At 66.3% G+C, this 56,709-nt stretch carries 50 protein-coding genes, 1 pseudogene and 1 riboswitch (2 of these 52 only partly in view); of the genes and pseudogenes, 15 read left to right on the top strand and 36 right to left on the bottom strand.

Going from position 1 to position 56,709, the window contains the following annotated elements; genetic code table 11:
• The 7 genes from ACW17V_RS09770 to ACW17V_RS09740 form a co-directional block, all read right to left on the bottom strand.
• Positions 1-838: the beginning of a carboxylesterase/lipase family protein gene (locus ACW17V_RS09770; protein WP_492108619.1), read on the bottom strand. It extends 860 nt beyond the left edge of the window; 838 of the gene's 1,698 nt are visible here — the first part of the coding sequence; its start codon is at positions 836-838; its stop codon lies beyond the left edge, outside the window.
• Between the two features lie 210 nt (positions 839-1,048).
• Entirely contained in the window at positions 1,049-3,643 is a 2,595-nt protein-coding gene (locus ACW17V_RS09765; protein ID WP_492108618.1) for a TonB-dependent receptor, read from the bottom strand.
• A 206-nt stretch (positions 3,644-3,849) separates the two neighbouring features.
• Complete coding sequence (locus ACW17V_RS09760) at positions 3,850-4,686, bottom strand: helix-turn-helix transcriptional regulator (RefSeq protein ID WP_492108617.1); 837 nt, start codon at positions 4,684-4,686, stop codon at positions 3,850-3,852.
• The gene (locus ACW17V_RS09755) at positions 4,683-5,684 is read right to left on the bottom strand and encodes an alpha/beta fold hydrolase (protein WP_492108616.1); all 1,002 of its coding nucleotides are present in this window, start codon (positions 5,682-5,684) and stop codon (positions 4,683-4,685) included. Before ACW17V_RS09755 ends, ACW17V_RS09760 begins: the two co-directional genes overlap by 4 nt.
• Before the next feature lie 3 nt (positions 5,685-5,687).
• Positions 5,688-5,840, bottom strand: a complete 153-nt coding sequence (locus ACW17V_RS09750) for a hypothetical protein (protein ID WP_492108615.1) — start codon at positions 5,838-5,840, stop codon at positions 5,688-5,690.
• 68 nt (positions 5,841-5,908) lie between these two features.
• On the bottom strand, positions 5,909-6,715 hold the full coding sequence (locus ACW17V_RS09745) for a DUF4198 domain-containing protein (RefSeq protein ID WP_492108614.1): 807 nt from the start codon (positions 6,713-6,715) through the stop codon (positions 5,909-5,911).
• On the bottom strand, positions 6,715-7,932 hold the full coding sequence (locus ACW17V_RS09740; RefSeq protein WP_492108613.1) for a hypothetical protein: 1,218 nt from the start codon (positions 7,930-7,932) through the stop codon (positions 6,715-6,717). The genes ACW17V_RS09745 and ACW17V_RS09740 overlap by 1 nt, the downstream gene beginning before the upstream one ends.
• Positions 7,933-8,010: 78 nt before the next feature.
• Here ACW17V_RS09740 and ACW17V_RS09735 point away from each other — a divergent pair, with 78 nt between their 5' ends.
• A complete protein-coding gene (locus ACW17V_RS09735; protein WP_492108612.1) occupies positions 8,011-8,484 on the top strand; it encodes a recombinase family protein in 474 nt (157 codons plus the stop codon).
• Positions 8,485-8,629: 145 nt separating this feature from the next.
• Here the strand turns inward: ACW17V_RS09735 and ACW17V_RS09730 are convergent, their stop codons facing one another.
• The 4 genes from ACW17V_RS09730 to ACW17V_RS09715 form a co-directional block, all read right to left on the bottom strand.
• Positions 8,630-10,135: a CehA/McbA family metallohydrolase domain-containing protein gene (locus ACW17V_RS09730; protein ID WP_492108611.1), complete on the bottom strand. Its 1,506-nt coding sequence runs from the start codon at positions 10,133-10,135 to the stop codon at positions 8,630-8,632.
• Positions 10,136-10,273: 138 nt separating this feature from the next.
• Complete coding sequence (locus ACW17V_RS09725; RefSeq protein WP_492108610.1) at positions 10,274-13,165, bottom strand: TonB-dependent receptor; 2,892 nt, start codon at positions 13,163-13,165, stop codon at positions 10,274-10,276.
• A 111-nt stretch (positions 13,166-13,276) separates the two neighbouring features.
• Positions 13,277-14,203, bottom strand: a complete 927-nt coding sequence (locus ACW17V_RS09720; RefSeq protein ID WP_492108609.1) for a FecR family protein — start codon at positions 14,201-14,203, stop codon at positions 13,277-13,279.
• Positions 14,200-14,703 (bottom strand): RNA polymerase sigma factor, encoded by a 504-nt coding sequence (locus ACW17V_RS09715; protein WP_492108608.1) that lies wholly within the window; start codon positions 14,701-14,703, stop codon positions 14,200-14,202. Before ACW17V_RS09715 ends, ACW17V_RS09720 begins: the two co-directional genes overlap by 4 nt.
• Positions 14,704-14,942: 239 nt before the next feature.
• Here ACW17V_RS09715 and ACW17V_RS09710 point away from each other — a divergent pair, with 239 nt between their 5' ends.
• Positions 14,943-15,740, top strand: coding sequence for a transglutaminase-like domain-containing protein (locus ACW17V_RS09710; protein WP_492108607.1), 798 nt, complete (start codon positions 14,943-14,945; stop codon positions 15,738-15,740).
• A 36-nt stretch (positions 15,741-15,776) separates the two neighbouring features.
• On the opposite strand, the gene ACW17V_RS09705 is transcribed toward ACW17V_RS09710, so the two are convergent.
• Positions 15,777-17,243 carry a cobyric acid synthase gene (locus tag ACW17V_RS09705; RefSeq protein ID WP_492108776.1) on the bottom strand — a complete coding sequence of 489 codons (1,467 nt, stop codon included), beginning with the start codon at positions 17,241-17,243 and terminating at the stop codon, positions 15,777-15,779.
• A 77-nt stretch (positions 17,244-17,320) separates the two neighbouring features.
• Positions 17,321-19,273, bottom strand: coding sequence for a TonB-dependent receptor plug domain-containing protein (locus ACW17V_RS09700; protein ID WP_492108606.1), 1,953 nt, complete (start codon positions 19,271-19,273; stop codon positions 17,321-17,323).
• Positions 19,274-19,412: 139 nt separating this feature from the next.
• Positions 19,413-19,600: riboswitch (cobalamin riboswitch) on the bottom strand.
• 159 nt (positions 19,601-19,759) lie between these two features.
• Here ACW17V_RS09700 and ACW17V_RS09695 point away from each other — a divergent pair.
• The 4 genes from ACW17V_RS09695 to mazG all read left to right on the top strand — a co-directional run bounded on the left by ACW17V_RS09695 (position 19,760) and on the right by mazG (position 23,565).
• On the top strand, positions 19,760-20,686 hold the full coding sequence (locus ACW17V_RS09695) for a glycerophosphodiester phosphodiesterase family protein (protein ID WP_492108605.1): 927 nt from the start codon (positions 19,760-19,762) through the stop codon (positions 20,684-20,686).
• Between the two features lie 130 nt (positions 20,687-20,816).
• Positions 20,817-21,311, top strand: a complete 495-nt coding sequence (locus ACW17V_RS09690) for a hypothetical protein (protein WP_492108604.1) — start codon at positions 20,817-20,819, stop codon at positions 21,309-21,311.
• An 81-nt stretch (positions 21,312-21,392) separates the two neighbouring features.
• Positions 21,393-22,775, top strand: a complete 1,383-nt coding sequence (locus ACW17V_RS09685) for an MFS transporter (RefSeq protein WP_492108603.1) — start codon at positions 21,393-21,395, stop codon at positions 22,773-22,775.
• Positions 22,747-23,565: a nucleoside triphosphate pyrophosphohydrolase gene (mazG, locus tag ACW17V_RS09680; RefSeq protein ID WP_492108602.1), complete on the top strand. Its 819-nt coding sequence runs from the start codon at positions 22,747-22,749 to the stop codon at positions 23,563-23,565. Before ACW17V_RS09685 ends, mazG begins: the two co-directional genes overlap by 29 nt.
• On the opposite strand, the gene hflX is transcribed toward mazG, so the two are convergent.
• From hflX to dusB, 8 genes are all read right to left on the bottom strand, one after another.
• The gene (hflX, locus tag ACW17V_RS09675) at positions 23,562-24,896 is read right to left on the bottom strand and encodes a GTPase HflX (RefSeq protein WP_492108601.1); all 1,335 of its coding nucleotides are present in this window, start codon (positions 24,894-24,896) and stop codon (positions 23,562-23,564) included. The two genes, mazG and hflX, sit on opposite strands and share 4 nt — an antisense overlap.
• 11 nt (positions 24,897-24,907) lie before the next feature.
• Positions 24,908-25,156: an RNA chaperone Hfq gene (hfq, locus tag ACW17V_RS09670; protein WP_013079113.1), complete on the bottom strand. Its 249-nt coding sequence runs from the start codon at positions 25,154-25,156 to the stop codon at positions 24,908-24,910.
• Positions 25,157-25,313: 157 nt separating this feature from the next.
• Positions 25,314-26,177, bottom strand: a complete 864-nt coding sequence (locus tag ACW17V_RS09665) for a D-amino-acid transaminase (protein ID WP_492108600.1) — start codon at positions 26,175-26,177, stop codon at positions 25,314-25,316.
• A complete protein-coding gene (ntrX, locus tag ACW17V_RS09660; RefSeq protein ID WP_492108599.1) occupies positions 26,178-27,566 on the bottom strand; it encodes a nitrogen assimilation response regulator NtrX in 1,389 nt (462 codons plus the stop codon).
• Positions 27,563-29,803: a sensor histidine kinase NtrY-like gene (locus ACW17V_RS09655; protein WP_492108598.1), complete on the bottom strand. Its 2,241-nt coding sequence runs from the start codon at positions 29,801-29,803 to the stop codon at positions 27,563-27,565. The genes ntrX and ACW17V_RS09655 overlap by 4 nt, the downstream gene beginning before the upstream one ends.
• Before the next feature lie 57 nt (positions 29,804-29,860).
• Positions 29,861-31,282 carry a sigma 54-interacting transcriptional regulator gene (locus tag ACW17V_RS09650; RefSeq protein WP_492108597.1) on the bottom strand — a complete coding sequence of 474 codons (1,422 nt, stop codon included), beginning with the start codon at positions 31,280-31,282 and terminating at the stop codon, positions 29,861-29,863.
• 2 nt (positions 31,283-31,284) lie between these two features.
• Positions 31,285-32,400: a two-component system sensor histidine kinase NtrB gene (locus ACW17V_RS09645; RefSeq protein ID WP_492108596.1), complete on the bottom strand. Its 1,116-nt coding sequence runs from the start codon at positions 32,398-32,400 to the stop codon at positions 31,285-31,287.
• Positions 32,397-33,404, bottom strand: coding sequence for a tRNA dihydrouridine synthase DusB (gene dusB, locus ACW17V_RS09640; protein ID WP_492108595.1), 1,008 nt, complete (start codon positions 33,402-33,404; stop codon positions 32,397-32,399). Before dusB ends, ACW17V_RS09645 begins: the two co-directional genes overlap by 4 nt.
• Positions 33,405-33,503: 99 nt before the next feature.
• Between dusB and ACW17V_RS09635 the strand changes: the two genes are divergently transcribed.
• From ACW17V_RS09635 to ACW17V_RS09625, 3 genes are read left to right on the top strand one after another with little or no spacing between them, the layout of a single operon-like run.
• Positions 33,504-34,655, top strand: coding sequence for a bifunctional 2-C-methyl-D-erythritol 4-phosphate cytidylyltransferase/2-C-methyl-D-erythritol 2,4-cyclodiphosphate synthase (locus tag ACW17V_RS09635; protein ID WP_492108594.1), 1,152 nt, complete (start codon positions 33,504-33,506; stop codon positions 34,653-34,655).
• 40 nt (positions 34,656-34,695) lie between these two features.
• Positions 34,696-35,187, top strand: coding sequence for a CinA family protein (locus tag ACW17V_RS09630; RefSeq protein ID WP_492108593.1), 492 nt, complete (start codon positions 34,696-34,698; stop codon positions 35,185-35,187).
• Between the two features lie 2 nt (positions 35,188-35,189).
• Complete coding sequence (locus tag ACW17V_RS09625; RefSeq protein WP_492108592.1) at positions 35,190-36,305, top strand: FUSC family protein; 1,116 nt, start codon at positions 35,190-35,192, stop codon at positions 36,303-36,305.
• On the opposite strand, the gene ACW17V_RS09620 is transcribed toward ACW17V_RS09625, so the two are convergent.
• Both ACW17V_RS09620 and lipA read right to left on the bottom strand, forming a co-directional pair.
• Entirely contained in the window at positions 36,302-36,757 is a 456-nt protein-coding gene (locus ACW17V_RS09620) for a type II toxin-antitoxin system RatA family toxin (protein WP_492108591.1), read from the bottom strand. The two genes, ACW17V_RS09625 and ACW17V_RS09620, sit on opposite strands and share 4 nt — an antisense overlap.
• A 2-nt stretch (positions 36,758-36,759) precedes the next feature.
• Positions 36,760-37,737, bottom strand: coding sequence for a lipoyl synthase (gene lipA / locus ACW17V_RS09615; RefSeq protein ID WP_492108590.1), 978 nt, complete (start codon positions 37,735-37,737; stop codon positions 36,760-36,762).
• An 82-nt stretch (positions 37,738-37,819) separates the two neighbouring features.
• Between lipA and ACW17V_RS09610 the strand changes: the two genes are divergently transcribed.
• The 3 genes from ACW17V_RS09610 to ACW17V_RS09600 all read left to right on the top strand — a co-directional run bounded on the left by ACW17V_RS09610 (position 37,820) and on the right by ACW17V_RS09600 (position 40,931).
• Entirely contained in the window at positions 37,820-38,860 is a 1,041-nt protein-coding gene (locus ACW17V_RS09610; RefSeq protein WP_492108589.1) for an alpha/beta fold hydrolase, read from the top strand.
• A 102-nt stretch (positions 38,861-38,962) separates the two neighbouring features.
• Positions 38,963-40,516, top strand: coding sequence for an AMP-binding protein (locus tag ACW17V_RS09605; RefSeq protein WP_492108588.1), 1,554 nt, complete (start codon positions 38,963-38,965; stop codon positions 40,514-40,516).
• 19 nt (positions 40,517-40,535) lie between these two features.
• Entirely contained in the window at positions 40,536-40,931 is a 396-nt protein-coding gene (locus ACW17V_RS09600; protein WP_492108587.1) for a DoxX family protein, read from the top strand.
• Here ACW17V_RS09600 and ACW17V_RS09595 read toward each other — a convergent pair.
• The 7 genes from ACW17V_RS09595 to ACW17V_RS09565 form a co-directional block, all read right to left on the bottom strand.
• Positions 40,928-42,430, bottom strand: coding sequence for a DUF6880 family protein (locus ACW17V_RS09595; protein ID WP_492108586.1), 1,503 nt, complete (start codon positions 42,428-42,430; stop codon positions 40,928-40,930). The genes ACW17V_RS09600 and ACW17V_RS09595 overlap by 4 nt on opposite strands.
• Positions 42,431-42,438: 8 nt before the next feature.
• Positions 42,439-43,839, bottom strand: a complete 1,401-nt coding sequence (lpdA, locus tag ACW17V_RS09590) for a dihydrolipoyl dehydrogenase (protein WP_492108585.1) — start codon at positions 43,837-43,839, stop codon at positions 42,439-42,441.
• Positions 43,840-43,921: 82 nt separating this feature from the next.
• Positions 43,922-44,398, bottom strand: coding sequence for a glutathione peroxidase (locus ACW17V_RS09585; RefSeq protein WP_419317139.1), 477 nt, complete (start codon positions 44,396-44,398; stop codon positions 43,922-43,924).
• Between the two features lie 26 nt (positions 44,399-44,424).
• Complete coding sequence (locus tag ACW17V_RS09580) at positions 44,425-45,717, bottom strand: pyruvate dehydrogenase complex dihydrolipoamide acetyltransferase (protein WP_492108584.1); 1,293 nt, start codon at positions 45,715-45,717, stop codon at positions 44,425-44,427.
• A gap of 161 nt (positions 45,718-45,878) precedes the next feature.
• Entirely contained in the window at positions 45,879-47,216 is a 1,338-nt protein-coding gene (locus tag ACW17V_RS09575; protein WP_492108583.1) for a pyruvate dehydrogenase complex E1 component subunit beta, read from the bottom strand.
• 14 nt (positions 47,217-47,230) lie between these two features.
• On the bottom strand, positions 47,231-48,262 hold the full coding sequence (gene pdhA / locus ACW17V_RS09570) for a pyruvate dehydrogenase (acetyl-transferring) E1 component subunit alpha (RefSeq protein ID WP_492108582.1): 1,032 nt from the start codon (positions 48,260-48,262) through the stop codon (positions 47,231-47,233).
• Between the two features lie 171 nt (positions 48,263-48,433).
• Positions 48,434-48,730, bottom strand: coding sequence for an FtsB family cell division protein (locus ACW17V_RS09565; RefSeq protein ID WP_492108581.1), 297 nt, complete (start codon positions 48,728-48,730; stop codon positions 48,434-48,436).
• A gap of 338 nt (positions 48,731-49,068) precedes the next feature.
• Between ACW17V_RS09565 and ACW17V_RS09560 the strand changes: the two genes are divergently transcribed.
• Positions 49,069-49,659, top strand: coding sequence for a hypothetical protein (locus ACW17V_RS09560; protein ID WP_492108580.1), 591 nt, complete (start codon positions 49,069-49,071; stop codon positions 49,657-49,659).
• Positions 49,660-49,679: 20 nt separating this feature from the next.
• On the opposite strand, the gene eno is transcribed toward ACW17V_RS09560, so the two are convergent.
• On the bottom strand, positions 49,680-50,960 hold the full coding sequence (gene eno / locus ACW17V_RS09555; RefSeq protein ID WP_492108579.1) for a phosphopyruvate hydratase: 1,281 nt from the start codon (positions 50,958-50,960) through the stop codon (positions 49,680-49,682).
• A 112-nt stretch (positions 50,961-51,072) separates the two neighbouring features.
• Here eno and ACW17V_RS09550 point away from each other — a divergent pair, with 112 nt between their 5' ends.
• Positions 51,073-51,843, top strand: a complete 771-nt coding sequence (locus ACW17V_RS09550) for an enoyl-CoA hydratase (protein ID WP_492108578.1) — start codon at positions 51,073-51,075, stop codon at positions 51,841-51,843.
• A 1-nt stretch (position 51,844) separates the two neighbouring features.
• Here the strand turns inward: ACW17V_RS09550 and ACW17V_RS09545 are convergent, their stop codons facing one another.
• From ACW17V_RS09545 to secG, 4 genes are all read right to left on the bottom strand, one after another.
• Positions 51,845-52,804 carry an aspartyl protease family protein gene (locus ACW17V_RS09545; RefSeq protein ID WP_492108577.1) on the bottom strand — a complete coding sequence of 320 codons (960 nt, stop codon included), beginning with the start codon at positions 52,802-52,804 and terminating at the stop codon, positions 51,845-51,847.
• Between the two features lie 115 nt (positions 52,805-52,919).
• Entirely contained in the window at positions 52,920-53,102 is a 183-nt protein-coding gene (gene rpmF, locus ACW17V_RS09540) for a 50S ribosomal protein L32 (RefSeq protein ID WP_007671126.1), read from the bottom strand.
• A 115-nt stretch (positions 53,103-53,217) separates the two neighbouring features.
• Positions 53,218-54,870 carry a CTP synthase gene (gene pyrG, locus ACW17V_RS09535; RefSeq protein ID WP_492108576.1) on the bottom strand — a complete coding sequence of 551 codons (1,653 nt, stop codon included), beginning with the start codon at positions 54,868-54,870 and terminating at the stop codon, positions 53,218-53,220.
• A gap of 76 nt (positions 54,871-54,946) precedes the next feature.
• Entirely contained in the window at positions 54,947-55,396 is a 450-nt protein-coding gene (gene secG, locus ACW17V_RS09530; RefSeq protein ID WP_492108575.1) for a preprotein translocase subunit SecG, read from the bottom strand.
• A gap of 142 nt (positions 55,397-55,538) precedes the next feature.
• Between secG and ACW17V_RS09525 the strand changes: the two genes are divergently transcribed.
• The gene (locus tag ACW17V_RS09525) at positions 55,539-56,054 is read left to right on the top strand and encodes a GNAT family N-acetyltransferase (RefSeq protein ID WP_492108574.1); all 516 of its coding nucleotides are present in this window, start codon (positions 55,539-55,541) and stop codon (positions 56,052-56,054) included.
• Between the two features lie 520 nt (positions 56,055-56,574).
• Here ACW17V_RS09525 and ACW17V_RS09520 read toward each other — a convergent pair.
• Positions 56,575-56,709, bottom strand: a pseudogene (locus ACW17V_RS09520) (hypothetical protein); its annotated part runs 5 nt beyond the window's last position; the annotation flags it as partial.

Here is a 56,709-nt window from a genome sequence, read left to right as displayed (position 1 = left end):
AGCCACTCATGACGATGGCGCGGTGGAAAAGTCCCTGAGCGGCGGGCATTCCCATCAGGGTTGAGACCTTGGCTCCCCCGCCTGACTGGCCAAAGATCAGCACGCGATCCGGGTCACCGCCGAACTGGCTGATGTTGTCGCGAACCCACTCCAGGGCCGCCACAATGTCGAGCATGCCGACATTACCCGACTGCGCGAATTGCGGATCGCAGTGAGACAGGTCCAGAAACCCCAGCAGATTGAGGCGATGGTTGAGGGTTATGACGACCACATCCCCGCGACGGGCCAGGTTTTCACCATCAAAGGCCGGGAGGTCATGACCGGATCCGGCCGCGAAACCGCCGCCATGCAGCCAGACCATCACCGGCCGCTTTCCCTGGCTGTCGAGCCCGGGGGTCCAGATATTCAGCCGCAGACAATCTTCGCTCTGGACCGCGTCGTTCCACTGAAAGACGAAAGCCTCCTCGTCATTGAAGCGGCCGGTTCCCTGGTCCTGCGGGCAGATGGGGCCGTAGTGACGCGAGCTGCGAACGCCCGACCACGGCTTGGGCGGGCGCGGCGGCAGGAAGCGACTGGCTGCTCCGGTCGTGTCGCCATAAGGCACGCCCTTGAAGACATAGAGGCCGTCGTGAACATAGCCCGCTATGCGCCCGGCCGTCGTTGGCGCTTCGGCTGTGCCAACACCCGCCCTGACGCCGCTCGGACCACGGCTCGCTGCGGCGCCCGAAGCGCTCGTGGTGTTTGCCAGGGTGATCGTGCCTGCGGCTCCCGCCGCGACCGCCGCGCCCTTCAGGAAGGATCGACGCGGTACTTTTGATAGCGGCCTGTGATCGCTCATGGTCAAGGCTTCCCGTTGGCGGGCGGCGCCCCAAGGCGGCGCAATATGGCGTGAAAAAAAGGGGCGCAGAGCGAGATCAGCAGGAATGACTCGCCCTGCGCGGGGTCAGGCGCCGTGCCGGTGATCGCCGCCGATCACGCTAAAAACGGTGGCGAAGCCCCTCAGTTGGGAGGAAGAGGCGACGGGACAGGGTCCCGTCGCCTTTCGGACTCAGTTCAGGTCGATGCTGACGCTCACACCGAAGGTGCGCGGACGCGGCCCCGCCAGCAGGGTCGGCCCATTGGCGGCCGTTGGACCGCGTTCGTCGGAGAGGTTTTCGCCAAACAGCTTGACCTCGTAAGCATCCTTACGGACGCCGACGCTCGCGCGGTAAAGTTGGTAGGGATCGAGCGTGTCGACCACCGCGTCACTGTTGCGCGCACGCCCAACGGCAGTCCCTGAGGCGTTGGCGAAGACATCATAGACGCCCACGCTCTTCTGATAGTTCACGTCCAGGCGCCAGTTGTACGGCGGCGTGTTGAACAGCTCCTGGCCATTGGCGTTACGAGGATTGGCTGCAGCGAAAGCGGCCACCACGTTGGTGAACTCGGACGTGTTCACATTGCCAACGACCGTCAGATTCAACCCCTCCAGCGGCGTATCCCATGACGCCTCGACGTCGATGCCCTGGGTCTTGGCGTCGCCGAGATTGGCGAAGGCCGAAAGCCCGATCGAGGTGTTAAAGGCGCTCTGCAAGTTGGTGTACTTGATGTCATAGGCGCTGACCGACAGCTGAAGCTTGTTGTCGAACAGCTTGCCCTTGGCGCCGATCTCGATATTGCGCAGCTTGTCAGGCGTGAGCGAAAGGCTGCTGGGCACGCCGTCGGATGTCACCGCGTCGGCCTGAGCCTGCGACTGCAGAATGCCGCTTCTGAAGCCCGTGCCGGCGTTGAAGAACAGCATCCAGGTTTCTGACGGGTAATAGGCCAGGTTGGCGCGCCAGGTCAGGGCGTCCGGCTTGGCCTGGCTGTTGACCAGGGCCCCGTTGGTCACCGATTCCGATGACCGGTCGTCCTTGAAATAGCGAAGGCCAACCAGGGGCACCAGCTTGCCGTCCAGCAGATCATAGCTGACTTCCGAGAAGATCGACGCGTTCTCGGTGCGGGTGATGGTGCTGCCGCCCAGTTTCAGGCTCGGGAAATCGAGACTGAATTCGTAGAGGCCCCTGGCCTTCTGGTAGAAGGCGCCGCCGACCCAATGCAGCGGGCCGTCGCCCGATGTGGCCAGCCGGAACTCGTTGACGAAGCTGTTAGCGTCGCCGCCGTTGATCAGGGTGCCGATGCCCAGCGGCGCGCCCAGGTTCAGGGCCACACCAAAGCCGCCTGGCAGCGACTTCTGATACGACGTTGCGTTGGTCAGAGTCAGGCCATCGAACTCGTAAGTGAACGTGCTCGAATAGTAGTTGGCGCGGCGGCGGTCATAGCCCTCCACCGTGCCCTGATAGGCCGCATAGGGGGGATCAACCGAGTTCATCACGTTCAGATAGTCCTGATCCGTGCTGAACCGCCAGGCCCGCAGGCGCACCGTCGCCCGGTCGGTCGGCTTCCACAGAAGCACGGCCTGAAGGTTCTTGGAGACCACGCCGTTGGCGTCGGTCTTGTAGGGCGTGCCCACCGGAGCACCCTGATAGACGTCGGCATAGCCGGCGCGCTTGTCGTATTCGCCGCTGATGCGCAGACCCAGCTTGTCGTCAATGAGCGGAATGGAGAATGCCCCGGCGACCCGGTAGTTTGGATCTCCGGCGTCATTGGTGCCTGAAAGCTCGCTCTCGGCAGTGTAGCCCATCCGGGTCAGGCTGGGGTTCTTCGTGCGATAGATGATCGCGCCGCCCATCGAGCCTGAACCGTAGAGCGTGCCCTGCGGGCCGCGCAGGACCTCGACGCGCTCGATATCGAAATACTGCAGAGGGGGCGCGGCCTGATTGTTGGGCACGCCGAACGGGGTGTCATCCAGATAGTAGCCGATCATGCCGTCGCCCACCGGACCACCGGCGCCCGACCCGCGGAACGAGAAAATGCGATAACCGGCCCCAATCTCCTGGGCCTGAGACGCGCCGGGGATCAGCTGGATCAGATCTGCGCCGTCGCGAACGCCGCGCTCGGCGAGCACCTTCTCCGAAAAGGCCTGAATGGCGACAGGCGCGCGCGCGACCACCTGGGAGCCGCCCTTCAACGCCGTGACGACGACTTCGTCCAGTCGCTCCGGGTCGGCCGAAGCGGCCTGCGACTGTGCAAAAGCCGGGGCGCAGGTCGCGAAGGATGCGCCCGCCATTGCGGCCAGGCTGACGCCGCGCCAGAGATTCGCGCGTTGGCGCGAGCGGGATGACGACTTTCTCATTGGTGGAACCTCCCCTTGCACGTTGCAATTATGCAATCGATTGCCTTGCAAGATACACGTTGCGATATCGATTACAAGAAGCACACTCCCTTGATCCTCCCTCGTTTGAGTGGACACCAATGCTAGCTTTTCGGAGCTGGAGAGGAGTGCCTGATGAGCGTGAAGCGTCGGATCAAGCCGTCGACTGAAGTAGATCGACATCATGTCCAAGACTTCCTCGATCTTGGCGCCGGCGCCGTACGGAAGCAGTCCGTGGAAATTCATTGCGAGGTTCTGCGCCGGCTCCTGCCCGAAGACGACCCGATAGATTGAGACCTCGGCGACCGGCTGGTCTTCGCCATCAAGCTCAGCTTTTAGTAACGGCCCGCGATGGACGCTCAACCAAAACTCTTCGACGATCAGCGAGCGCGACTCCGAGGCGTACCGCAAGGTCGCCTCGAATTCGTAGCTCGCGCCATCGCTCCCAAGGTCGGAGAAGAGTCCGTTGAGGCCGTTGACCTGCCCGCGACCACCGGACCTTTTCCACCCCGTGCCCCATGACGCACTCGTTCGCACCGCGCCGTGAAGCGGGCGTCAAATGAGCCTATAGCCTGGAACGGCTAGGACTTGGCGCTCGGGTCGCCATTGCAGCGCGCCTACGCTGGCGGGTTCGTGAGCCGCTGCATCTCTGTGGGAGAGCGGCCGTAGGCTTGCTTGAAGGCGGCGCTGAAGTGGCTGTGGCTGGAAAAGCCGAGATCCAAAGCCAGGGGCGTGAGGTGTTCGTACCGGTCCAGGAGATCCAGCGCTCGAGTCAGCCGCAGGCGCAGCTGGTACCGGTAGAGCGGCAGGCCTTCCACCTGCTGAAAGACCTGGGTCAGATAGACGGGAGAGACCCCCGTTTCAGCCGCGATCTCGCCCAGGGTCCACCGACGGGAGAGATCGGAGGCGATGATCATCTTGGCTCGGTCGGCCAGCTTGCGGCGGCCCCAGCTGGCCGCGGCGGCGTGCGAGGTGCGCTCGCCCAAGACGCGCCTGACCAGGGTGAGGCCAAGGGTTTCGGCTTCGAGCGTTTCGATCGCGCCGCGCCTCAGGCCATGCCGAAGCAGGGCGACAAGCGCCTGGGCGCGCGGATCGATCCGGCGCTGCTGACGCTCGAAGCGAAGGCCGGCGCCGGCGCGAAGCTGATCCTTGGGCGTCAACTCGGCCAGCATCTCCTGGCTCAATGACAGCGAAAGGCAGGCGTCGCCGCCGGCGACAGGGTGGCTGACCTTGAAGCCCTCCCCATCATTGAGGAACACCACCTGGTTCGGCTCCGCCATCGCGTCGCGGTCCTGGCCCAGGTGGTGCATGAAGAGCCCGCGATACGGAAAGACGAGGTGCGTGCGCGTCACGCATTCCTCCGGGCTCTTGTGTCGACAAGCGCCGTCGCAGACCACGTCGTGCAGCGAGAGGGTCGGCGTATCCAGAAGCTGATCGACGATGTATCCGCTCATCGCGGTGAACCGTTCTCCCCGGCGACACGCCACAAAGCCCACGCCTCCTGAGCGATGATATCCGGATACTCCTCGGGAAAGAACAACTTCGCCTCGGCGATACGGCGCACCCCTTCGACGCGAGGCAGGACGCGCGCCAGATAGTCCGGACTTTCCTTGGCGAAGATATCGTCGCTCATCCCCCAGACGATCCGGGTTGGAACCTGAAGCTGGCGCAGGGCCGGTTCGACCCCCGCCAAGGGGTTGGGACGAAGGCCGAGGGCGTAGCGGTTAGCCAGGTCCTTGCGCTCAAGCGAAGACAGGATCGGGCTCAGATACTGTTGGAGCGCGGCGTCCGTGGGATGCGCCGGGTTGGCGTAGCACATGCCGCCCAGCCCATCAGCCGCGCGGGCCCTGGCTCCGTCCTTCAGCCATGGCTCGAGCCAGGCGTCGGGCCAGATTCCCATTTCGGCCAGCTCGAAGACGGGCTTCAGAGCCGCGGGCGGACTGTCGGGCTCGACATCGCAGTTGGTCAGCAGCAGCGAGCGAACACGCGCAGGATGCTGCACGGCCAGCAACTGGGCGATGGCGCCGCCGCTGTCGTTGGCGACCACGTCGACCGCCTCAATCGACAATGCGTCGAGGAACGCGACCAGCATCGCCAGTTGATCGTTCGGCGTCACCGCTTGGCCGGGCGCGACCTCGGTGGCGCCCAAGCCCATCCAATCAGGGGCGATGCATCGACGAACGCTGGAAAGGCGATCCATCGCGCCGCGCCATTGGAAGCCGCTGAGGGGAAAACCATGCAGAAACAGAGCCACTGGCCCGACCCCACGGTCGACATAGGCGGTTCGGCCAAAACGGGTGGCCTGGAAGCGACGCTCCCGATCCCAACGGCGAGAGGCTTCGGCGTCGAGCTCGGCGTCCGTCACCGCGTGAGCGGGCGTGCCCAGCAGAGCCGCGCTCGCGAGGCACGATGCAGCCATCAGCCATGCGCGACGGGAGAAATGAACGGCCATGGCTCAGGCCTCCGGACCGGCGATGGCGGCCTGCGCCTCGCCGAGCAGGTTGGCGCATTCGGCGCAGCAGACTTCGACGGTGCGTCCGCCGAGCGTGACGATGATGGGATCATCCTCCAGCTCACAGTCGCAGGCGGCGCAGGTTCTCGGGTCCATGGTTCTTCTCCAAGTCGATGTGGACCCACGGAGAAGCACGCCGGGTCGGTCGGTCGCTGTCATGATCTTTAGCGATCCGACTCGTTGCTGAAGCTCAGGCTCGAGAACGTGGTCTCGAAATCGACCTCGGCGGTCGGCGGAAGCGGCCGAGTCCACACCACGTTGAGCCTCCAGCGGGTCTGACGGGGCAGGACGAACAGCGCACGACCGGCGGCGTTGGTGCGGATCGCCGCGATCGGATGGCCGTCTTGCGCGAGGTCGGTGAGCTTGACCAAGGCGCCCGCGAGCGGGCGACCTTGCCAGTAAACCCGCACCGGAAGGCGCGTCGGATCTGACCAGGGATCGGCTTCCGGTACGATCTCCAGCGGCGCTCCCAATGGCGTAAGCGGCGGACGCCCGCCGCCCTCGCCGACGCGCACGAGGGTCTTGGCCACCCGGCCATAGCGTTCCGAGCTGTCGCGGTTGCTCACCCCTTCACGGCGGCGCGCTTCCAACGCGGGCGTCACCCCTTCGGCCTCGAGATAGTCATTGAAGCGAGCGGCGGGCAGCCGGCTTTCCGCTCGACTGTCCGTCCACAGCATAAGGACATAGAGACCCGCCGTTTGCAGGCGCAGCTGGCCATCATCGCCCCGGTCTCCCGGATGAAGGCTTTCCATGAGATCCAGCCGGCCATTCTGGCTGGCTGCGATGAAGCCGAGAATCCTGTCCTTCCGGATCGGAGAGCGGCGCTGATCAGGGCCATGACCGACCTGCAAGGTCAGCGGCGTCGCGACGCCTGCCCTCAAGAGGTGGTTTTGCGGCTGCAGCCAGAAGTCGTGCGCCTGCGCGAGGCTCGGCAGCAGGCACAGGGTGATAGCCAGATGACGAAGGCGCATCAGGGTTGGCCATGCGGCGAAGGCGGCGAAAGGAACGGAAAATCCGCATCCGACGAGGCTTTCTCATCCCGGCTCAAGCCGTCACTGATCGCCGTATAGTCTCCCGCGACAAGGAGCGAGCGGTACAGGTTCACCGCATTGTGGCTGGGCGCGCGGCCGCCACAGTCGCTGGCCGTGGACCATCCGGCGAGCGCCGCCGTCTCGACCGACATCAGGGTCGTGCAAATGTGGGCGGCGCTGTTCAGCCAGAGGCGATCGTCGGCCAGCATCCGCGCCAGGGCGCGATAGCGGTGCGGCTCGGTGCGCGGGCCGGCCAGAAGCTGGTTGCCACAGAGGCCGTCAAAGCCGTCATAGAGGGCTAGGCCCTTCTCGATCTCGGCGACGAAGCGCTCGCCGTCGGCGGGCGTTGCGGCGTTGTAGGCCTCTTTCAGCTGGCTGCTCTCGTCGCCGCCGGCGATCGTGCCTAGCAATGCGTTGCCCGTCAGCACCCTGCCCGCCCGATCGATCTGGCGTTCGCTGGAGGCTGTCGTGGCCCAAAGCGCTAGGATCGGTCCTCCGCGCGTGACAGCGCGCAGGTCGATTTCCGCGACGATGCTGGCCGGCGTCCATCCGGCGAGCAGGTTCTGCGGAGCCCCCCCGGCGGTGTGGGACCACTGATCGCGTATGGCCTCCACGGTCGCTGGGGCAAAGGCGGGACACCCCGCCGCGTCGGTGGCTGCGCCGGCCTGCAGCGCCTTGGCCGCGATATCGTAAGCCGCGCGCGTGCCGCGGACATTGTTGAAGAACGGATCATCGCGCAGGCCCGCGAAGACGCGGAAACGTCCGGATCGACTGACGAGGCCATGAGGGGTGTCGCCATGACCGCGCGCCAGATCGCGTCCGAGGCGGCATTCCGTCTCGCCCTTCTTAAAACGGCAGGATAGCGCCACGGCGGCGGTCGTCGCGCCGTAGCGCGGCCCACTTTCGATGTGGACGGCATAGGTCAGCCGATCGGAGAAATCGTGACCCACGATCGGCAGCGCCACGTTCAGTCTTCGCCCATCTGGCGAGATCCAGGCGTAGAGATCGCCGATATCGGCGCGCGGATCCGCGATGACGCGAGGCGTATCGAGATGATCCGAGGCCAAGGCGCCTTGCGCCGCGCCAACGAGAGCCAGGACGAAGGCGAGCGAGAGAACCGAGCGCATGGACTTCCAGAGGATGTTGGGACCCTCCATAGAAGTCTCCATCCCTGCGGCCGCCGCTGTCGAAATCTTTAGTCATCCACCGGCGGGTGGACTGCTGGCCACTTCGCCTTGGCCTTCACTAAACGGCCCAAGGGAAGCGAAGAGTCAGACCCAGGCCTGGGCAGCAAGCGCTACGAGCGCCCTCCGAAAGCGGACCCACCCAAGGCAGACCAGCGCCTCGATCTCCAGATCGACGCGTTGACTAAGGCTGGCTGCGAGAGGATTTTTACGGACCACGCCAGCGGCGGTCGTGGTGATCGCGTGGGCTTGGCCGACGCTCTTTCACATCTGCGCGCTGGCGACACCCTGGTGGTTTGGAAGCTTGATCGTCTCGGGCGCTCGGTGAGGCAGCTCGTCGACTTCACCTCTCAGCTTGAGGCTAGACGGACCCACTTCGCCAGCCTGACGGATGGCATTGACACGGGGTGCGAAACGCCTGGTCGCGGATCCAGAGATCAGCGGCGCGGAAGTCGCCCGTACGCTCGGCGTCGCTCGGTCCACGCTCTATCGATCCGTCGAGCGGCCCGCCGGCGTGGCCCGTAAACGCTACCGTCGTCCGTCGTCGAGTTTGGAGTCAGGAACCGCGCGATAGGAGCCAGTCGCGCGGCTTGGAGTCAGGATTTCGAGCCTAAGCGGTGATGTTGAGTTTCAGGGATAGGAGTCAGCGACACCGAGCGACCGGCTGGCCTCACTTCACCGAGATGAAGATCGGGTTGGCGTAGAACCATAGGTCCGACCAGGGATCTTCGCCCAGAGGATCGGGCTGCGGTTCGACCTCCGAACCATTCGTGCCACGAACCCGGACATAGTTTGAGCGGCGTACGTCCTTGAGCAGATAGACCATCGACAACACCTCGCCCTCGCGCGCCCAGGATGTAGGGGTAAAGCTGCGGACAACGTGGGTGGTGGGGTTGGCGTCAAGGGTGGGGTCGGCCGCCCGCCCCAAGATGTCGCCCTGGATCAGGTCAATACGCGCCACCTCTGGCGAGAACCCGCCAAAGTTCTTTCCCGACGGATCGCGCACGCGGATGACGACAACGACGTCGCTGCCCGACGGCACCTGCAGCTCTCCACCGATCTCGGCCTTGCGCGCGCCATCGGCGGTCATGGCGGTGACGTCGACCTCGGAGACCAGATCGCCCAGGGTCACGAACACCCGGCCGTTGCGCAGCCCGTCCAGCACATCATCATAGGTGCGGGCGGCCTTCACATAGGTCTTCGAGTATTCGCCGGGCCAGAAGTCGCTGCCGCCGTCGGTGTAGTGCCGGTGCGAGTCCGAGGTTGAGGTGATCCACCAGCGACGCCCCTCCCCCAGCATGGAATCCCAGAACCCACCCAGCCGCGCGGTCATCTGGTCGAAGCCGCCCATCGTCGGGGATCGCGAATAGCCGCCCCGGTCGCCCTTGGGATCCAGGGTCCCGTCACGCTTCAAGGTTGAAGCTTGATGCCCCGGCGCGCCTTCCATGCCCACGGCGACATCGGGCGCGGTGTCGTTCCAGTTGCGCAGCTCCCCCGGCGAGACCAGCCCATAGCGCCCTACCTCGGTGGCGCTGCGCGAGGGATGGTTGGCGATGACCACCGGCGGCTGCGGCAGCGCCTTCATGTGACGCAGCGCCTCCAGCATGAAGGCCTCCTCGTCGCGAGCGGGATCGGCTGGCCACGGCTCGCGGCGATTATATTGGCGCTCGATCCCGAAGAGCGCGTCCCGCTCGGCGGCGGAGCGCGGCAGGATCACGCTAGAGTGCTCAGCCGCGGGGGTGTCCAGTTCCATGCCCCAGAACTGCAGCACGCCGGGTGTCTCGCGCCGTGAGCGCACGAGTTCGGGATAGGCCTCGTCGCGGTTCAGCTTGGAGTGGTTGGGACCGCCGTGGTCCGTGGCGACCATCCAGGACAGCCCGTGCCTGACCGCCTCACGGGCATTGATGGTGATCGGATTGCTGGCGTCGCCGGCCTTGACCAGCACCGGCGGCTGACCCGGCTCGGCCGAGGGCCTCACCGATACGCTGAACCAGCTGTGCACGTGGTGGTCACCCGCCAGCCATGCCCTTTCCGACGGCCTGGCCGAACGGGCCGATCCTTGCTTGGGCGCGATCGGCTGGACGGCATGGCCGGGGTGGGCTGACACCTGAGCAGGCGCGGCCAAAAGCAGGCCAAGAGCAATGACGGCGGCGGCGTTCGGAGAGGTCTTGCGCATAGTCAAAGGCCTTAAAGGCAAAGTGCGACACTTCCGTCTCCAGTCCCCATCTGGCGGCGATCGGACGTATCGGCGACTGGAAGAAAAGCGACCCGCGCGACGGCGCGCGCGGGTCAGTCTAGGGGATCCTGAAAGGACTCAGAACTTGGCGCGCAGGCCCAGGCTCACGGTGCGGCCGTACTTGGTGTAGCCGCCGAACCAGCCGCCCTTGACGAACTGCCACTGGGCCGCGTCAGTCAGGTTCTGGGCCTCGACCGCCGCTGTGATCTGCGGCGTGATCTTGTAGCTGGCGCTGGCGTCGAGCGAGCCAAAGGCGCTGTCATTCAGCGCCGACAGCCCTGCCCCGCCGACGTCCTGAAGGACGTCGTCGACCCAGCTATAGCTGGCGCGGGCCGCGAAGCGGTCCTTTTCGTAGAAGCCCGTGAGGTTGAAGCTGTTCTTGGCGACGTTGACCATCTCGTCCTCAAGGGTCGGCGAATAGGTCGCTTCGGTATCGGTATAGGTATAGTTGGCCAGGAAACCCAGTCCGTCGAACGGCGCCGGCAAGCCCTTGAACAGGTGCTGATAGGCCAACTCCACACCCTTGATCGTCGCCTTGCCGCCATTGGTGGGAGAGGTCAGCTGATAGGTCTGGTTGTCGACGACGATGTTGGTCTTCTGGTTGTAAACGAAGGTGGTGATGTCCTTGTAGAAGGCGCCGGCGATCAGGGCGCTGCCGGGGGCAAAGTACCATTCCAGCGTGGCGTCGTACTGCCAGGCCTCGAACGGGCGAAGCTCGGGATTGCCGCCGACGGCGGTCAGCACGGTGCCCGACGAGTTCAGGGTAAGGCGCGGCGCCAGATCGGCCAGTGAAGGCCGGGTGATCACCTTGGCCGCCGCGACGTGGGCCTGCAGGGTCTCAGACAGCTCCAGTACGAAATTGGCCGAGGGCAGAACGTCGCTATAGGTCTTCTCATAGCGCACAGGGATGGCCGCCTTGCCGTTGTCGGCATGACCCGCCGAGACCTGCTTGGTCTGGGCCAGACGAACGCCGACCTGCCCCCGCAGCCCAGCGCCGAACAGCCTGGAGTCAATGTCGGTCAGCGCGTAGGCGGCGCCGATGTCTTCCGACACCTGGTAGGAATTGCGCTGGTCGGCGCGCGCCGTACCCTTCTGGGTTTTGTCGGCCAGGGTCCAGAATGCCGCCGGATCAGGCATGGCCCAGGTGGTGGGCAAGGTCCCGTCGACATCGCCCAGGAAGTCGCTGACCGGAAACGCCTCGAAATAGTCGGCGCCGAAGAACTTGCCGGCCAGGTTGGTGGTGTAGTTGATGTCGGCCCGATTGTAGTCGCGCGAGCGCTCGCGGTATTTCACGCCGAACTGGACGCGGGTCAGGGCCCCCCAAGAAACCGGCCGCTCGGCGTCGAACTGGATGGCGGTCTCATCGTCGGTGGAGTCGTTGACGCGCCATTCGATGCGACGGAACGGCAGCAGCGACGGATTGCTCAGATTGGCCGTCTCCAGCCCCACGCTGGGCACGGCGTCGTCGTCGGCCCTGGTCATGGCGAAGGACGTCCGGCCGATCGCGCCCAGCAGGCGTGTGCGGGTGATCGGGTTGGACGTTTCCGAATAGGCCCGCGCGTAGGCGACATCGGCGGTCAGGGTCCAATCTTCCAGCTTCTGACGGATCTTGCCGGCGACCATCAGGTTGTCATGGGCCAGGTCGCTGACCTCGCGACCGATCTGGGTGGTCGAGGTCACCGTGCCGCCGACCAGGACGTTGTCCTTGATCACCGCCGAGCCCGGGACCAGCGTCGCGACGCCCTGATCGACCGAATAGGTCAGCTCGTCATAGTGATCGTCCAGCTTGGTGTAGCTGGCGTCGAAGGTGACCTCCGTCTCCTCGCTCGGCCGATACTGGGCCGACAGCACCACGCCCTTGCGCTCGCGATCCTCCCGCTCGAGGGTCGGACGGATGGCGGTGGGATAGAGATTGATCCCCTGGGCGATCAGGCTCTTGCCCAGGGTCGTGGCCGGATCCGAATAGCTCCAGCCCACGCCGGTGATGCGATCCTGGCGCAGGGTGCGCTGGTCGAAGACCGCTGCGGCGAGCACGCCGAAGGTCTGGGCCTCATTCGTCCAGCTGACCAGGCCCGAGACGCGCGGATCTGTTTCGCCAGCCAGTTCAGGCCGGCTGGCCGTCGCGGACAGGGCCACGGTGCTGCGACCCAAGTCCAGCGGGCGGAAGGTCTTGATGTCGACCACCCCGCCGATCGCGCCTTCATCCAGCGAGGCCAGCGGCGTCTTGCCCACCTCGACGCCCGCGACCAGCTCGGACGGCAGGGTGTCGAAGCGGAATTGACGACCGCTCTGGCCGCTATCGCGCATGTTCTCGTTCACGGCGGCGCTGCGGCCGTTCAGGGTGACGATCTGGAAGTTGGGGCCCAGGCCCCGGACGCGCACAAACAGCCCCTCCCCCCGGTCTCGGGTGATGGCCACGCCCGGCACCCGCTGCAGGGCCTCGGCGATGTTGTTGGACGGGAACTTGCCGATATCCTCGGCCGATATGCCGTCTACCACGTTGATCGCCTTGCGCTTTTCCGAAAGCGCCCGGGCCAGCGAATTGGCGAACCCGCCCGTGACGACGATCTCCTCGACGGTGCTGGCCGCTTCCTGCGGCGCCTCGGCGTCGGACGCGTTGGCCTCGGCGCGGTTTGCCGAAGCGGTCGAGATTTTCTGGACGCCAGGTCGGAGAATGGCCGCGCCGCCATTGCGCACAAAGGTCAATCCAGTACCCCGCAGCAGCTGGGTAAGGCCGCTGTCGACGTTCAGTTCGCCGCTGACGCCGCCGGTGCGCTTGCCTGCCAGCAGAGCCGGATCGGCCAGCACCTGTAGTCCGGTGGCGCGCGAGAAGGCTGGGAGGGCGGAGGCCAGATCGCCGGCCGGAATGGCCAGGACGGGCTTGGACGCCGGGGCCGCCAAGGCTGGAACAGAGGTCAGCAGGGCGACGGCGGACGCCGCGCCAAGCCAGGCAAAGGTTTTGGAAGTCATCGCGTCATCCCCGAATTAGCGCGGCGCATTCGCCGGCTTCGGCGTTGAAGACGTCGGCCGTCCCCGATCCCGGACAGGGAATTTTGTGAAGTTTGCGCGACGCCCGGATTGTCAGCGGGACAACGCCAGGCTTCCGGCCTCTTCGCGCACCTGGAAACCATGCATCAGGGCGAGATTTCTGACCAAGGCCTCAGGCTGATCAAGGCGGAACCGACCCGCCACGCGGCGACGGCCAAGAACGGGATCGTCGATGACGATCGGCGTCGTCGAGGCGCGGTTGAGGCGTTCGACCAGTCGCGCCAGCGTCACGCCGTCGGTTTCCAGCCAGCCCGACCGCCAGTCTTCGGCCGATGGGTCGAAGGCCCGCGGACGGGAAAGGCGGCCTTCCTTGGCGAAGGCCTGTTGGCCGGGCGTGAGGTCGGTAGTGCGGCGGATCAGGCCCGCCGGCGCCAGGCGCACCTTGCCGCGATGCACCGACAGCTCCAGCTTGCCGTCGCCGCGCTCCAGGTCAAACGCCGTACCCAGCACCCGCGCCGAGCCCTCCGGAGCCCTGACCGTAAAGGGCCGTGCGGCGTCATGGACGACGTCGAAATAAGCCTCTCCCGTCACTAGGCGGACCTCGCGACGATGCTCGCCGATCCGCGCTTCCAGGGTGGTGGCGCCGTCGAGGGTCACTCTAGAGCCGTCGGCCAGGGCCACGGTGCGTATCCGGCCCGGCGCCGAATGAAAGGTCACTGGCTCGACGGACATAAGCTGCAGCTGGGGCCAGGCCAGAATCAGAGCGAAGGCGGAGGCCGCCAAGCCACCCGCCAGCGCCGCGATCGGCGCCCAGACCGGTCGCCGGATCGAACGGCGCTGGACATTGAGGGCCATGGCCTCGATCAGCGCCGCGTCGTGCGCCGTGGTCCAAAGCTGGTTGAAGGCGGTGCTATTGGCTGAGCCGGCGGCGCGCCAGGCGTCGAAATCCTGGTCGTCCTGCGCCTGGCGATCCAGGCGCCGCGCCACCCAGAGCGCCGCCTGTTGTCGAGACCGGCTCATGGGCGGCCTCCCGCGCGGCGCTCGGCCTTGGCCATTTCGCGATGAATCTGCTCCAGCGCCCGCACGACATGCTTCTCGACCGCCGCCTCGTTCATGTTCAGCTCGGCGGCGATCTGGCGGGTGGAGTGGCCATGCAGCCGCCGCCGGATGAAGACATCGCGCCGCAGGGGCGGCATGGCGTCCAACACCTTTCCGAACACCTCGACCTTCTGACGATGCATCAGGATCTGCTCCGCAGCGGGGGCCTCGCAGGGAATGTCGTCGTCCAGCGCCTCGACCGCCCGGCGGCTGCGATGGCGGAAGTGATCTCGGACGAGGTTGAGGGCAATCCGGTAGCCGAGCGCTGCTCGGTCCACGACGTCTCGCGCCCGCTCGTAGGTCATCAGGCGCAGAAGGGTTTCCTGCACCAGATCGTCGGCCGCGGCAGGGTCGCGCGTGCGGCGTACGATGAAGTGATAGAGGTCGTGACGCTGAGCGCGCAGGCTGGCGAGATCGGTCATCCGCGCCCACCATCGACGCGGGCGATCCCAAGAGAGACGGGCGCGCTTCTAGCCATCATCAGGCGGCGCTATCACGCGTTGATGACAGTTTTCACGATGCGCCGCCGGCTGAACAAGCTCCTCAGCCCAAGGCGCGGACCAGCGCCCACGACGGGACAAACATCGCCCGATCGAACGTGCTAGTCACGCGCCCGGCAACCCCCTCGCTGATGGCGCGTTGCTCGGCCCGGGAGATGCCTATGCGGTTCGAGATACAAGCGGCGCTGACCTATGATTTCGCGACGCCCTGCGAAGTTCTGCTGTTGGTCGAGGCGGCCCGGGGTTCTGACCAGACGATCCTGCTGGAGACCCTTCGTTTTTCACCCGAAGCTCACGTCGCCAGGCTCGACGATGCGGTGTCGGGCGAACGGCAGGTCGTGTTCGCGGCCAGCGGGCGGGTCCAGATCGACTATATGGCCCAGGTCGAGGTGGAGCCCCGGATCTCGCATCTGAACGGCGTGGCCGCCATGGCTATCCGCGATCTGCCGGGCGAGGCCCTGCCCTATCTTCGCGCCAGTCGCTATTGTCCCTCGGACCGGTTCGAGAGCTTTGTTGATCGGGAGTTCTCCGCCCTGACGGGCGGGGCCAAGGTCGAGGCGATCCTGGCCTGGATCGCCGATCACGTCGACTACAGGTCCGGCGTCAGCGACTCGGCCACGACGGCGCGCGACACGTTCGTCGATCGCGCCGGGGTTTGTCGGGACTTCGCGCACCTGGCCATCACCCTGTGCCGGGCGGCCGACATCCCCGCACGCGCCGTCAGCGCCTATGCCTGGAAACTGGAGCCCGCCGACCTGCATGCAGTGGCGGAGGTTTATCTGGGCGGCCGATGGCGTCTGATCGATCCCACGGGTAAAGCGCCAATCGACGGTCTGGTGCGCGTGGCGACCGGGCGCGACGCCGCCGACATCGCGTTCATGACCATTTTCGGCAGGGCCAATATGGTCGAGCAGAGCTTCGCGATTACCGAGCTTGGCCTTCAACGTCCGGCGGCGTGAGTTTCCGCGAACCTTGCCCAAGCGCTTCAGGCTGAGTCAGTCAGAACGCGGCGTTAGGCCGGCGATGGCCGACAGGGCTTCGATGTCGAAGGCGTCTTCCAGGGCGGCGGCGATCTCGTCCAGGGCGGCGTGGACACGGAGACTTTGGTCCAGACCATCCGAGGCGACGCCCAGCGTTTCCAGAAAGGCCCTGCGCGCCGCGCCCTGATTGAAAAGGCCATGGACATAGCAGCCCATGATCCGTCCGTCGGCCGACACCGCGCCATCCGTCGCGCCGCCATTCATCAGCAGCATCGGGCGCTCGACGCCCGTCGTCCGCCCGACGTGCATCTCGTAGCCTTCGAACCGCCCTTCCGCCCCCACCAGTCGGCCCGAGACCGGCGCCAGAACCTTGTCGCCGGTCAGGATGGTGTCGACCTCGAGCAGGCCCAGACCCTCGACACGCTCCGGCGGCCCCTCGACGCCGTCGGGATCGCTCAGGGTCTGGCCCAGCATCTGGTAGCCGCCACAGACACCCAGCACCCTCCCCCCGCGCCGGACATGGGCGGCAAGATCGATGTCCCAGCCTTGCGCGCGCAGGAAGGCCAGGTCCGCGAGCGTCGCCTTGGTGCCGGGTAGGATCACCAGATCCGCGTCGCCCGGCAGGGCCTGGCCAGGCGGTGCAAAGGCAAAATCAACGTCCGGTTCGACGCGCAAGGCGTCGAAATCGTCGAAATTGGCGATCCGCGACAGCAGGGGCGCGACGATCTTCAAACGCCGCCGCTCACCCGGCGTTGACCGGTCAAGGATCACGGCGTCTTCGGCGGGCAGCGACCGCGCGGAGGACAGCCAGGGCGCCATGCCCAGATCGGCCCAGCCCGTGCGCTTGACGATTTCTGCCCGCCCATCATCGAACAGGGAGGGATCACCTCTGAACTTGTTGATCAGGAAGCCCTTGATCATGGCGCGGTCCGACGCGTCGAGAACTGCGTGCGCGCCGACCAGAGCAGCGATGACATGGCCTCGATCGATGTCACCGACCAGAACCACCGGCACGTCGGCGGCGCGTGCAAAGCCCATATTGGCGATGTCGCCGGCGCGGAGATTGGTCTCGGCCGGGCTGCCAGCCCCCTCGACGATGACCAGGTCGCATTGCGCCTCGAGGCGACGGAAGCTCTCCAGCACGGTGTCGAGAAGCGCGCCCTTTTGCGCCTGATAGCCCCGCGCCTGCCAGGTTCCCGCCATCTTGCCCAGCACCACCAGCTGGGCGCCGACATCGCTCTGGGGCTTGAGCAGGACCGGATTCATGTCGACCGTCGGCGGCGTGCGACAGGCCATGGCCTGCAGCGCCTGGGCGCGGCCGATCTCCCCGCCGTCCGCCGTGACGGCCGCGTTGTTGGACATGTTCTGCGGCTTGAACGGCCGAACGCTCATACCACGGTTGGTGAACAGTCGGCAAAGACCCGCGACAAGCACGGACTTGCCGACATCGGATCCACACCCCTGAATCATCAAAGCGGCCAGGTCAGTCCTCCCACGAAGCGCCCGACGCGGAACACGGCGACCGTCCCCTTGAGACAGTCGCCGCGCAACGGTTGGCTCTAGAACCTGGCGCGAACGCCGATGAAGGCCCCGCGTCCAGGCGTCCCATAGGTCAGGATGGTCTGATAATCCTTGTCGAACGCGTTTTCGACCCGGCCATACACTTCAAGCCTGTCGTTGATCGGATAGGACGCTCGCAGATCAACCAGCGTGTAGCGGGCGACCGCGACGGTGTTGGCTTCGTTGTTGAACGTCTTGCCGACATGGCGCGCGGCGATCGTAGTGTTCAGGCCGACCGGCCAGCGATAGCTTGCCGACAGGTTGGCCAGGTTCTTCGGCCGGCGGGTCAACTGCCGGCCCGCATTGGCGCCCGAGGCGTTCTCGGACTCGGTATAGGTGTAGTTGCCGGCCAGGGTCAGACGGTCGGTCGCGTCGAACTGACCGATCAGCTCCAGCCCCTTGGCCTGCGTCTTCTGGATGTTCTTGTAGTAGCCCCACCGGAAGGCGCCGCCCGGGTTGCAGGGGGCGTCAGTCGCGCCGAACGAGCACGAGAAGAAGCGAATCTCGTTGCCAGCCTCGCGAGCGAACACCGTGGCCGACACCTTGGCCTTGCCGCCCAGAAGGCGTTGCTCGACCCCGGCGTCCCAGCTGTCGAACTCTTCGGGGCTCAGGTCCAGATTGCCGTATTCGCTATAGAGCTCGTAGAGGCCCGGGGCCCGGAAGCCTTGGCCAAAGCTGGCCCGCAGTACGGTATTGCCCTCGTTCAGCGCCCAGGCGGCCGAGACCTGGCCCAGGGTGTGGCGGCCATAGGTGTCGTGGTCTTCGTAACGCAGTCCGCCCGTCAGGGTCAGACCCGGAACGACCTCGGCCTGAAGCTGGCCATAGATGCTGTCGACGCCGACGCGGCCGGTGCGGAAGGCTGGATTGGGCGTTGTCAGGTTCGGCGAACGGGTTTCCATCCGCGACCGCTCGCTTTCCGCGCCGAACGAGGCCGTGAGCGTCTCGGTGACCGCGAAGGCTCCCTGATACTCCCAGCGCTTGTTCCTGCCGGTGGAATCGAACGTCAGCGGAACGGCGGGACGGGCCGGATTGAGGTTCTCGCGGGCGGTGTCGGTGTAGCCGTAGGCAATACGATTGGTCCAACGCCCGTCCAGCAGGGCGAAGTTCAGGCCGGTATAGATGACCAGTTCCTCGGTCCGGCCAAACTCGGCGGAGTCGGTGTTGAAGCCGTCGAAGTCGTTCTTGCCGCGCGAATAGACCGAGCGAACCTCGGCCGAGACGGCGTCGCTGAAGGCGAAGCGCACGCGCCCCGAAAGGCCGGTGTTCTGGTAACCGTCCTTCTCCTTGCCCGGCGCATAGGCGGAGAAACCGTCGGTGGTGTAGTAGCTGCCCGCCAGACGCCAGGTCAGGCGTTCGGCGACCCCGCTGGCGCCGGCGCGGATATAGGCGGTGTCGCGCGCGCCGCCCTCGACGCTGGCATTGCTTTCGAACGCTTTGGTCGGTTCGGCGGTGACCATGTTGACCACGCCGCCGATGGCCTGGCTGCCCCACAAGGTCGACTGGGCGCCGCGCAGCACCTCGATCCGCGAGACATCGCCGACCAGCAGGTTGCCGGAATTGTAGCCGCCCTGGGTCGAGGACGGATCGTTCAGCTTGACGCCGTCGATCAGCACGACGGTGTGCTGGGTCTCCGCGCCCCGGATATAGAGGCTGGTCGCCGATCCCGGCCCGCCATTACGGGCGAAGGTGACGCTGGGCGTCTGGGCCAGAAGCTCGACAGCCGTCGTGGCCTGGCTGACCTTGATGGCCTCCGGCGTCAGAACGGTGATGGAAGCGCCGACCTTCTCGATCGGTTGCACAGAGCGGGTGGCGGTGACCACCAGCTCGGCCAGGGCCGTGGCCCCGATCGTGCCGGCGACGTCGGTTTCAGGAGCCTTCTGCTCTTCGGCCATGGCGGCCCCGGAGATCAGGATGGTGGAGATTGCGCTGGAGCACAGAAGCGCTCGGATCATGGTCTTTCCCTTTGAATGACCCGCGCACGTCCTCAAGCCCCAAACGCAAGGAAGCGCCCACGGCGAGAGGCCGCGACGCGGCCTGACTGACATGTCGTTTCGCGGGAAATCCCGTTCGTTCGGCGCACCCCGGCCGGACGATGAACGACTGCGTCGGGCAGGTCTCCTGGCTCACGGGTCTAGGCTTGGCGCGTCGCCTTCCCAGGACCGAGGTCCCAGTGGCATGTGACGCGTAAGCTCGCCGCTTACAGTTGCGGGGGCAGCCGGGGTTTTGAACCCCGTTCCCTATTCATCCTCTTGCGAGGAACCTGACGCAAAATCAGCCCTATATGCTGCGCCGCACACCGTCAATGCAGAGGTTCCCCTCCGTCAGAAGCGGCGAGAGACGCGTCCATAGTCTTCAGATCAAGCGTTCATTGCCCACGGCGGCGGGCAGTCTGCTAGAGAGATCTTGTCTGACCGACTCTCGATTCCGGAGTGAATTGCATGCGTTTCCTCGCTCTTGGACTGACGGTTTCGATGTCGATCCTGGCCGGCTGCGCGACGCCGCCCGGCGCGCCTGATGCGGTTCCGCTGGCGGCCTTTTTCGACTGCGCCCGGGACCGGGGCGTCCTGGTTTCGGCTCACCGGGCGGTTCTGGACGAAACCACGCCGGAAAATTCCCTGGCCGGGATTCGCGCCACCGGAACGGCCATCCGCCCTGCCCTCCTCGAGATCGACGTGACAAGGACCAGGGACGGCGCTCTGGTGCTGATGCACGACGACACTCTGGATCGCACCACCACAGGCCGCGGCCGCGTCGCTGACAACACCCTGGCGCAGGTGCGCGCGGCGCGCCTCATCGACGGGGCCGGCAAGGTTACCGATGCGCCGCCTCCCACCTTGCGTGAGGCGCTGGATGCAGCGGGCGCGGTCGGCGCGATCGTGACGCTGGACTTCAAAAGCTCGGGCGCGGACGGCGATGTGCTCACCCGGCAGGTGATCGCCGAGACCCGCGCCGCGCACGCCCAAGGACGGGCGGTGCTGATCGTCTACAATGACGCCGACGCCTTGCGCCTGGCGACCCTGGCCCCCGAGATGATGATCTCCGTGCCCGTGTCCGGTCTGGATCATCTGGCCAGCTTGACCCGCGGGGGGCTGCAGGCCCATCGCATCCTGGCCTGGACGGGAACCCGCGCCGAAAACCCGACGCTGTGGGCCGATCTTCGGAAGGCTGGCGTGGAGCCGATGTTTGGCACCCTGGGCGCGCCCGGCCGGCGCGCGGACGACCGCTACGCGGCCGACGGCGATCCCAGCGAGTATGGCGATCTGGCCAGGGCCGGCGTCGCTGTGATCGGCACCGATACTCCCAGGGTCGTCAGGTCGGTGCTGGCGAAGGCCGTCACCGCGCCCGCGGCCTGCAAGGTTCACTGATCCTCGCCCGCAACGTCATCCCTGCTTGGAGACCCGAACAAACGTTTAGGACGGGCTCGACGGGCTCTGGCGTTTTAGTTCGGTTGGCCGCACAGTTTGGGACTGGGGGATCAGATCCGGAGTTCCGACGATGAAAATCTCACTTGTGATCCTGGCCTTGGGCGCGACGATCGCTGGCCCGGCCCTCGCCGCGCCCCAGGTCGCGACGGTTCGCGTCTCGATCGGCGCCGACCTGGCCAAGAAGACCCAGACCCTGGATGCGCGCGAATTCGACTACCTGACCCGCGAGCTCAAGCGCTCGGTCGAAAAGAGACTTGAGAGTTCAGGCGCCCTGGATCCGCAGGGCGGCGAGCTGGATCTCGTTATCGAGGACGCCAGACCCAATCGCCCCACGATGCGGGAAATGAGCGCCAAGCCTGGGCTCTCCTATCAAAGCTTCGGGGTCGGCGGGGCCCGGGTCAGCGGCGAATACCGGGCCGCCTCGGGCGCTCGCACGCCGGTGGCCTATAGCTGGTACGAAACCGATATTCGCTGGGCTCAGTACAATGGCACCTGGAGCGACGCCGACGAGGCGTTCGACAGACTGGCTGTCCGACTGGCCAAGGACGAGTTCGGCGCCCGCTAGCGCAGAATTAAAGGGCGGCCACGCCCAGTGAGTTCAAGAGGCGGGATACAACCCGCCGTGTACGGGAGAGGATTACGCGGAATGGCCGATCGACGATCGTCTTGGTCTCTGGCGGCGTTCGCCGCGCCCTGCCTGCCCCTCGCGGCGCTAGGCCTGCCTCTGGTGGTCTATCTGCCGGAGTTCTATGTCAGCGAACTGGGCCTGTCGCTCGGCGCCGTCGGCGCCGCCTTCCTGATTGTCCGACTGATCGACATCATCTTCGACCCGATCATCGGCGGCGTCATGGATCGCACGCGAAGCAAGTGGGGGCGATTTAGACCCTGGCTGGTGGCGGGTTCTCCCCTGGTGATGCTGGGCGCGTTTGGCCTGTTCATGGCCCAGCCCGGCGTCGGGCCCATCTATCTCTGGCTGTGCCTCATCGTCGTCTATGCCGGCTATTCGATGATGGTGCTGTCGCATACCGCCTGGGCCGCCGTGCTTTCGACCGACTATCAGCAGCGTTCGCGCGTCTATGGCTGGTGGCAGGCTGGCAATGTCGTGGGCATGATCCTCGTGCTCACCCTGCCGCCGATCATCACCCTGGCGTTCAAGGGCGACCATGCCGCGGGCATTCGCTCGATGGGCTGGTTCGTGGTTCTGTTGATTCCCCTGACCGTCCTGCTGGCGACCCGCGCGGTCGGCGAGCGTCAGGCGCCCGTTGCGCGGCATCGCTCCGGGCTGACCCAGTATTTCGCGCTTCTGAAGCGCAGCTCGACCCGCAAGCTCCTGGTCGCCGACCTGCTGATGGGCCTGGCGCCGGGCATCGCCGGCGCCCTGTTCTTCTTCTTCTTCGAGCGCATCAAGGGCTTCGACAAGACCGAGGCCGGCATCCTGCTGCTGGTCTATTTCGTGGCCGCCCTGGCCGGCGCGCCGCTCTGGCCGATGCTGGCCCGGCGGATCGGAAAACATCACGCCCTGGCCGTGGCGTCGGTTGTCTATGCCGCAGTTCAGGTCTGCGCGGTGCTGACGCCCGCCGGCAATACGTGGGCGGGCATGCTGGTCCTGATCCTCGCCGGCCTGCCCTATTCGGCCGCCCCCCTGCTCGTCAGGGCGATGATGGCCGATATCGGCGACGAGGAACGCCTGGCCAGCGGCGCCGACCGGACCGGTCTGCTCTATGCTCTGGTCAACGGCACGGTGAAGCTTGGCCACGCCCTGGCCATCGGCGCCTTCCCCTTGCTGGCCCTGTTCGGCTTCGACCCGAAACTGCCGACAGCGGTGGGCGAAACGGCCTTGATCGCGCTCTACTCCGTGGTTCCAGCCGCGATGGGCCTTGTGGTCGCCGCCGTCATGCTGCGCTATCCGCTCGACGCGACTCGCGTCGCCGAGATCCAGCGCCAGCTCGCGGCGATGGACGCAGCGGCTCCATCGCACCACGAGCCTGAACCGGATACGCATGCCGCCCTCGCCACCCCCGCCGAGTGACGCCGAACACCCGCTGTTCGCCCTGATCGAGATCATGGCCCGCCTGCGTGATCCCGAGGGCGGCTGCCCGTGGGACCAGCAGCAAACCTTTGCCAGCATCGCGCCCTATACGGTGGAGGAGGCCTATGAGGTCGCCGACGCCATCGAGCGCAACGATCTGGGAGATCTGAAGGAAGAGTTGGGAGACCTGCTTCTGCAGGTGGTCTTCCATGCCCGCATGGCCCAGGAGCAGGGAGCGTTCGACTTCGCCGGCGTAGCTGCGGCCATCTCCGACAAGATGATCCGCCGCCACCCGCATGTGTTCGGCGATCATGCCTATGATGACCAGGCCGCCCAGACGGCTGGCTGGGAAACCCTGAAAGCCCAGGAGCGCAAAGCCAAGGCCAAGACGGGCGTTCTGGACGACGTGCCGGCGGGTCTTCCCGCCCTGACCCGCGCGGTGAAGCTGACCAAGCGCGCCGCGCGCGTCGGCTTCGACTGGCCATCGACCAGTGAGGTTCTGGACAAGCTGCGCGAGGAGATCGCCGAACTGGAGGTCGAGATCGAGGCCGGCGACCGGGCCAAGGCCCGCGAGGAACTGGGCGATCTGCTGTTCGTCTGCGCCAACCTGGCCCGCAAGCTGGACGTCGAGCCCGAAGACGCCCTGCGCGCCACCAACGCCAAGTTCAGCCGACGCTTCGCGTATATAGAAGCGGCCTTGGCCAGGGACGGGCGAACACCCGACCAGTCGGATCTGGCGGAGATGGACGCGCTGTGGGACGCCGCCAAGGCGGACGAAAAGAAAAGCTAGGCGGCGACCATCACGAAGGCGTCGGGAAACTGGCGCTCGAACCGGCCCAGCGCCTGGGTATCCAGGCGCGCGACGATCGTCACGCCGCCCTCTGCTTCATCCTCGCGGCTGAGCACGCGGCCGTTGCGATAGATCCAGGCCAGGGCTTCGCCCTCCCCCGCCGCGATCCGGATGGCGATGGGCGGGGAATCGTCGATCAGGCCGCTGATGCGCTTGAGTAGCGCCTCGCAGCCTTCGCCGGTGACAGCCGAGACGGCCGAGGCTTCGGTGCGTCTGGCGCTGCCTTCGACCTCCTCGCGGTCTTCCTCGGGGACGAGGTCGATCTTGTTCCAGACCTCGACCACGGTCTTGCCTTCGTCGAAGGTGACGCCCAGCTCGGCCAGCACCGTCTCGACGTCGCGGGCCTGGGCCACGCTGTCGGGATTGGCGATGTCGCGGACGTGGAGCACGACGTCGGCCTCCTGCACCTCTTCCAGCGTGGCGCGGAACGCCTCGACCAGTTCGTGGGGCAGGTCGGAGATGAAGCCCACGGTGTCGGACAGGATCGCGGGGCGACCGTCCGGCAGCTTCACCGTTCGAAGGGTCGGATCCAGGGTGGCGAACAGCATGTCCTTGGCCAGGACCTCGGCCTGGGTCAGCCGGTTAAACAGCGTCGACTTGCCGGCGTTGGTGTAGCCCACCAGGGCCACGGTCGGGTACGGGACCTTCTTTCGGGCCTTGCGATGCAGGGTGCGCGTGCGACGCACCTCTTCCAGTTCGCGCTTCAGCTTCAGAATGTTGTCGGCGATCAGGCGTCGGTCGAGCTCGATCTGGGTTTCGCCCGGACCGCCGGTGTTGCCGGTGCCGCCGCGCTGGCGCTCAAGGTGGGTCCAGGTGCGGACCAGGCGCGAGCGTTCATAGTCCAGACGCGCCAGTTCCACCTGCAGCTTGCCTTCGCGCGTGCGGGCGCGACGGGCGAAGATCTCGAGGATCAGCCCGGTCCGGTCCACGACCTTGACGTTGAGCCCGCGCTCCAGATTGCGCTGCTGCACGGGCGTAAGCTGGTCGTCGAATACCGCGACGTCGATCTTCTCGACTTCGCAGATGGCCGCGAACTCCTCGATCTTGCCCTTGCCGAACAGCGTCGCGGGCGTGACCACGCGCAGGGGCGCGATCACCGTCTCGACGACGTTCAGGTCGAGGGCCATCGCAAGGCCGACCGCCTCCTCCAGGCGTGACTGAGGGTCACGCGCCAAAGCAGCGGCCGGGCCTCGCAGAGGCCGCACCGGGTGGATGACGAACGCCTTAAGAACCGGCGCGGCGTGGTCTACGGATTTTGAAGATTTGGACAAGCGTCTCTAATTCAATCGTCGGAGTCGGCGCTCGGCTCGTACAGCTGGACGGGCTGGGCCGGCATGATGGTCGAGATGGCGTGCTTATAGACCAGTTGCGACTGGCCGTCGCGACGCAGCAGGACGCAGAAGTTGTCGAACCAGCTGACAACGCCCTGAAGCTTGACGCCATTGACGAGGAAGATAGTGAGCGGCGTCTTGGACTTGCGCACGCTGTTCAGGAACGTGTCCTGCAGATTTTGTTTCTTTTCGGCAGACATGGGGATTCCCCTCTTATTGTTTCGGAGGGCAAAGCACCCTCCACACAAACAAGTTCATGCTAGATCATTTTCCGCTGAACGCGATCACCATTCGGTGGAAAAATGCGCCCTGCGTCGAATTCGCGCTGTTTCAGACCAGTCCTTTTCGACAGATCCGTCAGACCGCTTTTTCACGAGCGCGCTGGATATAGAGACTCCGAAGCCGCGTCGCCACCGGACCGGGTGTCCCATCGCCAACCTTTGCGCCGTCGACGCTGATGATCGGCATCACGAGGGTTCCGGCCCCGGTGATGAAGGCCTCCCGCGCAGCTTGCGCCTCGGCGAGGGTGAACGGCTTTTCGTTGATCGGCAGGCCCGCTTCGCGGATCACCTCGAACAGGGTGGAGCGGGTGACGCCGTGCAGGATGTTGGCCTGGGTGTCGCGGGTGCGCAGATGACCTTCGGCGTCGACGATCCAGGCGTTGGATGACGCCCCCTCGGTCACCAGCCCCAGGTCATCGACAAACCAGGCCTCGATCGCGCCACGTTCCCGCGCCGCCTGCTTGGCCAGGGCGTTGGGCAGGAGGCCGACCGACTTGATGTCGCAGCGGCCCCAGCGGTTCTCGGGCACGCTGATCACGGCCGCGCCCTGCGCCGCCTTGCGCTCGGCCAGCAGAGGGTCGGTCGACTTGGCCGTGACCACCATGGAGGGCGGCACAGCCGGGTTGGGAAAGGCGTGGTCCCGACGGGCGACGCCGCGCGTCACCTGCAGATAGACCAGACCGTTGCGCACCATGTTGCGGCGCACCGCTTCGCGAAGCACGAAGGTCAGGGCGGCCTGCCCCATGGGATGGGCGATCCGCAGGGCGTCCAGGCTGCGCCACAGCCGGGCGAAATGGCCCTGGGCGTCGGCGAGCTTGCCGTCGAACACGGCCCAGACTTCGTAGACGCCGTCGGCCAACTGATAGCCGCGATCCTCGATATGGACGGCAGCCTCGCCGTGCCGGACGAAGCGGCCGTTCACATAGGCAAAACGCGACATCTATTCTTCCTCGTCCGCCCGCGCGCCCGCGACGCCCAGGGACTTGAGCTTGCGGTGCAGCGCCGAGCGCTCCATGCCGATGAAATTGGCCGTGCGCGAGATGTTTCCGCCAAAGCGCAGGATCTGGGCGTTCAGATATTCGCGCTCGAACAGCTCCCGCGCCTCGCGCAGCGGCAAGGCGATGATCCGCTCGGCCCCGATCGCGCCGGCATGGCCGGCCGAAGGTTGCTCGGCCCCGGCCAGCATTTCGGCGGTGATCAGCTCGCCCGGCTCGCCGGCTGCCAGGATCAGCATGCGTTCGACGTTGTTGCGGAGCTGGCGAACATTGCCCGGCCAGGTCTGCACCTGCAGCGTCGCCAGCGCGTCGTCGCCCAGCCGGCGACGCGGCAGGCCGGTGGCCTCGACGATGCGGTCGATGAAGAAGCTGATCAGTTCAGGAATGTCTTCGCGGCGCTCAGACAGGCCCGGCACCCGCACGGGCACCACGTTCAGGCGGTGAAACAGGTCCTCGCGGAACCGTCCCGCGGCGATCTCGTCGCGCAGTTCGCGAGAGGTCGAGGAAATGACCCGGACATCGACCTGCACATCGCTGTCGCCGCCCACGCGCCGGAAGCGCTGCTCGACCAGGACCCGCAGGATGCGGCTCTGGGTCTCGCGCGGCATGTCGGCCACTTCGTCGAGATAAAGGGTGCCGCCATGGGCGCGCTCGAACACGCCGATCTTGCGCGGACGACCGCCCTCCCCTTCCTCGCCGAACAGCTCGACATCGAGGCGTTCGGGGGCCATGCCGGCCGCGCTGACCGCCACGAATTCCTGCCGGGTCCGGGCGCTGGCACCGTGGATCAGCCGAGCCACGAGCTCCTTGCCCGCGCCGGGCGGCCCGGACACCAGCACCCGGCTGTTGGCCGGAGCGACCTTGGCGATCATCTGGCGCAGGGCCTGGGCGGCGGCCGATTTTCCCATCAGGCCGTCGGAGGTGAAGCTCTGGGCGCGCAGTCTGCGGTTCTCGCGCTTGAGGCCTGCCGCCTCCAGCGCCCGCTCGACCACCAGCAGCAGCCGGTCGGACTTGAACGGCTTTTCCAGGAACTCGTAGGCGCCGCGCTTGATCGCGCTGACGGCGGTTTCGATATTGCCGTGACCCGAGATCATGATCACCGGCAGGTCAGGGTCGAGGCCCTTGACCATGTCGAGCAGTTCTAGCCCGTCCATGCCCCCGCCCTGCATCCAGATATCCAGCACCAGCAGGGCCGGCTTGCGCGCGCGCAGGGCCGCCAGCGCCTGATTGGAATCGGCGGCCGTTCGCACGGCATAGCCCTCGTCCTCAAGAATGCCGGCCACGAGGTCGCGGATGTCGGCCTCGTCGTCCACGACAAGCACGTCAGCGCTCATATCATTTCCTCTACGCCACCGAGGGCCGCGGCGGGCAGGCGCGCGGTCGTCGGAAATTTCAGGATTACCCGGGCTCCGGGCGCTTGGTGGGCATCGGTCAGGACCAGGGTTCCCTCATGGTCCTCCATGATCCGCTTGACGATCGCCAGGCCAAGGCCGGTGCCCTTCTCGCGGGTCGTTACATAGGGCTCGGTCAGGCGATCGCGATCGCGAGCCGGAAGGCCGACACCATTGTCCTCGATGATCACGCAGAGATCGTGGTCATCAGCCACCAGGGTCGCGGTGATCCTGCCGGGCGGTTCGGGCGTGACGTGCCGGCGGGCGCCGACCGCTTCGCCGGCGTTCTTGAGGATGTTGGTCAGGGCCTGACCCACCATCCGCGCGTCGCACGTGATCAGCACGTCCTCGCCCGGCTCGTGCAGCGCCACCTCGATCTGTGGGTCGACGAACCGCTGGGCGAAGACGCCCTGGCGCAGCATCTCGGTCAGGTTGGCCGGCTCGAAGCGCGGCGCGGGCATCCGCGCGAACGCCGAGAACTCGTCGACCATCCGCCCGATGTCGCCCACCTGGCGGATGATGGTCTCGGTGCAGCGGTCGAAGGTCTCCAGATCGCTGGTGATCTCCTTGCGATACTTGCGCTTGATGCGCTCGGCCGAAAGCTGGATCGGGGTCAGCGGGTTCTTGATCTCATGGGCGATCCGGCGGGCGACGTCTTTCCAGGCGGCGTTGCGCTGGGCGGCGACCAGACGGGTGATGTCGTCGAAGGTCAGCACCAGCCCTTCGGCAACCTGGCCAGCGCCGCGCACGCGCAGCCGACGGGTCTCGCCGTCACGCACCAGATCGATCTCGACCTCGGCGTCGGACCGTCCTTCGAGGATGGTCTCCACGACGATATCAAACTCCGGCGCCGCCTCAATGAGGTCCACGCCGACAGCGTCTTCCCGCAGGCTCAGCAGCGTCACCGCGCGGCGGTTCAGGGCCGAGATCCGTCCCTGGGCGTCCAGGCTGACCACCCCGGCGCTGACGCCCGACAGCACGGTCTCGATGAACTGCCGCCGGGTCTCGGCGTCCAGGCTGGCCGTTCGCAGCGCCGCCTGCTGAACCTGAAGATCTGTCGTCATCATGTTGAACGCGTTGGACAATGCCCTGATCTCATCAGGTCCAACTTCAGCATCGACACGCGCATCCAGATCCCCCGCTGACACCCGCCCGGCGGCCTCCACCAGTCCAGCGACGGGCCCGGCGATCGAGTTGGCGGCGGCTATGCCGACCCAGACCGCGGCGACCAGCACCAGCAGCGCGGTTTCCGCATAGCTGAGGCCGAAGATCGCCTGGATCCGCACCCGGCTCCGCTCGGCGTCGCGATAGGAAATCAGCGAGTCCTCGGCCTCGATCAGGTGACTCAGGATCCCCGTATCGATCGGGCGAACCACATAGAGATAGGCGTCGGGAAACGCCTTCAGCCGATAGAGGGCGCGAAACAGATCTGACGACACGAAGCGCTGCGCCATGGCCTCACCGGTGTCGGTGCCCTGGAAGGTCGAGGGCGGGGGCGCCAGGAACGCGGGGGCGCCTGGCATCTCCGCCCGCGCCAGGATGCGCCCGTCGCGGTCGAGCACATAGGCGGCGGAAAAGCCGCTGCTGGCGGTCTCGCCGGCCAGGAAGTGGCTGAACACGACCGGCGACTGCGAGATGGCCGGCGCGGCGTCGTTCAGGTTGGCGGCCATCGGCCGAATATGTTCGCTGATGTAGTTCGTCTGTTCAGCGACATAGGACCGCGCCACCTTGGCCGAGTTCTCGACCACGGTCCTGACCCTCTGGCTGAACCAACCCTCGACCCCGCGGTTGACCAGGACGCCGAAGAACAGCGCCACGATGACGGCGGGGGCCACGGCGGCTAACGAGAACAGACCCACGAAGCGAAGATGCAGCCGCGCGCCGGCGTCATTGGCGCGTGCGTCGATCATCTCGAACAGACGCAGGCCGACCACGGTGGCGATCGCCAGGATCAGCACCAGGTTGAAGCCCAGAACGATGAGGATCGCGGTGCTGGCGGGACTGATCGGCCCGCTCTTGGGCGGCGACGAGGCCAGCGCCACGCCCGTGACGGTCAAAATCACCGCCAGGGCATAGGCGCCGCCAATCACATAGCGCGACCGCAGCATCTCCCGCCACCAAACCCGGCTGAACCGGGGCGGCGGGCTTTCGGACCCGAATGCGGACATGACTGACGCCATTGCATCAGTCTAGAAGTGGGTGTGCCCCAAAATCAACAGCTATGTGCCAAATAAGCTTCAGCGTCGTCCGCGGGTCATCTCCACGCCCAGATCCTGGATCTTCTTGCGCAAGGTATTGCGGTTGAGGCCAAGAATCTCGGCGGCCCTCACCTGGTTACCGCGGGTGGCTGACAGGGTCAGCTGGATCAGCGGGCGCTCGACCTCCTGCAGGACCCGATCGTACAGGCCCGCCGCCGGCACACCGTCAGGCTGATCGGCGAAATGACCGGCCAGGTGGCGCTCCACCAGCATCGACAGGGTGACGGGCCCCTCTTCCGAGCGAACGGCCGGAGTGTGGTCCTGAAGCTCGCGATCGACGATCCGCGCGGTGATCAGTTCCTCGGCATAGAGGGCGCACATCCGCCGGATCAGGTTTTCCAGCTCGCGCACATTGCCGGGCCAGGAGTGAGCCTTCAGGCGGTCCAGAGCGCTGGAATCGATGGTCTTGGACGGCAGGCCCTCCCGCGCCGCGCGCAGCAGGAAGGTGCGGGCCAAGTCCGGAATGTCCTCGGTGCGATCCCGCAGCGGCGGCAGGCGCACGGGCGCCACGTTGAGGCGGAAGAACAGGTCCTCGCGGAACAGGCCCTGCTGGATCAGCCCCCGCAGGTCGCGGTTGGTGGCGGCGATGATCCGCACGTTCGGGCGCCGCCCGGTCTTGGGATTCAGTACGGGCTCGGTGCCGTCGATCACGCGCAGCAGGCGCGTCTGGGCGTCCAGCGGCATGTCGCCGATTTCGTCCAGGAACAGGGTGCCGCCATCGGCCTCGATCAGACGGCCCAGATCGCCCTCGCCCCGGCCGAACAGTTCGGTCTCGACCCGCTCGCGCGGCACGGCGGCCAGGTTGATGACCACGAACTTGCCGTCGCGACGACGCCCCAGCTCGTGCAGGGCGCGAGCGACCAGCTCCTTGCCGGTGCCGCTTTCGCCCAGGATCAGGACGGTCAGGTCGGCGCCGACGAGACGGGCGATGGTGCGATAGACCTCCTGCATCGGCGCCGAGCGGCCGATCAGCGGCAGGCGTTCGTCGCGCATGGCGCGCGCCTGGGCCTTGGACGCCTCGGCGTCGGCCGGACGCGACAGGGCGCGGCGGGCGGCGGCGGTGACATCGTCGAGGTCGAAGGGCTTGGAGACATATTCGAACGCCCCGGCGTCGGCGGCGTTGACCGCGGTCAGCAGGGTGTTCTGGGCGCTCATCACGATGATGGGCAGCTTGGGCCGCTCCTTGCGAATGCGCGGCAGCACGTCGAAGACGTTTTCGTCGGGCATCATCACGTCGGTGACCACCAGGTCGCCCTCGCCGTCCATGACCCACTTCAGCAGGGTGGTCGCATTGCCGGTGGCGCGCACCTGATAGCCCAGCCGGGTGAAGGCCTGGCTGAGAACGAGCCTCACAGACGAGTCGTCGTCGGCGATCAGGATCTTCTTGCTGGCGGCATTCATACTTACGCGTCTCCGACGGAAGGTGCAGGCGCCACGGGCAGCAGCACGCGGAACACGGTGCGGCCGGGCTCGGACTCGAAATCGATCAGGCCGCCATGGGCGGTGACCAGCTTGGTGACCAGGGCCAGGCCAAGGCCGGTGCCGTTGGGCTTGGTGGTGACAAATGGCTGGAAGAGATGGTCACGCAGGCTCTGAGGCACGCCGGGGCCATTGTCCTGGACCCGGATCTCGATGGGCGCGCCGCTGGCGGCCTTGCCGTCAGCCCCGCGCACCCGAACACCAGGACGCCAGGCCGTATGGATCGAGATCGCGCCGCGACCGTCGCCGCGCATATGGGCGGCTTCGGCGGCGTTCTTCACCAGGTTCAGGAAGATCTGGATCAGATGATCCTCGTCGCCCCACACGGGCGGCAACGAGGGGTCATAGGTCTCGCGCAACGTCAGACCGTCGGCCACGCCGTTGGCGACCAGGGCGCGAATGCGGTCGAGCACCTGATGGATGTTGACCGCCTCGCGCGGTGTCGGCAGGTCTTCGGAGAAGGCCTCCATGCGATCCACCAGGCGGCGGATGCGGTCGGTCTCGTCGACAATCAGCTGGGCCAACGGCTGGTCGGCCGCTGAGGCGCCCGTTTTCAGAAGCTGGGCCGCGCCGCGAATGCCGGCCAGCGGGTTCTTGATCTCATGGGCCAGCATCTTGCCCAGGCCGACCACCGAGCGGAGACCGGCGGCGTCCGCGCCGCGATCCACACCCAGGACGCCCTTCACATGCAGGGTCAGCAGCACCGAACCGTCGCCCAGCGGCGCGGCGGCGCCATCGGCCTCGAAGGGCGGCTGGCCGAAGAGATTGACCTCGACACCGTGCTCGCGAACCGGCGCGCCCTCGAAGATCGCGCGATCCAGCAGAGACACCAGAACCGAGCCCGGCGGCAGGGCGGCGCGGAAACGACCGCGCGCCAGCAGCGACAGGCCATGCCCGAACAAGGCTTCGGCGGCTTCGTTGACGGCCACCAGCCCGCCCTTGCTGTCGACGACCAGCGCCGGCTCGGGGCTGAGGTCGAAGGCGGCGGCCTTCAGCGCCTCGGGCGCCTTGCCGGCCAGAACGCGTGCGTGGTCGCTCATGCGGCGATCCTCCGGTCTCCCAGCCAAAGGCGCGTCAGGGCGCTTTCGACCAGTTCAGGTTCATCCAGACGACACAGTGTGGCGCGCGCGGCGCGGCGCGCCTCGGGCGTTTCGGGCCATGGCGCGGCTTCGATGTAAGAGGCCAGGTGCTTGCGGAACATCTTCAGGCCCAGGGGCTGGCCATAGAAGTCCAGGCTTCGGCGGAAATGGGTCAGGGCGATCGCCAGCCGTTCCTCGGCGTCGGGCTCCACAAAGGCGCGGCCCTCCAGCGCCGCCTCGATGGCTCCGGCGATCCACGGGCGACCATAGACGCCACGGCCGATCATCACGCCGTCGGCGCCCGACTGATCCAGCGCCATGCGCGCGCTGGCGCCGTCGACAATGTCGCCATTGACTAGGACCGGGATCGACACCGCCGCCTTGACCTCGGCGACGGCCGACCAGTCAGCGACGCCCTTGTAGAACTGGCTGCGGGTGCGGCCATGAACCGTGATCGCCTTCGCGCCAGCCGCTTCGGCGCGGCGCGCGATGTCGGCGGCGTTGCGGGTATTATCGTCCCAGCCCAGTCGCATCTTCACGGTGACGGGCACGTTCACCGCCTGGACGGCGGCGGAAACCAGGGCTTCGGCCAGGTCCGGATCGCGCATCAGGGCCGAACCGCACTGCTGGCCGCCCGAAACTTCCTTGGCCGGGCAGCCAAAGTTCAGGTCGACGATCTCGGCGCCGGCGTCGGCGGCCATGCGGGCGCCCCTAGCCATCAGACCAATATCCCGACCGACCAGTTGCACGACCATCAGCGGCAGCCCGTCGCCCACGGCAGCGCGGCGCACGACGTCAGGCCGCCCCCGCGCAAACTCTGCGCAGGCCACCATCTCCGTCGCCACATAAGGGGCGCCGAGCGCCGTGGCCGTTTCTCTGAAGGGCAGATCGGAAATGCCGGTCATGGGCGCGATCCACACGCGCCCAGGCACTTCCACTCCGCCGACCTCGAGCTTGTTGCTCATTTTGTAATCATCCCCGACGCTGTCTTTTTAGGCATATTGTGCGGCGCAGTAAAGCCCGGATCGACTGGACAACCGCAACGGCCGGACTAAACACCGGCCATGACCTTTTCCGCCGTGATCGTCGCCGCCGGCTCCGGAACCCGGGCCGGCCCTGGCCAAGCCAAACAATGGCGATCCGTGGCCGGTAAACCCGTTTTGCGCTGGTCGGTCGAGAGCTTCATCGCCGCAGGCGCAGTCGACGTGGTCATCGTGGCTTCGGAAGACGGCGCGCTGGTCCTGCCCGATGTGTTGGCGGGCCTGAAGGGCTGGCGCAGCGTTCGGGGCGGCGCGACGCGCGCACTGTCTGTTCAAGCGGGTCTCGCGGCGCTGTCACATCGGCCGACTGACGATCCCGTTCTGGTGCACGACGCCGCCCGGCCCTTCCTGACCCGCAAGACCATCGATGACCTGCTCGGCGCCCTGGCCGGCGCGGACGGCGCCATTCCCGCCCTCCCCGTCGCCGACACCCTGAAGCGCACCGACACCGGCGCGCCCCTGACCACCACCTCGCGTGACAATCTATGGCGGGCTCAGACGCCGCAGGCGTTCAGGCGAGGCGCCCTGGTCTCGGCCTACGCGGCCTGGAGCGGCGACGCCGAACCCACTGACGACGCCCAGGTCGTGGAGGCCGCCGGCGGCCGCGTGACCATCGCTCCAGGCGATCCGCTGCTGATGAAACTGACCTATCCGGAGGATTTCGCCATGGCCGAACGGCTGGCGGGCGCGGCCCGCATCACCCGCATCGGCCAGGGCTTCGACGCTCATCGCTGGGGACCGGGCGACTCGGTGTGGCTGTGCGGGGTCGAGATCGTCCATGACGAGACCCTGATCGGACATTCCGACGCCGACGCCGGCCTGCACGCCCTGACCGACGCCCTGCTGGGCGCCATCGGCGAAGGCGATATCGGCGATCACTTCCCGCCGACCGACCCGCAATGGAAGGGCGCGGCCTCGGACAAGTTCCTGATCCACGCCGCCGAACTGGTGCGCGCCCGGGGCGGAACGATCATCAATGTCGACGTCACGCTGATCTGCGAGCGGCCCAAGATCAAGCCACACCGGGCCGCCATGCGCGAGCGCCTGGCGCAGATCCTGGCGCTGCCGCTCGACCGGGTCAGCGTCAAGGCGACCACCACCGAGCAGATGGGCTTCACCGGGCGCGGCGAAGGTCTGGCGGCCCAGGCCGTCGTGGCGGTCGAGACTCCGGCCTGAGAGGTATAGGCTGGGCAAAGCGAATCCGCTGGAGAGCCGCATGTTTCCGCTAGAGATCGAAACCCTGGCCCGCCTGCTGGTCGCCGAGGCCCGAGACAAATCCTTGAGGCTGGTCGCCGCCGAAAGCTGCACGGGCGGTCTGGTGGCCGGAGCGATCTGTTCGATCTCCGGCGCGTCCGACGTCTTTGAGCGCGGTTTCGTCACCTACACCAATCGCGCCAAGTCCGAGATGCTGGGCGTGCCCGGCGATCTGATCGCCGACCATGGCGCGGTCTCCGAGCCTGTCGCCCGGATGATGGCCGAGGGCGCGCTGGCCAACAGCCACGCCCATGTCGCCGTCTCGATCACCGGCATCGCCGGGCCGGGCGGCGGCACGCCGATGAAGCCCGTCGGCACCGTCCACTTCGCCGTGGCCCGCGCCAATCGCTCGGTCGTGCATCGTCACGAGACGTTTGACGGCCAGACGCGCGAGGCGGTGCAGTTGGCGGCCGTGCGCACGGCGCTGGAAATGCTGCGCGAGGCCGTGGCCTAGAAATGCCGGAAGCCGCACCCTCGGACTGGCGGCGTTTTGTCGGGGCGGGACTGTCGAAAAACGCCCTGGCTGCTGCGGCGGCCCGCAAGAGCGAAATCCGCCACGCGGTCCGGGTCTCGGCGGCCGTGGGCGCGGCCTTTGCTCTCGCCACGCTGTTCAAGCTGCCGCAGGGCTATTGGGCGGTCTTCACCGCCGTCATCGTGGTGCAGACCAGCATCGGCGCGACGATCACCGCCTCGATCGAGCGCTTCATGGGTACGGTGGTCGGCGCCGTGGTCGGGGCGGCGGCGGCCTATCTGCATCTGCGCTATCCGGCGTTTGGCGGACTGATCCTGTGCGTCGCCGTGGCCCTGTTGTCCTTCCTGGCCGCCGTGCGTCCAACCTTCAAGGTCGCCCCCGTGACCGCCGTGATCATGCTGATCGGCACGACCACCCACATGGATCCGCTGACCGCCGCGATGTACCGGGTGATCGAGATCACCGTCGGCAGCCTCACAGGCGTGGCGGCGACCCTGCTAATCTTTCCCGCCCGCGCTCACGGGACGATCATCCAGAGCGTGCGCGAGATCGTCGAGATCAATGCGGGTCTGCTTTCGCACTATGCCAGACTCCTGCGCGGCCAGCCCAGCGAGCTGGTCCCGGCCGACCAGTACGACGCCAACCGGGCGATCATGGCCAAGCTCCAGACCGCCATGGCGGAAGCCGACCGCGAGACCGCATCGCGCCTCAGCCTCAGATCAGCGCCCGAGGCCCTGCCCCGCACCCTGTGGCGGCAGCGCAATGACATCGTGATGATTGGCCGGGCGCTGACCCACCCGATCGCCATACCGGGCCTGGCCGAGCCGGCCGCCGCCATGATCGACGCCGCCCGGACCTTCCTGACACAAGCCGCGGCGCTGATTCAGATGGGGGCGCGTCCTGATCGCCTCGCCTTTTCGCAAGCTCATGTCCGCTTTCAGGAAGCGGTCGAGGCCCTGCGCGCCGATGGCTCGATCCGGGACCTGCCGTTTGACGACGCGGCGCGGATCTTTGGTCTGGTGTTCGCGATCGAGAACCTGCACGCCAATCTCGGCGACTTCGCCGACCGCATGGAAGAGCGCAAGGACGCCGCCGACTAGGACGCTGGCGCCCCGTGCATCTGCCGGGCGCGGGCCTCGAAACAGGCGATCAGCTTGTCGGCGGCGCGATCCAGATTGGCCGCCAACAGGGCGTCCAGCATCCGCGATTTGAACGCAAAATCTATGATGAATTCGACAGTGGTTTCAGCGCCATTGGGCGTGAACTTCCACTGATTTGAAAGCCGCTTGAACGGGCCGTACAGCAGGCTGACATCGACCGTCAGATGCTCGGCGTCGCGGCGCACGCGCGTGGCGAACTTCTCTTTCAGGAACGAGAAGCCGACCTGGGCCTCGGCGTCGACGGTGCTGACGGAACCGTCCTGACGGGCGTTCCAGGTGCGCATGCCGTTGATCCACGGCACGAAATCGGGATAGGCGTCCACGTCGCCGACCAGCACGAAGAGCTGCTCGGGCGTGTAAGGCAGGACCCGCGTGACGACGTGGCGATGCAAGCCTAGGCCGTCCGGGCGTCGAGGGCACGGCGCGCCGCCTGCAGCTTGGCGAAGTCTTCACCGGCATGGTGCGACGAGCGGGTCAGCGGACTGGCCGAGACCATCAGGAAGCCCTTGGCCCTGGCGATGGCCTCATAGGCCTTGAACTCTTCAGGCGTGACGAAGCGGTCGATGGCCGCGTGCTTGCGGGTGGGCTGCAGGTACTGGCCGATGGTGATGAAATCGACGCCGGCCGAACGCATGTCGTCCATGACCTGCATGACCTCTTCCTTGGCCTCGCCCAGACCGACCATCAGGCCGGACTTGGTGAACTGGGTCGGATCGCGTTCCTTGACCCGTTCCAGCAGGCGCAGGGAGTTGTAGTAGCGGGCGCCCGGGCGGATCTTCAGATAGAGCCGCGGCACGGTTTCGAGGTTGTGGTTGAAGACGTCCGGACGGGCGTCGATCACCACGTTTTCCGCGCGATCCTTGCGCAGGAAGTCCGGGGTCAGGATCTCGATGGTGGTGCCCGGCGCCGCCGCGCGGATGGCCAGGACCACCTCGGCGAAGTGCTGCGCCCCGCCATCAGCCAGGTCGTCGCGGTCCACCGAGGTGATGACCACGTGCTTGAGGCCCATCTTGGCGACAGCCTCGGCCACGCGGCGCGGCTCGTCGGCGTCCAGAGCGTTGGGCAGGCCGGTGGAGACATTGCAGAAGGCGCAGGCCCGCGTGCAGATCTCGCCCATGATCATCATGGTGGCGTGCTTCTGGCTCCAGCACTCGCCGATGTTCGGGCAAGCCGCTTCCTCGCAGACCGTGGTCAGCTTGTGATCGCGGACGATACTGCGCGTCTCGTTGTAGCCGGGCGACCCGGGCGCCCGGACGCGGAGCCACTCGGGCTTGCGCAGCACCTCCGTATCGGGGCGGTTCTGCTTTTCGGGGTGGCGCGCCGCCCGGTCTTCCGGACTGCGTGCCTTCAGCGTGTCGATCACCGTGGCCATGACGCCTAAATCGGTCTTCTTGCCCTCCGGATCAAGCGCGCGATCTTGCACGCGACGCGAAGGCGCGAAATGAGTGCATCATATGCGTCGCCGCCTCCTCGCCGTCCTGATGTTCCTGACCCTCGCCGGCTGTGGTGATGGGGGCTCGCGCGCGCCGTTCGCCGACAGCCGGACGCCGCCGTCGATCACGCCCCGATTCTACGCGCCGGATAACTGGGCCTGGGGCTATGTGCGGGTCGGCAACGGTCCGGCGCAGCGCTATGGCGTATCGGCGCCCCCGATCGGCCCGCGCGCCACGGTCGTGATTCTGACCGGCTACGCCGAGCCTGCGGAAAAATGGTTCGAGACAGCGCGACGGCTGAACCAGGACGGTTACACGGTCTGGGTGCTGGAGCGGCAGGGCCAGGGTGGGTCCGAGCGTCTGACGCCGTGGCGCGATGTCGGCCATGCGGACAGCTTCGAGCCTGACGCCGCCGCCGTCCGCGCCCTGGTCAATGTGGTGATCCGGCCGAAGGGCGACCGGCCGCTGGTGGTTCTCGCCCATGCCGATGGCGGCCTTGTGGCCCTGCGGGCCGTGCAAACGGGCCTGCCGACCGACGGGGTGATCCTTTCCTCGCCGGTCTTCGAGCCGCAGCGGTCGCCTGCCCAGAAGACAGAGGTGGCTGAGTGGGCCAGCCGTCTCAAACTGGGCTGGATCAGACCTCCCGGAGCCCCGGGCTGGAGCCGGGATGGACCCGACGGCGTCGCGGCCGGCCTGACCGGTGACCGGGCCCGAGGCGTGGTCGAGCAAGCCTGGCTCACCGCCAATCCCGATCTTCGCATGGGCTCCCCCAGCGTGGGTTGGCAGGCGGCCCTGGTCGAAGCATCGGAACGGGCCCGCACCGATGTCGCCAGGGTCCGGGCGCCGATCCTGCTGCTGCACGGCGGCAAGGACCGCCTCGCGACACCCGCGATCGCGGCCAGGACCTGCGCCGCGCTTGCCGACTGCCGGTCGGTGGCGTTCCCCGCCGGTCGCCATGACCTGCATATGGAATCAGACGCCGTTCGGGACGCCTGGCTTGTCGAGATCGAAGGCTTCATCAAGGCCCGCATCGCGGCCAAGGCCCCGAACCACAGGGGTTGACGCTAGGGAATGTGAGTCTTCCTTGCAAAGCCGGACCTTCCCCGGCAGTCTCGCTCCTCAACGAACGAAAGCGACAACGCTTTTCGGGGAGGTTTCGGCGGGATGCCGGTAGTTTTTAAAGCGGAAGACGGCCAGAAGGCCCTCTTCGACGCCCTAATCGATGCGCGCGACACCTACGGCGCCAAAAAGCCGATCCTTGAAGATCAGGACCGCAACCCTCTCAGCTACACCGATCTGATCCGGGCGAGCTTTGCCCTGGGCCGCAAGATCGCGGCCATGACCAAGCCTGGCGAGAACGTCGGCGTGCTGCTGCCCTCGGGTTCGGCGGCCGTGGTGACCTTCTTCGCCCTGCACGCCTTTGGTCGCGTCCCGACCATGCTGAACTTCACGGCCGGCCTGCGAAACCTGAAGGCCGCCTGCCAGCTGGCCAAGGTCACCCGCGTGCTGACCGCCCACAAGTTCATCGAGCTGGGCAACCTGCACGACATCGTCGATGCGCTGGAAGCCCAGGCGACGATTACCTATCTGGAAGACGTGCGCGGCACGATCGGCCTGGCCGACAAGCTGTTCGCCGCCGCCGCGGGCCTGTTCCCCCGCCAGTTTCGTTCGCCGGCCAAGCCGTCGGACCGGGGCGTGGTGCTGTTCACCTCGGGCAGCTTCGGCGCGCCGCGCGGCGTGGTGCTGAGCCAGGCCAACATGGTGTCGAACGCCGAGCAGGTCGCGGCCCATATCGCGCTCGACCCGGACTGGGTGTTCTTCAACCCCCTGCCCGTCTTCCACTGCTTTGGCCTGACGGGCGGCGTGATCCTGCCGCTGCTGAAGGGCATGAAGGCGTTCCAGTATCCCTCGCCCCTGCACACCAAGCAGATTCCGGCCCTGGTCAAGGACGTCGGCGCCTCGGTGCTGTTCGCCACCGACACCTTCCTCAACCACTATGCGCGCGCGTCGGACAGCGACGAGCTGTCTGGCCTGAGGTTTATCGTCTGTGGCGCTGAAAAGGTTCGGGAAGAGACGCACAATCTCATCCATGAAAAGTTCGGTCCCGTGCCGGTTCTTGAAGGCTATGGCGCAACCGAGGCCTCGCCGGTCATCGCCGTGAACAAGCCCGACGACAACCGTCGCGGCACGGTCGGCGGACTGCTGCCCGGCCAGGAATTCCGCGTCGAGCCCGTCGAAGGCATTTCAGGCGGCGGCAAGCTGCTGGTGCGCGGCCCCAACATCATGCTGGGCTATCTGCGTGAAGACGGCGGCGTCGACGCCCCGGACGGCGGCTGGCACGACACCGGCGATGTGGTTTCGATGTCCGACGACAACTGGATCACCATCAAGGGCCGGGTGAAGCGCTTCGCCAAGATCGCCGGCGAGATGGTGTCGCTGACGGCGGCCGAAGACCTAGCCTCGGCGGTCTGGCCTGACGGCCGCCATGCGGTGATCTCGATGCCCGACAAGAAAAAGGGCGAGAAGCTGATCCTGGTCACCGACCGCCACGACGCCGCAGTCTCCGAGTTGGTGGCGCACGCCCAGACCATCGGCGCGCCGGAGCTGGCGGTGCCGCGCAAGATCCTGAAGGTGCCGGAAGTGCCCGTGCTGGGCAGCGGCAAGACCGACTACGTCGCCATACAGCGGATGGCCGATCAGGACGCGAGGGCCGCCTAGACAGATCACGGAGGGGACTTTGGACAGACTGCTGATGTGGGCGCCGCGGGTGCTCAGCGTGTTGCGTATCGTCGTCGCCCTGCTCTTCATGGAGCACGGCCTGATGAAGGTCTTCCACTTCCCGGCCGCCCAGCCTGGCGCGCCCGATCCGCTGCCGCCCATGCTGGTGGCGGCCGCCTGGCTGGAAATCATCGGCGGCGCGCTGTTGGTGCTGGGCCTCTTCACCCGCCCGGTGGCCTTCATCCTGTCGGGACAGATGGCCGTGGCCTATTTCCTCGCCCATGCGTCGCAAGGCTTCTGGCCGGCGCTGAACGGTGGCGAGGCGGCGATCCTATTCTGCTTCGTGTTCCTGAACCTGGTGTTCGCCGGGCCGGGCGAATGGAGCCTCGACGCCCAGGTCCGCAAGCGCCCCTAGAAGACTCCGCCCAGGGCTTCAAGCTCGGCGCGGAAGCCTTGCTTACGGCCATGCATGGCCCGCAGGTCGGCCATGAAGGTCTCATGGTCCGGGAACTCGCCGAAATCAGCGATGATCGGCGCCAGGCTTTCCATCTCCAGCCATTGCTGGGCGGCAGCCCTGTAGCGGCCAGCGACGCCATAGGTCAGCACGTTGCGGATCATGGCCCGCAGCAAAAGGGTCGCGGCCAGCGGATAGGCGCCTTCAAGGCGGCGCGCGGCGGCGGTCAGCAACTCTTCGTCCGCGCCGTTGATCGCGCCGTGACGGTTGATGATCAGTCGCGCCGCCGCAGCCAGATCTGGCCACTCGATCAGAAACGCCAGGGCCGCGTCGAAGCGCGGAAACTCGGCGGCGATCTTCTTGGCGTCATCCTCGGCGACCACGTCGTCAAAGTCTGGCAGGCCCTTCAGGAACGCCCTGAGCCTCGGGATCGAAAGACTCGCCTCGAACGCCGCCCAGCGCCGCCGCTGGGCCTCCTCCTGGCGGCCATTGGCCTGTAGCGCTTCGAGATAGACATCTTCCCAGGCGGCGCGCTCGACCGGATCGTCGGGCTCGGCGCGGACCGACAGCGGGCCGCGCGGCTTGACCGTCGCAGCGGCGGCCTCCAGAGCGGCCAGCGCCTCCCCCGCCTTGCCGACAGCCAGAAGACGGCGCCCGATCTCCGCGGCGATGGCGGGAAATCGCCGCTGCGTCTCGCTGAAGGTCGCGATGAAGGCCCCCACGTCGCCATTGATGTCGGCCAGGCGGCGCAAGGCGTCCCGGACCACCGACGCCCTGGCGTCATAGGCGCCGGCCGACCGCGCGGGGCGCTGGGTCAAGGCGGCCTGCAGACGCTCACCCAGCCGCGCCTGACCGGCCACGCCCAGAGATGGCGCCGAGACAGCCACCAGCGGGCCAAACACGAAATAGTCGTCGCACAGGATCAGCCGCGCCACCCGGTCGGCCAGATCGACGGGCGCGACCTTGGCGCTCGGGGCGATGTCGCCGACCGCGTCCCGCGCCTCGGCGAAAACCTCACCGATCGGCCCCTCGGGCTGACTGATGCGGTCAAAGACCGAGCCGGCCAGGTCCAGGAAATCCATCAGCAGAGTCAGGGCCGCCTTGGGATCACTCTCCGCAAGACGCTGGATCATCCGAAAGTGCAGATCCAGATCGCGCGCGAAGGCGGCGCGCTTGCGCCAGTGGATGCGCGACGTGGCCTTGGCGATGGCCGCCAGACGCTTGGAGATCTCCAGCGCCAGGCCTTCGGGACTGGCCTCAGCGAACAGCTCCAACCGCAGGGCGCGCTTGACGTAGCTGTCGACCGACAGATCCATCAGGATCACCGCCAGCCGCTCCGCGCCCAGATCGGCGAGGTTGGCCTCGGAAAGGGTGGTCTTCGACCCCTTCCTGGCCTTGGCCACAGCCTTGATCCCAGCCGGGGCCGGCTTGTCGGTCGTCGTGGCCGTCGTGCGCGCCATTCAGGCCCCTAGATGTGCAGCACCCGCCCATACGCGTCGAGCGTGGCTTCGTGCATGGCTTCCGACATGGTCGGGTGAGCGTAGACGATTCCGTGCAGGTCTTCTTCGGTCGCCTCAAGCGTGATGGCGGTGACGAAACCCTGGATCATCTCGGTCACTTCGTGGCCGATCATGTGAGCGCCGATCAGGGCGCCGGTTTTGCCATCGAACACCACCTTGACGAAGCCCTCGGTCTCGCCGGCGGCCACGGCCTTGCCGTTGACCTTGAACGGGAAGCGACCGGCCTTCACGTCGATGCCGGCCGCCTTGGCGGCGGCTTCGGTGTAGCCCACCGAGGCGACCTGCGGGTTGGCGTAGGTGCAGCCCGGGATCGGCGAATGCACGGCCGGGGTCTTGTAGCCGGCGATGAACTCGGCGGCGTGGATGCCTTCGTGGCTGGCCTTGTGAGCCAGCCAGGGCGCGCCGGCGACGTCGCCGATGGCGTAGAGGCCCGGAACGTTCGTCTCGCCGTGCTTGCCGGTGACGACATGGCCGCGATCGGTGGTCAGGCCCACCGCTTCGGTCCCTTCGGTATTGGGCACGATGCCGATGGCGACGATGCACTTCTCGGCGGTCAGCTGCTCGGCCTTGCCGCCGACCTCGACCGACACCGAGACGCCCGTGGCGGTCTTGTCGATCTTGGTGACCTTGGCGCCGATGCGGAACTTGATGCCGCGCTTCTCGAACGCCTTCTGGGCGGCCTTGGAAACCTCCGCGTCCTCGACCGGCATGATGCGGTCGACGGCCTCGACGACGGTTACCTCGGCGCCGAGGGCGCGATAGAAGCTGGCGAACTCGATACCGATCGCGCCCGAGCCGATCACGACCAGCGACTTGGGCATGGTCTTGGGGGCCAGGGCGTCGCGATAGGTCCAGACCTTGTCACCGTCCGAAACCGCGCCGATGGCGGGGATGTTCCGGGCCCGCGCGCCGCTGGCCAGGATGACATTCTTGGCCTGGATCGTGCGGCTGCCGCCGGCCTTCAGGGCCACGACGACCTTGGGAGCCGGCGTACCCTTTTCGAGCTTGGCCTCGCCCTCGATGACCTCGATCTTGTGCTTCTTCATCAGGAAGGCGATGCCGCCCGACATGGTCTTGGCCACGCCGCGCGAGCGCTCGATGATCTTTGTGAAGTCAAACGCCGGCTTCTCGACCGACAGGCCGTAGCTGTCCAGATGCGACAGCTGCTCGAAGATCTCGCCGGACTTCAGCAGGGCCTTGGTGGGGATGCAGCCCCAGTTCAGGCAGATGCCGCCCAGGTTTTCGCGCTCGACTATCGCCGTCTTCAGGCCCAGTTGGCTGGCGCGGATCGCGGCCACATAGCCGCCAGGACCGGCGCCGATGACGACGACATCGAATTCCGTGGACATGGTGTTCATACCCTAGCTTGGACGTCGCCCGAGGGGAGCCGGGCGGCCTCGATCGATCGGCCTGCAAGCCGATCCGGGAGAATTAGAGCAGCGCCTCGACCGCGACCTTGAGGTCTTCGGGCTTGGTGGTGGGAGCAAACCGCTCGACGACTTCGCCGTCGCGGCCGATCAGGAACTTGGTGAAGTTCCACTTGATGCCCTCGGTGCCCAGCACGCCCTTCTGTTCCTTCTTCAGGAACGCATAGAGCGGATGGGCCGAAGGGCCGTTGACGTCGATCTTGGCCAGCATCGGGAAGGTCACGTCATAGGTCAGCGAGCAGAAGCTGGCGATCTCCTCGGCGTTCCCGGGCTCCTGGGCCCCGAACTGGTTGCAGGGGAAGCCCAGGATGGTCAGGCCGCGATCCTTGTAGTCGCGGTAAAGCGCCTCAAGGCCTTCATACTGCGGGGTAAACCCGCACTTGCTGGCCGTGTTGACGATCAGCAGAACCTGCCCGCGATAGTCGGCCAGGCTCACGTCCTGGCCGTCCAGCGTCTTGGCCGAGTAGTCGTAGACCGACATGGCGCTCTCCCTGCTCTTTCCGGTGATCAGACGATCAGGGTCAGCGGCTCTTCGATCAGCGGCTTGAAGGCCGCCAGGAACTTGGCGCCGATCGCGCCGTCGACCACGCGGTGATCGCAGGTCAAGGTCACGGTCATCACGGTGGCCACGGCCAGCTGGCCGTTCTTGACCACCGGACGCTGCTCGCCGGCCCCCACGCTCATGATCGCGCCCTGCGGCTCGTTGATGATCGAGGCGAAGGCCTTGATGCCGAACATGCCCAAGTTGGAGACCGAGAAGGTGCCACCCTGGAATTCCTCGGGCTTCAGCTTCTTGGCCTTGGCGCGGGCCGCCAGGTCCTTCACCTCGGCCGAGATCTGGGCCAGGCCCTTGGTCTCGGCGGCGCGGACGATCGGGGTGATCAGGCCGCCGTCGATGGCCACGGCCACCGCGATGTCGGCGTGCTTGTGCATGGCGATGCCTTCGGGCGTGTACGAGGCGTTGGCCTCCGGCACGCGCTTGAGGGCCACGGCCACGGCCTTGATGATGATGTCATTGACCGACACCTTCACGCCCTGATCCGCCAGCAGGCTGTTGATCTTGCTGCGCGCCGCCAGCAGGCCGTCGATCTCGAGATCGATGGTGAGCGGGAAGTGCGGCACGTCGCGGAAGCTGTCGGTCAGGCGGCGCGCGATGGTCTTGCGCATGCCGTCCAGCGGAACCAGGTCGTAGGAGCCGGCGGGGATGCCCATCTGCTCCAGCGACAGGGCCTGACGCGGCGCAGCGGCGGCGGCGGCCGGAGCCGAAGCCGTCGCCTTGGCCGGCGCGGCGCCGCCCTTGCCGGCGGCCTCGACATCGGCCTTGACCACGCGACCATGAGGACCACTGCCCTTGACGGTCTTCAGATCCAGACCCGCGGCGGCGGCCAGGCGTCGGGCCAGCGGCGAAGCCAGCACGCGCGCGCCATCCGCGACCGGCGCGGCCGATTGTACGGTTTGTGGGGTTTGTGCAGTTTGTGCGGTCGGAACCGGCGAATTATCCGGTTTGGCGCTGTCTGGTTTATCGGGTGTCTTGGCGGGCGGCGGAGCGGCGCTTTCGCCCTCCCCGGCCAGCTTGGCGATCAGGGCGTTGACCTTGACGTTTTCGGTGCCGGCGTCGACCAGAATGGCCTCGACCACGCCTTCGTCGACGGCTTCGACTTCCATCGTCGCCTTGTCGGTTTCGATCTCGGCGATCACGTCGCCGGCCTTGATGGTGTCACCCACCTTCACATGCCATTTGGCGAGGGTGCCCTCCTCCATGGTGGGCGACAGGGCGGGCATCAGGATGTCGATCGACATTGAGCTTCTTCCTCAAGCGTTCGGGACGTTGTCGGCCGGGCCGTCGTCCGCGCGATCTCGCGCCGGGGCGAGGTGTTGTTCTTGGCCGGAATCGAAACGGCTCACATCCAACAGGTATGCAGCGATCGCCGCCATCCCGCCAGACGTGAGCCGCGTCTTCATCAGCGGTAGCAGACCTTCTTGGCGGCCGAGACGATCTTCTCGACCGACGGCAGCGAGAGGGCTTCCAGATTGGCCGCATAGGGCAGCGGCACGTCTTCCTGGTGCACGCGCAGGGGCGGCGCATCCAGGTAGTCGAAACCGTGCTCGGTGATGCGGGCGACGATCTCGGCGCCGACGCCCATCGGACCCCAGCCTTCCTCGGCCGTGACCAGACGGTTGGTCTTCTTGACGCTCTGCAGGATCGTCTCGTGATCCATCGGACGGATGGTCCGCAGGTCAACGACCTCGGCCGAGATGCCTTCCTTGGCCAGTTCGTCGGCGGCCTTCAGACAGAAGCCCACCATGCGGCTGTAGGCCACCAGGGTGACGTCCGTGCCTTCGCGGCGGACCTTGGCCTTGCCGATCGGCACGACGTAGTCCTCGACATCCGGGATGTCGAACTCGAGGCCGTACATCATCTCGTGTTCGAGGAAGACGATCGGGTTCGGGTCGCGGATGGCGGCCTTCAGAAGGCCCTTGGCGTCGGCCGCGTCATAGGGCGCGATGACCTTCAGACCGGGAACGTTGCCGTACCAGGCCGCGTAGTCCTGGCTGTGCTGGGCGCCCACGCGGGACGCGGCGCCGTTGGGGCCGCGGAACACGATCGACGACTTGATCTGGCCGCCCGACATGTAGAGCGTCTTGGCGGCCGAGTTGATGATGTGGTCGATCGCCTGCATGGCGAAGTTCCACGTCATAAACTCGACGATCGGCTTCAGGCCGGCCATCGCCGCGCCGACGCCCATGCCGGCAAAGCCGTGCTCGGTGATCGGGGTGTCGATGACGCGCTTGGCGCCAAACTCCTGCAGCAGGTCGCGGCTGACCTTGTAGGCGCCCTGGTACTGGGCGACTTCCTCGCCCATCAGGAACACGCGATCGTCGCGACGCATCTCTTCAGCCATTGCGTCGCGCAGGGCGTCGCGCACGGTGATCTTCTTCATCGGCGTGCCGGCCGGGATCTCGGGGTCGGCAAAGGTCGAGGCGGCGTTGCTGACGGCCGGCGAAACCGCCACCGGCGCCATGGCGGCCGGAGCGGCCTGGGCGGTCGGAGCCGGAGCGGTCGAAGCCGCCTCGCCTTCACCCTTGAGGCGCGCGATCAGCGTGTTGACCTTCACGTTCTCAGTGCCGCCGGGGACCAGGATGGCCTCGACGACGCCTTCATCGACGGCTTCGACTTCCATCGTCGCCTTGTCGGTTTCGATCTCGGCGATCACGTCGCCGGCCTTGACGGTGTCGCCTTCCTTGACCAGCCACTTGGCCAGCGTGCCCTCTTCCATCGTGGGCGAGAGGGCGGGCATGAGGATGTCCACGCTCACTGGGCGGCCTCCAAGTATACGTCGGTGTACAGTTCGGACGGGTCCGGCTCAGGGCTGGTGCGGGCGAATTCCGCGGCTTCGGCGACGATGCGCTTCACCTCGGCGTCGATACCCTTCAGATCGTCCTCGGTGACGCCGGCCTTGGCCAGGCGCTCCTTGATGTGGTCGATCGGATCGCGGGTCTGCTTGACCTCGTCGACCTCTTCCTTGGTGCGGTACTTGGCCGGGTCCGACATCGAGTGGCCACGATAGCGATAGGTCTTCATCTCAAGGATGTAAGGGCCCTGGCCGCTGCGCGCGTGCTCGGTGGCGCGGGCGCCGGCTTCGCGCACGGCGACGATATCCATGCCATCGACTTCCTCGCCCGGAATCCGGAACGAGACGCCGCGCTTGTGGAAAGCGGTTTCCGAGGCCGAACGCTCGACGCTGGTGCCCATGGCGTACTGGTTGTTCTCAACCACATACACGACCGGCAGCTTCCACAGCTGCGCCATGTTGAAGCTCTCGTAGACCTGGCCCTGGTTGGCGGCGCCGTCGCCGAAATAGGCGTACGAGACGTTGCCATTGCCCTTGTAGTGATTGGCCAGCGCCAGGCCGGTGCCCAGCGCGACCTGGGCGCCGACGATGCCGTGGCCGCCGTAGAAGCCGGTCTCGATGTCGAACATGTGCATCGAGCCGCCCTTGCCGCGCGACGAGCCGCCTGCGCGACCGGTCAGCTCGGCCATGACTTCCTTGGGATCCATGCCGGCGGCCAGCATGTGGCCGTGGTCACGGTAGCCCGTGATGATCTGGTCGCCCTTCTGCTGGATCGACTGCATGCCGACCGCGATGGCTTCCTGACCGATATAGAGGTGGCAGAACCCGCCGATCAGACCCATGCCGTACAATTGGCCCGCGCGCTCCTCGAAGCGACGGATCAGCAGCATGTCCTGATAGAACTTGAGAAGCTCGTCCTTGCCGACGAAAGCGTTGACACCGGTGTCACTCGCCTTGCCCTCGGAAGCTTCACCCTTGCGCGTTCGCGCCATACAACTCTCCCTGGCCTATCTTCATCGCGGCCTTCATCCCAGAGCACATCCCGCCGAGGTCGTCGTCGGTTCCGCGAAGGAAGTGCTCCTCATGTCACGCCAAGATCGCTCCCGGTTCGGATGAACCAAGAAACCATCATCAATCCGCTCCGAGGTCACGTTCCGACCGCGCTAGCGCTTGGTTCGGATCACATAATCCTTCGGGTCGGCATATCCCAGGAGAGAACGTGCGCGTTCTTCCAGAAGATCGGCCGACAGACTGCCGCTGCGTAATAGACGAGCCCGAGCCTCCAGGTCCATCCTTTCAGCGCGGATCTTCTTGAGTTCCTTCGTCTTGGCCGCGAGATCTGCATTGCGTTGAGACGTCGACAACAGCCCGCGTTCGCCGGTCAAGGCGTGAAACACGAAGTAGAAGATCAGGAAAAGGATCGCCGCGGTCGGCAGGATCGGTTGCAGTCGGGCGAACATCTGAGAATCCCGAGAAGGGATTCGCAGGGTCTCAGATCGTGCTTAACGCCTTCTGAATAAGGGCTCACGAAGTGCGCCTTTGATCTGACGGGCGCAGTCCCTCGATGCTTTCATTTGAGATGGTTTCATCGGCATCTAGATACCGCATCGCAGCGCCCTGCTCGCACCCGCGAAGGCGATAATTTCGCCGCTCTTAGCCGACCCGGCGAGGCTTATAGAAAAAATGTGAGCGCTTTGGTCAGGCGCGCACTGCGGCTCAAGCGTGATGACCATCGGCGCCCGAGAATCGCCATCTTCGACTTGCGTGTTATCGTCCACAGGTTGAAGGGGGCATTGCTGTGATCGCAAGACGAACCATGCTGCTGTCGATGATGCTGACGACCGCGACGCCCCTGGGGGTGCTGGCGGAGGAGGGTGTGGTCAAAGGGCGCAAGGGCGGCCCCAACATGATCAAGGGCGATCCCCCCAAGCTCGACTTCGGCGGCGGGCTGATCATTCCCATGAACGCGTCCATCTTCAGAACGCTCTGGGAGGGAGAGGATCGCTGGATCACCTATGGCCGCGCGCTGTCGACCCAGAAGGTGCGAGCCATGGGACAGGCCGATACCGCAGCGATCGGGTCCATGAAGCTGATGCTGCTGACCCTGGCCTTTGCCCCAGAACGACTGGAGCGGTTCGAGACCTGTGGCTGGAGGCTGAAATCCGGAAAGACCGCCGACCTCATCAAGGGCGATATCGCCCTGCCCGGCCGACCTGTTATGCCCACGGTGAACGAGGTCTCGGCGTCGATGGGGCAAGTTCCCGAGGGCGGCTCGGTGGGTGACCCGGCCTACCACGCCATCACGGGCTACATGGTGATGAAGAAGGACGCCCCCCTCTCCTACATCAAGGAAAAGGCGCAGCTTCTGTCCGAAGCCGCGCCTTCCTGAAGGTCAGGTTTTAGGGCCGATCAGCGACCCTTGAGGGCCGAGCGACCGGCATAGACCGCCTGATCGTCCAGCATCTGCTCGATGCGCAGCAACTGGTTGTACTTGGCCAGCCGGTCCGAGCGGGCCAGCGAACCGGTCTTGATCTGACCGCAGTTCAGCGCGACCGCGAGGTCGGCGATGGTCGAGTCCTCGGTCTCGCCCGAGCGGTGGCTCATCACGCTGGTGTAGCCGGCGCGGTGAGCGAGATCGACGGCGTCGATGGTTTCCGACAGCGTGCCGATCTGGTTGACCTTCACCAGGATCGAATTGGCCAGGCCCTTGTCCAGGCCCATCTGCAGGCGCTTGGGGTTGGTCACGAACAGGTCATCGCCAACCAGCTGAACCTTCTTGCCCAGGGCGTCGGTCAGAAGCTTCCAGCCCTCGAAATCGTCTTCGGACATGCCGTCCTCGATCGACAGGATCGGGAACTTGGCCGCCAAGCCCGCCAGATAGTCGACCATGCCGGCCGGATCCAGGCTCTTGCCCTCGCCTTCCAGCTCGTACTTGCCGTTCTTGAAGAACTCGGTGGCGGCGACGTCCAGACCCAGGACGAAATCATCGCCAGCCTTGTAGCCGGCCGCCTCACCCGCCTTGACGATGAACGCCAGGGCGTCTTCAGCAGAGCCGAGGTTCGGCGCGAAGCCACCTTCGTCGCCCACATTGGTGTTGTGGCCGGCGTCCTTCAAAGCCTTCTTCAGGCCATGGAAGATTTCGGCGCCCATGCGCAGGGCTTCGCTGAAGCTGGCCGCGCCGGTCGGCAGGATCATGAATTCCTGGATGTCGATCGGATTATCGGCGTGGGCTCCGCCGTTGATGATGTTCATCATCGGCAGCGGCAGCACGCGCGAATTGACGCCGCCGACGTACTTGTAGAGCGGCAGGCCAGCGGACTCGGCGGCGGCCTTGGCGGCCGCCAGCGAGACGCCCAAAATGGCGTTGGCGCCAAGACGGGCCTTGTTGGGCGTGCCGTCCAGATCGATCAGCAGATTATCGAGCCGGCGCTGGTCTTCGGCGTCAACGCCGGACAGCGCGTCGAAGATCTCGCCGTTCACCGCATCAACGGCTTGCAGAACGCCCTTGCCGAGATAGCGGCTCTTGTCGCCATCGCGCTTTTCGACGGCTTCATGCGCGCCAGTCGAGGCGCCCGATGGCACCGCCGCGCGGCCAAACGCGCCGTCTTCCAGGATCACATCGACCTCGACCGTCGGGTTGCCCCGGCTGTCCAGAATTTCGCGGGCGATGATGTCGACGATCTCGGTCATGGAAACTCCTCAAGGCGAAAGGCGCGGGAGCCTTAGCCGTCAGGGCCGCCCGGCGCAACTTGACTTCCCTTTGGAACGGCGGGTGATCATCGGTCACAAAAGGGAGAACGCCATGCTGACCGTCGAACGCAGCGGCCCGATCGCGGTCGTCACGTTGAATCGCCCCGAGGCCATGAACGCCCTGTCCAAGGCTCTGAGGTCCGCCCTGCATGCCACGATGGTCGAGATGGACGCCGATCCCGACGTCAGTGTGGTCGTCCTCACGGGCGCCGGAGAGCGCGCCTTCACGGCGGGGCTGGATCTCAAGGAGCTGGGCAGCGATCCCAGAGCCATGAGCGCCGCCAACGATCAGGGCGCGGAGTCCAATCCGGTCAAGGCCATCGAACTGTGCCGCAAACCGGTGATCGGCGCGATCAACGGCGTCGCTATCACCGGGGGCTTCGAACTCGCCCTCGCCTGCGACGTGCTGATCGCGTCGGAGAACGCCCGCTTCGCCGACACCCACGCCAGGGTCGGCATCATGCCGGGTTGGGGCTTGTCGCAGAAGCTGTCCCGCCTGATCGGGATCTATCGGGCCAAGGAGCTGTCCCTGACCGGCAATTTCCTCGACGCGGCCACGGCCGCCGACTGGGGTCTGGTCAACCGGGTCGTGCCCGCCGCCGACCTGATGCCCACGGCCATGAAGCTGGCGGCGGACATGGCATCGATCCCGGTCGAGACCCTGTCGTTCTACAAGGGCCTGATCGACGACGGCTTTGCGATGTCCTTCCGCGAAGGGCTGGAGACCGAGCACAGCCGCTCCAGCGCCCACAATCGAGACGTCACGCCGCAGGCCGTCGAAGCCCGTCGCGCCCTGGTGCAGGCCCGGGGTCGCGGCCAGTAGATCAGGCGTTCAGGATAAGGGGCTGCTGGACGCCGCCGATCCGGAACAGCACCCGACCGGCCCCGAAATCCAGCTCGACTCTGGAGAACATCTTCAGGACATCAACGCCGAGCAGCAGCGCCGGGCGGTCGTTGATGCCCCAGATGTCGAAGATGTGCAGATCGGCGAAGGCCATCGGCAGGTTGGTCATGCGCAGGTCGCCCAGCGTCAGGGACGGCGCGATACGGAACTGGCCCACAGTGATCTCGCCCGACGCCGTCAGCAGCTGGGCGGACCTGACATCGTCATAGCGCCGCCTCCGGGTCGCGATGGCCCGCGACAGCGCCATGTTGCCGATACTGACCCCGCCGCCGGAATCGATGAAGGCCAGGGCCCGCGCGCCGGCGACCCGGCAATCGGCGACGGTGAGGCGGCCGAAACGGTCGTCGGCGATGACCGAGACCTCGCGCGGCATCCGGACGAGATCGAAGGGCGACCGGCTGCGGCGCACCTCCAGCCGCCGCTTGCGGAAGTCCATGATCACGTTGCGGCCTTCCAGGATGTCGACGCCCAGCAAGCCGTCGGCGCCGACCCGCTCTGGCGGCAGCACCGGAAGATTGACGTTCGACAGCCGCGCATCGCCCACCAGCAGCTGGGCCACCTTCGCGGTCGGCGAGATCACCGAACCGCCGACGCCGTGAACGAGGACATTGGGCCCCTGCGCCAGGGCCAGTCGATTGGCCAGCGTCTGCGAGAGCACGCTGCGATCGGCGCCGCTGTCGACGATGAACTGGAACGGTCCCAGGCCATCGAGCATGACATCGACGGTCAGTCTGTCGTCAGCATCGAGCGAGGCGTCGAGGATCAGGACGGACTCGGGCGGGACGACCGGTGCGGGCGCTGGCGTCGGCTGCTGAGCCAAGGCGCCATGGGTCATGAACGATAGACCCAGTCCCGCCGTCAGAACGCGGCGTGTGACCATGGGCGGATCTCCCTAGATCCGTCTAGATAACACCGTTTTCGACGGCCATGACGAAAAACGCCGCCGGGGCGAACCCAGGCGGCGTCTTCGAACTCACAGCCTTGAAGGAGAGACCTTAGTCTTCCTTGGGGGTGAGGATCTGCTTGCCGTTGTACAGGCCCGTCTTCAGGTCGACGTGGTGCGGGCGACGCAGTTCGCCCGAGTCCTTGTCTTCCACGAAGGAATTGGCGCCCAGGGCGTGGTGCGACCGGCGCATGTTCCGGCGAGAAGGCGAAGTTTTTCTTTTGGGAACGGCCATCGAAGTGACTCTGCGCGCTGAGCGTGAAAATTAGAGACGGCGACTCAGGATAACCCAAGCCGCCGTGTGAGGGCGCGCTTATGCCTGAATCTCTCCAGACATGCAACACGCCTGTTCAGACCAGTCTGCCCTGCTCTTTCGCGGCCGCGATGAAGCTCGCGAACAGGGGATGCGGGGCGAACGGACGGCTCTTCAGCTCCGGGTGGAACTGAACGCCGATGAACCACGGATGGTCCTCGCGTTCGACGATTTCGGGCAGCACGCCGTCGGGCGAACGGCCGGTCAGCTTCAGGCCGGACTCCTCCATCCGGTGGCTGTAGCCGATATTGACCTCGTAGCGGTGCCTGTGGCGCTCGCTGATGGCCGTGTCGCCATAGATGCGGGCGACCTTGCTGCCGGGCGTCAGAACGGCGTCGAAGGCCCCCAGGCGCATGGTGCCGCCCAGGTCGTCGCCGGAGCGACGCTGGACAGTCTCATTGCCCTTGATCCACTCGGTCATGATCCCGACGACCGGACGGTCGGTGGGGCCAAATTCGCTGGATGAGGCGTCGGTGATGCCGGCCACGTTCCGAAGCGTCTCGATGACGGCCATCTGCATGCCGAAACAGATGCCGAAATACGGCACCTTGCGTTCGCGGGCGAACTGGGCGGCGCGAATTTTGCCTTCCGCGCCCCGTTCGCCGAAGCCGCCGGGCACCATGATGGCGTGAGCATTTTCCAGGCGAACCGCGGCCGCGCCGGGGTCGCCCTCGAAAGTCTCGCTCTCGACCCAGTCGAGATTGACCTTCACCCTGTTGGCCAGGCCGCCGTGATGCAGCGCCTCGATCAGCGACTTATAGGCGTCCTTCAGGACGGTATATTTGCCGACCACGGCGATGGTCACTTCGCCGTCGGGATGGTTGACCGTCTCTTCGATCGCTTCCCAGCGGCTCAGGTCCGGCTTGGGCGCGTCGTGCATGCCGAACACGTCCAGCACCTCGGCGTCCAGGCCTTCCTTGTGATAGTCGATCGGCACCGCATAGATCGACGAGCTATCCATCGCCTGGATCACGGCGCTGGGCCGCACGTTGCAGAACTGCGCGATCTTGCGCTTTTCCTCGACCGGGATGTCCTGCTCGCAGCGGCACAGCAGGATGTCGGGCTGGATGCCGATCGAGCGCAGTTCCTTGACCGAGTGCTGGGTCGGCTTGGTCTTCATCTCGCCGGCCGTCTTGATGAACGGCAGCAGGGTCAGGTGGACGTAGCAGCTCTGGCCGCGCGGCAGGTCCTGGCGCAGCTGGCGGATGGCCTCGAAGAACGGCAGACCCTCGATGTCGCCGACGGTGCCGCCGATCTCGACCAGCACGAAGTCGACCGGCTTTTCGCCCGTCTCGTCCATGGCCGGCGACAGCACGAACTGCTTGATCTCGTTGGTGACGTGCGGAATCACCTGGACGGTCGCGCCCAGATAGTCGCCGCGACGCTCCTTCTCGATGATCGTCTTGTAGATCTGGCCGGTGGTGATGTTGTCGGCCTTGGTCGCCGAAACGCCGGTGAAGCGCTCGTAGTGGCCAAGGTCGAGGTCCGTCTCGGCGCCGTCGTCGGTCACGAAGACCTCGCCGTGCTGATACGGGCTCATCGTGCCGGGATCGACGTTGAGATAAGGGTCGAGCTTACGAAGGCGGACCTTGTAGCCACGAGCCTGGAGAAGCGCTCCGAGCGCTGCGGAGGCGAGGCCTTTTCCAAGCGAGGAAACCACGCCGCCGGTGATGAAGATGTACCGGGTCATGGGCGCTCAGATTACTCGCGATTCGGCGATCGCGTCGAAAAGACCGACGTTCATCAACAGCTTTCGCTGCAAACGCTTACTGGGCCGGGGTTTGGGCCGGCACCGGAACGGGCGCGGAAGGCTGCGCGGGGGCCGGTTGCGAGGTCAGCGGCTGGTTGATGCTGGGGGTCGGGGCCTGGATCGCTCCCGGTTGGGCGGTCCCGGGGGCCTGGCCGACGGGAGCTTGCGGCGTGATCGGCGCGTTCAGCGTCTTGGTGTCCAGGCTGTCGATGTTCAGGCGATCCACGGCCGAGGCGCCGCCCATGCGGCCCGTCAGAATGGTCAGAACCAGGCTGATGGTCAGGAAGATCGAGAACAGGATCCAGGTGATGCGGGTCAGCAGGTCGCCGGCGCCGCGCGCCGTCATGAAGCCGGTGTTGCCGCCGCCCATGCCCAGGGCGCCCCCTTCGGAGCGCTGCATGAGGACCACGCCGATCAGGCCGAGGCAGACGACGATGTTGATGGCGAGCAGGATGCCGATGAGCATGAGTAAACTGATCTCGATCCGGGCGACGGAGACGTCCGTCGTGAAAAACGAAGCGGCCCCTCTACCACTAGCGGCGCGCGCACGCCATAGCTGGGAAGGAAGCCTGCCAACTCAAGACCTCAGCGCGAAGCCAAAACCCTAGATGATCCTCGAAACCGAGCGACTGACCCTGGCGCCCCTGACCTCGTCGGATGCGCCGCATGTCTATCCGTTCCTCAGCGATCCCGAAGTCATGGCGCACCTGGACCAGGCGCCGATCGAGGATCCTGACGAGGTTGCCGCCTGCGTCATCGCCCAGGTGGCGGACATGGAGCAGGGCAAGGCCCACTACTGGACCGTCCGCCACTCGGAAACCGGCGCCTTTCTGGGCGCCTGCGAACTGGTCGATGTCGATCCGCGGCATCATCGGGCCGAGCTTCGGTTCATCGTCCGTCGCGAGGGTTGGGGCCAGGGCTATGGCCTTGAGGCCGTCCGCGCCCTGCTGACCCACGCCGCGTCCACAGGCCTCAAGCGCCTGAGCGCACGCACCCATCTGGGCGACACCCGCGCCGAACGGTTGCTGGAGCGACTGGGCTTCGAGGCCGAAGGCAGACTCAAGGGGCATGTGCATCGCGATGGCGAGCGGCGGGATTGCCGACTGTTCGGGTTGTTGCTGTAGGCGCACGCTGCCGCGGCTTCACGCGACGGCTCGCTGAAGGGATGGAAAGGGTCGCGGAGCGTCCGGACCACGTCCGGATGAGAAATAGAAAATACCGTTTCGACGAAGCCGAGCGCTCCGCGTCATCGTTATCCGTCAGCGTCCCGTCAGGTGGCCCTGTTCAGGCCTTACCGGGAGCCCGTTCTCCACGTTTCCGCGAGGAACCGGCGGTCGAGGCGGGCGAGCCAATCTAATGACTAATGTACACACCCGTCTGCCCTCATCCACGCCAACGGCGGGCGGGCCTGGCCAGCAACCAGGTCCCGGACCGGTCGAGTATCCCCCTCGACCCCAGTCCCGCTCGATCACCCCCCGCCGCCGCAATGGTCGCTGGCCTTGCGCCCTTTCCTCGCGACGAGGTGAGAGCATTATGCGGGAGGTTTCGGCGCGTCTGATTGGCGCGATCGATTATTTTTTAGTGCGTTGATTGAGCTGAACTTTGCTTTCGAAAGAACGGGGATATGGCGCCGCCAATCCCCACACCTCCCGTCATTCCCGCCCTTGTGGCGGGAACCCCTGCTTCAGCTGACACGTGAGGCGCCAGCGAAGTGCGCGCGCACTTCGCCCCTCCCGCACCTGCAACGGACAGAGGGGTTCCCGCCACAAGGGCGGGAAT

This window comes from Caulobacter sp. FV2ye17ST, from assembly GCF_058680955.1.
This window is presented reverse-complemented; position numbering and strand designations above follow the sequence as displayed.

What these genes read in the sequence shown, in the direction of transcription:
- rpmF (WP_007671126.1), bottom strand. Translation starts at nt 53,102, where the DNA reads ATGGCCGTTCCCAAAAGAAAAACTTCGCCTTCTCGCCGGAACATGCGC.
- ACW17V_RS09690 (WP_492108604.1), top strand. Translation starts at nt 20,817, where the DNA reads ATGAAAATCTCACTTGTGATCCTGGCCTTGGGCGCGACGATCGCTGGC.
- ACW17V_RS09730 (WP_492108611.1), bottom strand. Translation starts at nt 10,135, where the DNA reads ATGCGCAAGACCTCTCCGAACGCCGCCGCCGTCATTGCTCTTGGCCTG.
- ACW17V_RS09745 (WP_492108614.1), bottom strand. Translation starts at nt 6,715, where the DNA reads ATGCGCCTTCGTCATCTGGCTATCACCCTGTGCCTGCTGCCGAGCCTC.
- ACW17V_RS09685 (WP_492108603.1), top strand. Translation starts at nt 21,393, where the DNA reads ATGGCCGATCGACGATCGTCTTGGTCTCTGGCGGCGTTCGCCGCGCCC.
- ACW17V_RS09655 (WP_492108598.1), bottom strand. Translation starts at nt 29,803, where the DNA reads ATGGCGTCAGTCATGTCCGCATTCGGGTCCGAAAGCCCGCCGCCCCGG.
- ACW17V_RS09695 (WP_492108605.1), top strand. Translation starts at nt 19,760, where the DNA reads ATGCGTTTCCTCGCTCTTGGACTGACGGTTTCGATGTCGATCCTGGCC.
- ACW17V_RS09740 (WP_492108613.1), bottom strand. Translation starts at nt 7,932, where the DNA reads ATGGAGGGTCCCAACATCCTCTGGAAGTCCATGCGCTCGGTTCTCTCG.
- ACW17V_RS09710 (WP_492108607.1), top strand. Translation starts at nt 14,943, where the DNA reads ATGCGGTTCGAGATACAAGCGGCGCTGACCTATGATTTCGCGACGCCC.
- ACW17V_RS09700 (WP_492108606.1), bottom strand. Translation starts at nt 19,273, where the DNA reads ATGATCCGAGCGCTTCTGTGCTCCAGCGCAATCTCCACCATCCTGATC.
- eno (WP_492108579.1), bottom strand. Translation starts at nt 50,960, where the DNA reads ATGACCGAGATCGTCGACATCATCGCCCGCGAAATTCTGGACAGCCGG.
- ntrX (WP_492108599.1), bottom strand. Translation starts at nt 27,566, where the DNA reads ATGAGCGCTGACGTGCTTGTCGTGGACGACGAGGCCGACATCCGCGAC.
- mazG (WP_492108602.1), top strand. Translation starts at nt 22,747, where the DNA reads ATGCCGCCCTCGCCACCCCCGCCGAGTGACGCCGAACACCCGCTGTTC.
- ACW17V_RS09525 (WP_492108574.1), top strand. Translation starts at nt 55,539, where the DNA reads ATGATCCTCGAAACCGAGCGACTGACCCTGGCGCCCCTGACCTCGTCG.
- ACW17V_RS09665 (WP_492108600.1), bottom strand. Translation starts at nt 26,177, where the DNA reads ATGTCGCGTTTTGCCTATGTGAACGGCCGCTTCGTCCGGCACGGCGAG.
- secG (WP_492108575.1), bottom strand. Translation starts at nt 55,396, where the DNA reads ATGCTCATCGGCATCCTGCTCGCCATCAACATCGTCGTCTGCCTCGGC.
- lpdA (WP_492108585.1), bottom strand. Translation starts at nt 43,839, where the DNA reads ATGTCCACGGAATTCGATGTCGTCGTCATCGGCGCCGGTCCTGGCGGC.
- ACW17V_RS09575 (WP_492108583.1), bottom strand. Translation starts at nt 47,216, where the DNA reads ATGCCCGCCCTCTCGCCCACGATGGAAGAGGGCACGCTGGCCAAGTGG.
- ACW17V_RS09630 (WP_492108593.1), top strand. Translation starts at nt 34,696, where the DNA reads ATGTTTCCGCTAGAGATCGAAACCCTGGCCCGCCTGCTGGTCGCCGAG.
- ACW17V_RS09585 (WP_419317139.1), bottom strand. Translation starts at nt 44,398, where the DNA reads ATGTCGGTCTACGACTACTCGGCCAAGACGCTGGACGGCCAGGACGTG.
- pyrG (WP_492108576.1), bottom strand. Translation starts at nt 54,870, where the DNA reads ATGACCCGGTACATCTTCATCACCGGCGGCGTGGTTTCCTCGCTTGGA.
- lipA (WP_492108590.1), bottom strand. Translation starts at nt 37,737, where the DNA reads ATGGCCACGGTGATCGACACGCTGAAGGCACGCAGTCCGGAAGACCGG.
- ACW17V_RS09645 (WP_492108596.1), bottom strand. Translation starts at nt 32,400, where the DNA reads ATGAGCGACCACGCACGCGTTCTGGCCGGCAAGGCGCCCGAGGCGCTG.
- ACW17V_RS09755 (WP_492108616.1), bottom strand. Translation starts at nt 5,684, where the DNA reads ATGGCCGTTCATTTCTCCCGTCGCGCATGGCTGATGGCTGCATCGTGC.
- ACW17V_RS09605 (WP_492108588.1), top strand. Translation starts at nt 38,963, where the DNA reads ATGCCGGTAGTTTTTAAAGCGGAAGACGGCCAGAAGGCCCTCTTCGAC.
- ACW17V_RS09635 (WP_492108594.1), top strand. Translation starts at nt 33,504, where the DNA reads ATGACCTTTTCCGCCGTGATCGTCGCCGCCGGCTCCGGAACCCGGGCC.
- ACW17V_RS09760 (WP_492108617.1), bottom strand. Translation starts at nt 4,686, where the DNA reads ATGAGCGGATACATCGTCGATCAGCTTCTGGATACGCCGACCCTCTCG.
- pdhA (WP_492108582.1), bottom strand. Translation starts at nt 48,262, where the DNA reads ATGGCGCGAACGCGCAAGGGTGAAGCTTCCGAGGGCAAGGCGAGTGAC.
- ACW17V_RS09565 (WP_492108581.1), bottom strand. Translation starts at nt 48,730, where the DNA reads ATGTTCGCCCGACTGCAACCGATCCTGCCGACCGCGGCGATCCTTTTC.
- dusB (WP_492108595.1), bottom strand. Translation starts at nt 33,404, where the DNA reads ATGAGCAACAAGCTCGAGGTCGGCGGAGTGGAAGTGCCTGGGCGCGTG.
- ACW17V_RS09595 (WP_492108586.1), bottom strand. Translation starts at nt 42,430, where the DNA reads ATGGCGCGCACGACGGCCACGACGACCGACAAGCCGGCCCCGGCTGGG.
- hfq (WP_013079113.1), bottom strand. Translation starts at nt 25,156, where the DNA reads ATGTCTGCCGAAAAGAAACAAAATCTGCAGGACACGTTCCTGAACAGC.
- ACW17V_RS09750 (WP_492108615.1), bottom strand. Translation starts at nt 5,840, where the DNA reads ATGGACCCGAGAACCTGCGCCGCCTGCGACTGTGAGCTGGAGGATGAT.
- ACW17V_RS09715 (WP_492108608.1), bottom strand. Translation starts at nt 14,703, where the DNA reads ATGACCGATCTCGCCAGCCTGCGCGCTCAGCGTCACGACCTCTATCAC.
- ACW17V_RS09610 (WP_492108589.1), top strand. Translation starts at nt 37,820, where the DNA reads ATGCGTCGCCGCCTCCTCGCCGTCCTGATGTTCCTGACCCTCGCCGGC.
- ACW17V_RS09545 (WP_492108577.1), bottom strand. Translation starts at nt 52,804, where the DNA reads ATGGTCACACGCCGCGTTCTGACGGCGGGACTGGGTCTATCGTTCATG.
- ACW17V_RS09725 (WP_492108610.1), bottom strand. Translation starts at nt 13,165, where the DNA reads ATGACTTCCAAAACCTTTGCCTGGCTTGGCGCGGCGTCCGCCGTCGCC.
- ACW17V_RS09650 (WP_492108597.1), bottom strand. Translation starts at nt 31,282, where the DNA reads ATGAATGCCGCCAGCAAGAAGATCCTGATCGCCGACGACGACTCGTCT.
- ACW17V_RS09625 (WP_492108592.1), top strand. Translation starts at nt 35,190, where the DNA reads ATGCCGGAAGCCGCACCCTCGGACTGGCGGCGTTTTGTCGGGGCGGGA.
- ACW17V_RS09720 (WP_492108609.1), bottom strand. Translation starts at nt 14,203, where the DNA reads ATGAGCCGGTCTCGACAACAGGCGGCGCTCTGGGTGGCGCGGCGCCTG.
- ACW17V_RS09550 (WP_492108578.1), top strand. Translation starts at nt 51,073, where the DNA reads ATGCTGACCGTCGAACGCAGCGGCCCGATCGCGGTCGTCACGTTGAAT.
- ACW17V_RS09580 (WP_492108584.1), bottom strand. Translation starts at nt 45,717, where the DNA reads ATGTCGATCGACATCCTGATGCCCGCCCTGTCGCCCACCATGGAGGAG.